Source organism: Buttiauxella brennerae ATCC 51605 (genome assembly GCF_001654925.1).
Classification (GTDB): domain Bacteria; phylum Pseudomonadota; class Gammaproteobacteria; order Enterobacterales; family Enterobacteriaceae; genus Buttiauxella; species Buttiauxella brennerae.
This window is the reverse complement of sequence record NZ_LXER01000006.1, coordinates 403,265-460,935: the sequence shown is the minus strand read 5'-3', so window position 1 is coordinate 460,935 and position 57,671 is coordinate 403,265. Positions and strand designations below refer to the sequence as shown.

The following is a 57,671-nucleotide window of genomic DNA, read 5'->3' as shown; positions in this document are numbered from 1 at the left end:
GCGCGTTCCCCGCCCTGCCGATATTGCTTAGCTGTCATCCCTAATACCGCGTCTGCTTGCTGGTAATAGTTGCTGCCAGATTGGTAGCCCGCCTCATAAACTGCACGTGTGACAGGTTCACCCTGAGTCAGTTGTTCGCGCAGCCGTTTTGCCCGCACCGCTTTTTGGAAAGCCTGGGGCGTTAAACCGGTAACCTGTTTAAAAAGCCGATGGAAATGAAACGGGCTCATCGCCACGCGCTGCGCGAGTTCTGCAAGAACAATACGCTCGCTGCTGGTTTCGAGGATTCGGCAGGCCTGAGTGATGCGGTCAATACGTTGCTGTTGCGGCGCCAGTTTATCTGGCTGGCAGCGTTTACAGGGGCGAAAACCTGCTTTCACAGCCTCTTCAACACTTTCAAAGAAAAGCACATTTTTACGCAGCGGGTGGCGAGCGCTGCAGGAAGGTCGGCAGCAGATCCCTGTGGTTTTCACCGCAAAAACAAACTGCCCATCAGCACGATTATCACGGGTTTCCACAGCCTGCCAGCGGCTTTCATCATGGGTTTGATCATGGAAATCTTTCATGACTGGCTCCTTAAGTTTTGCTGTCATGGTATGACTCTGACAGCTTCTTCATGCTGGAAAACCCGTAATCTTGCTTTCTAATTTTACTCGCTTAACAGGAATGTTTTAAATTGTGGCGACATCCAGGTACTGAAGCTGTCGCCTTCTTTGGTGATCAAATAGACCGCCAGCCCCTCTTTTTGGGCGACTTGTTTCGCTTTTTCAGTACCCAGGACCATCAGGCCAGTATCCCAGCCATCTGCTTCCATCGCCGTGGGGGAAATCACGGTCGCAGAAACCAGCTTATGCTGAATCGGTTGGCCGGTTTGTGGATCAATCACGTGCGACAGGCGTTTGCCATCCAGTTCGTAGTAATTACGATAGCTTCCTGACGTGCTGATGCCATGCCCGTTAAGATCAACCACTGCCTGCACCGCGTTTTCACGATCGGTCGGTTTCTGGATGGCCACACGCCAGGCTTTGCCATCGGCATTAGTTCCGCGCGTCACAACCGCCCCGCCAACAGAAACCAGGTAACGGCTGATCCCGTTTTGCTCCATTAAACGCGCCAGATGATCGGCCGCGTAGCCTTCGCCCATGGTAGAAAGATCAACATACAAACCAGGAAGATCTTTTTGTAACCACTGCTTCCCCGCCTGATTAATCACGGTCAGATGATGCAGGCCTGTTAGTGCTCTCGCAGCATCAATTTGCGCCTGATCCGGCGTTTTTATTGGCTGTTTATCCGGGCCAAAACCCCACAGATTGACCAGCGGCCCAACGGTGATATCCATCGCGCCGTCTGTTTTCGCGCCAATGCGCAAAGCCATCGTCACAATATCGCTCATCGCTTCCGCAACGGGATAAGGCTCCGTCGAAGGTGACTGGTTGAAGCGCGATAATGCAGAGTCTTTTTTATACGTCGACAGCAGGCGGTCATCGCCGTCCAGTTGCGTCTGAATTTTTTCCCGCAGCTCACTCTGGCGTGTGTTATCTACTCCGGCGAGGCTTGCGCGCCAGTAGGTGCCCATGGTTTTGCCTTCCAGCACCATGCCGCTATTGCTGCTTTTAGCCGTTGGATTATCACAGCCCGCGAGCGCCCCCAGAACGATGGCAAGCAGGCCATAACGTAGTAATCGTAAGTCCATTGTGTCTCTCTCCTGATTGAGCGCAAAAGGGTACACCAACTGGCAGAAAAATTGGCTTTAAAGTGCAGGTTGTTGAGGGTCCAGATGTAAAAAAGGCGCCCGGAGGCGCCTTTTAGAACTCACACTTCTTAAGCAGGAATTAGAACTGGTAAACCAGACCAACACCTACGATGTCATCGGTACCGACGCCAGCGTTACGAGTGAATTCGTTTTCGTCCAGCAGGTTGATTTTGTAATCAACGTAGGTAGACATGTTTTTGTTGAAGTAGTAAGTCGCGCCAACATCAACATATTTAACCAGATCCTGGTCGCCGTAACCTTCGATGTCTTTACCTTTGGACTGCAGGTAAGCAACGGAAGGACGCAGACCGAAGTCGAACTGGTACTGAGCTACAACTTCAAAGTTCTGTGCTTTGTTAGCAAAGCCCAGATCACCAGCGCGAGTTGCGTTGTAAGTTTGGGTGTACTGAGTTGCCAGGTAAACGTTGTTAGCGTCATATTTCAGACCGCCAGTGTAAGTTTCAGCGCGATCGCCTTCACCTACAGCCATGTTGTTCTGGTCAGTAGTACGCTTGGAGCTAGAGATAGCTGAACCCAGGCTGAAACCTTCGCCCAGATCATAAGTCAGGGAGCCGCCGAAGCCGTCACCGTTCTGTTTCAGAGCGCCACGACCGTTCTGAGTAGAACCTTCGCCAGAAACGCTGCCGTTTTTACCCTGGTATTGCAGAGCAAAGTTCAGGCCGTCAACCAGACCGAAGAAGTCGGTGTTACGGTAAGTTGCAACGCCGTTCGCACGAGATTGCAGGAAGTTATCAGAACCGTAAGTATCGCCACCGAACTCTGGCAGTACGTCAGTCCATGAAGTTACATCATAAACTACGCCGTAGTTACGACCGTAGTCGAATGAACCGTAGTCAGCGACACGAATACCTGCGAAACCAAGACGAGTCCACGCCTGGTCGCTGCTGCCTTCGGTGTTGTTCGCCTGAACGTTGTATTCCCACTGGCCGTAACCGGTCAGTTGGCTATTAATCTGAGTTTCACCTTTGAAACCGATACGCACATAAGACTGATCACCGTCAGCGCCTTTGTCGTCAGAGAAGTAGTGCAAACCATCTACTTTACCGTACAGATCTAATTTGTTGCCGTCTTTGTTATAAATTTCGGCCGCATGAGCGGTGCCTGCAACCAGCAATGCTGGAACCAGGAGGGACAGTACTTTAACTTTCATGTTATTAACCCTCTATATTGTTATATGCCTTTTTATATGCCACTGCTTACTGATTAATTCTCTAATCAGTCGGCTAACCCATTGTCCAAAACAAATACAGATTAATCCAATCCGAATATGATACTAAAACCATAGAGATGTTTCATTTATCCATATACGTGTTTCAAAATGTAAATATAAGGGAACTTTTTAAAGCACGAAAAGACAACAATATAAGCACTAATAGTCAAAAAGAATAAAACATAACTAATTTTCAATAAGTTACAAACAAATATCGTGTGTAGCACTGAATGTCAAAACATACCTATGATTTATATATAAAATAACTCCCGCTATCATCATTAACTTTATTTATTACCGTCATTCATCTTTGAATGTCTGTTTACCCCTATTTTGGACCGGATGCTTGCATCCGGTTTTTTTTACGCTTCTTTACGTAACTTTAATCATTTTGTGCTACTCCTGCCTAAAAAGTAACGACTATTAAGAAATCCCCCTGACACCTTCGCTCCCGCAGTGATCTTTTGCAGAAAAGAAAACCTAAATAAACAATCATTTCAAAAATAATAGTTGTACAAAAAAACTATGACTGTACAAAAATAGCACTCGAAATCGATTAAAATACCCGCGATTTAGCGACGTTATTTTGGCTAATTATCAACAACCTGGAAATGTGCGGATTTAGAATTATACTCGTTGAGTTTTAAAGACAGACGATGACGCCAACGCCTGTTACAGGTATTCTTACTCTGGACGTGTTGGTTTCTTACTAACAGCTACAACGCCTGCTGGCTTGCCTGGCAGAGCAGTGGATTTTTTAAGTGGCGAATGCTCGCCGGGTTGCGCGCTAACAATGAGTCAGTCAGACCGTATGATCCCTAATAAATTTTCGCTTATCCCCGGCAATATCACGCGCTTCTTCCTGCTATTGATAGTAGTGCTGCTGGTTGCTATGGGTGTCATAGTGCAAAGCGCCGTCAATATCTGGCTGAAAGATAAAAGCTATCAGATTGTCGATATCACCCACGGCCTGCAAAAAAGGGTCGATACTTATCGTTACGCCACCTGGCAAATCTATGACAACATCGCCGTTTCAACCGCACCCGCAAGTGACGGTTTGCAAGAAACTCGCCTGCGCCAGGATGTGTACTATTTAGAGAAACCACGTCGTAAAACCGAAGCCCTGATTTTTGGCTCCCACGACAGTTCAACTCTGGATATGACACAACGTATCTCGACCTATCTGGATACGTTGTGGGGCGCTGAAAATAGCCCGTGGTCGATGTACTATTTAAACGGCCAGGATAACAGCATGATCCTGGTTTCTACTTTACCGCTTAAAGATCTCTCTTCCGGCCTGAAAGAAAGTGGTGTCGGTTCGATTGTCGATTCACGCCGCGCCGAAATGCTTCAGCAAGCAAATGCGCTGGATGAGCGTGAAAGTTTTTCCTCACTGCGCCATCTGGCGTGGCAAAACGGTTACTACTTCACCCTTCGCACGACCTTTAACCAGCCGGGCCATCTGGCAACGGTTGTGGCATTTGATTTACCCATCAATGACCTGATCCCGCCAATGATGGTTCTCGATAGCTTCCGTCTGGAAAATAATGATACCCAACTGTCGGCCAGCGGTTCTGAGAAAGAAAGCCCGGACAGTGTTGCCATTAACTTTAATGGTGCAAAAATTGAGATAGCCGCTCCGATTGCCACCACGCATCTGCGACTGGTCTGGCAGGTTCCGCTCGGCACCTTGTTGATGGACACCCTGCAGAATATTTTATTCCCGCTGCTGCTCAATATTGGCCTGCTGGTGCTGGCACTGTTTGGCTTCACGACTTTTCGTCAACAAACTGTACGACCTGCCGAAGTGCAAAGCGGTAACGGCGAATTACAAATTCTGCGTGCATTAAATGAAGAGATTGTTTCGCAGCTGCCACTGGGCCTGTTAGTGCATGATCTCGACTCAAACCGCACGGTCATCAGCAATAAGATTGCCGACCACCTGCTGCCGCATCTGAATCTGCAAAACATCATTGCGATGGCCGATCAGCATCAGGGCGTTATTCAGGCAACGGTCAACAACGAACTGTACGAGATTCGACAATTCCGCAGCCAGATTGCTCCACGCACTCAAATCTTTGTTATTCGCGATCAAGACCGCGAAATTCTGGTGAACAAAAAACTCAAACAAGCTCAGCGCCTGTATGAAAAAAACCAGCAAGGACAGGTTTTATTTATGCAGCACATCGGTGAAGCACTCCAGGGGCCAGTGAAAAGTATTGCCGAGCGCGCCAGCGCGCTGAATACGCCTGAAGCCAGTTTACTTGCCAATGAAGCGCAAAACATCGTGCGTCTGGTAGATGAAATTCAGTTGCTGAATATGCTGGAAACTGACACATGGAAAACCAATGCAACACGGTTTGCCATCCAGCCTTTGATTGATGAAGTCGCGCTCGAGATGTTGCCGGTTATCAAACGCAAGGGCCTGCAATTACTGATTAACAACCAGCTTGGTGCCGACGAAGAACGCCACGGCGACCGGGAAGCGCTGCGCAAAGTGCTGCAACTGATACTGCATTATGCGGTGACCACCACCCAGATTGGTAAGATCACGCTGGATATCACCGAAGAAGAGTCCGGCCCTGACCGACTGTTATTCCGCATTCTGGATACCGGTGAAGGCATTAGCAGTGGCGAAGTCGACAATCTCCACTTCCCATTCCTGAATGAAACCAGTGAAGATCGTTACGGGCGTGCTAACGGTTTAACATTTTATTTATGCGACCAATTGTCGCGCAAACTTGGCGGGCATTTGAATATCAAAACCCGCGATGAAATTGGTACCCGTTACAATCTGCACATCAAAATGGCTGCCGAGCCACAACATGAAGAGCAGGAAGAGAAATTACTGGATGATGTGGTCGCGATGATCGATATCACTTCAAATGAAGTGCGTAATATCGTCACGCGATTGCTGGAAAACTGGGGAGCGCAATGCATCACCCCGGATGAAAGACTGGCAAGTCAAGAGTTTGATATCTTCCTGACAGATAATCCGTCTAATCTTACATCTTCCGGTTTGCTTTTAAGCGATGATGAGAACGGAATGCGTAAACTTGGCCCGGGCCAGTTCCGGGTTAACTTTAATATCAGTAATGCCATGCAGGATGCGGTGCTACAACTGATAGAAGAGCAACTGGCGCAAGACAGTATTTCGGAATCACCATTAGGTGGCGATGAAAATGCGCAGCTTCATGCCAGTGGCTATTACGCTCTGTTTGTTGACACAGTACCGGAAGATGTTAGGAGATTGTATACTGAATCTGCGGCGCACGATTTTGTCGCGTTAGCGCAGACAGCTCACCGCTTGAAAGGGGTGTTTGCAATGCTCAACCTGGTACCCGGCAAGCAGTTATGTGAAACGTTAGAGCATCACATTCGTGAGAGTGATGCTACCAACATACAAAAATATACCAGCGATATTGACGCTTACGTCAAGAGTTTGCTGTAGCAAGGTAGCCTATTACATGAACAGTATGAACGTAATTATTGCCGACGACCATCCGATTGTCCTGTTCGGCATTCGTAAATCACTTGAGCAAATCGAGTGGGTGAATGTTGTCGGTGAGTTTGAAGATTCCACAGCACTTATCAATAATCTGCCAAAACTTGATGCTCATGTTTTGATAACCGATCTTTCAATGCCTGGCGACAAATATGGCGACGGTATTACGCTTATCAAATACATCAAGCGTCACTTCCCTCACCTGTCGATCATCGTTTTAACGATGAACAACAACCCTGCCATTTTAAGCGCAGTGTTAGAACTTGATATTGAAGGGATTGTACTGAAGCAAGGCGCGCCAACAGACTTACCAAAAGCGCTGGCAGCATTGCAGAAAGGCAAAAAATTCACTCCTGAGAGCGTTTCTCGCCTGCTGGAAAAAATCAGCGCTGGCGGTTACGGCGACAAGCGTTTGTCTCCTAAAGAGAGCGAAGTACTGCGCCTGTTCGCTGAAGGTTTCCTGGTGACCGAAATTGCCCGTAAACTGAACCGCAGCATCAAAACCATCAGTAGCCAGAAGAAATCAGCCATGATGAAACTGGGTGTGGAAAATGACATTGCTTTGCTGAACTATCTTTCTTCCGTGAGCCTGTCTGCGGCCGACAAAGACTAATTCAATGTCGGATGACGCTGCGCTTATCCGACCGACAAGAAAGCAATCGTAAGGTGGATTAGCGTAAGCGACATCCACCATTTTTTTATCTGCCGCTACGCACCCTTGCCGCGTACAGATCGACTGTTGTTTTCAGGATATCCAGCGTGACCGGTTTCGACAGACAGCTATCCATTCCCGACTCAATACAGCGTTGCTTCTCTTCAGCCAGCGCATTCGCAGTGACCCCCACCACTGGCAGCGTTAAACCTAACTGACGAATACGCTGAGTCAGACGGTAACCATCCATATTCGGCATGTTCACGTCGCTCAACACAATATCGATGTGGTTCTTGCTCAACACGTTCAGGGCATCCACACCGTCATTCGCCGTTTTACATTGATACCCCAACGATCCAAGCTGATCTGCCAGCAAACGTCTGTTGATAGGATGATCGTCGACGACAAGGATCATCATGTCATCGTTGCGTTCATTGTTACCAGAAGACGCAGGTGTTGTGGTGTCCGTCCCCGGCATATTGACCGTGACGCTGTAGATACGCCCCAGTAACAGCAGCAAATCATGCGGTGCAGCAAGACTATGCAGCCAGCAACCCGGTGACAGCTCAATCGGAATACCGATATGGCGACGGCAGAAAATAATAGCCGCCCGCCCTTCCCAGGCTTTTTCCAGCTCATCATCGGTGATCAAAATATCATCGCTGTCCGGCGTTTCACCTTGATATTGTCGGACTTCGATTTGGCTGATAGCCAAAAAAGTTTCCAGATATTTACTCAATGACGCATTACGCACCGCCAGCCAACAGCGCTTATTAACCAGCCCTTCCACCTGTGGCTGCTCGGCATAATTCGCACTATATAAAGGAATACGAATCGTAAATTGGCTACCCATCCCCACTTCGGTATCCACGGAAATGTCGCCATCCATCATGCTGATCAGTTTTTCACAGATGGCAAGCCCAAGCCCGGTGCCCTGGAAGTTGTGCTGCACGCCAGTGCCTACCTGGAAGAATGGGTCAAACAAGCGCGTCACTTCTTTAGCCGGAATCCCCACGCCAGTATCACGCACGCGCCAGGAGAGATAATCCCCTTCCACGCTGACGTGCAGGATAATGCAGCCGATATCGGTGAATTTGATGGCGTTGCTAAGCAAGTTGGAAATCACCTGCTGCAAACGCATCGGGTCCCCTTGCAAGGTTAGCGGCACATCAGGTTCGATAAAACAGTACAGACCGAGTTGTTTACGCACCACCAGTGGCAAATAGTTGGCGGTAATGTGGCTCATCACCTCGCGCGGTGAGAACTCCCGCGGCTCTATTTTTAACTGCTCAGATTCAATTTTCGAGAAGTCGAGAATATCGCTGATGATTTTCAGCAAGAGGCTCGACGAGTTGTTCATCGCCGTAACCAGGCGATCGACCCCTTTTGGCAGCTCTTTAGTTTGCAGCAAATCCAGGTTACCGATGATGCCATACAGCGGTGTTCGCAATTCATGGCTCACCGTGGCAAGGAACATAGATTTCGACTGGCTCGCCTGCTCAGAAGCCTGCGCCATTTCCTGGAGCGACTCTTCCATTTTGACGCGCGCGCTGACATCCACCAGCACACAAATCGCCACGTTCTCGTTGCGGTAACGGGAATGCACAAAGCTAATCTGCAAATTGGTATGGCTACTGGTCAGCACATCGACAAAGTTAACCTGCTGACCACAAATAATTTGCGTCAACCGTTGTCGGTCTTCATGGGTCAGCATATTGAGATAATTGTGCGCCAGCTCGTTGCTCAGGATATTTGTCCCGTCCTGAGTACGCAAAATGCAGATCCCAACGGGCGCTGAAGCGACTATCTTACGGTTGAACTGTTCGTGTTCTTCCAGGCGCTGGGCGTCATTTTCTGCCGGAATAAATATCCGTTTTTCGTACATCCTCGCCAGAGTAAACAGCACTGCGCCAACCAGTATGTTCAGCAGCACTGCGTTGAGGATCAGCATCCTAATCCGTTCCAGCACCATATCGACCGGTACGGAGTACACCACGCTCATTGATGACGGCGGTAAATTCTTCTTGAGGATAAATTGTTTAAAACCAGAGGTATAACCAAACCAGGATCGTTCCTGAACCCATTTTTCTTCTGGCTGGATACGCGTTTCCGGGCCCGTCAGTGAAATCAACGGGTGGCTATTTTCATCGAGGATTGTGACGCCTATCGGCATTGAACCCGGTGAAAGGAAGTTTTCCATGCGAATGGTTTGCTCAACACCGAGCAACGCCTGTAAGCGGTTCGCCAGATAGACCGGCGTCAGCGTGTAGAAATACCCGACACCCGGGCGCGAACCCTGGCCAATCCAGTAAATACTGTTGCTGCGCTCATCCTGCGGCGAATTACGGTATTTCATGATGCGTTCATGCAACGTTTTCAGCGCTTTTTCGCGCTCCAGCGGCATTTCACGCAGGCCGAAATCCGCCATGCACAGGTTGTCACCGCCAATCAAAAAGACGCGGTTGAGATCGTAGGCCGCAGAAAAGTTATCTCGCCAGTAGCGTAAAAACCACGCCAGCGATTGCAAAGAAGAACGCCAGGTCGTGCTCACCGCAGAACAGTCAGAGTCCGGGAACAACGGCATAAAGCTTGGAGGGTCGACTTTATTGTCGTCATTTTCCATGACGGGCAACACGCCATTGGTCGCCGTAAGGCGGTTTTCCGCGATGTACTTGAGCTCTTTCACCACATCAGAGGTGCGTTGGATGTAACGCTGCGCCTGGTCGAAGCTGATATTAAATTCCTGACGAATTTCTGACTCTTTTTCGTGTAGTGCATTGACGATGTAAAACACCGAAAAGAGAGCGATCAGCAGCCAGAGCAATAAAGCCAGCGCCCGGAACAAATAGCGGGAGACTTTTAGTGTGGTGCGAAAGGAGACAAGATATTTCAAATTGAGCCTGGTCGTGGAAATTGCAAAACGCTGGATGCCGTTAAGGTAGCCGCAAAAATGGCAACCCGCAACGGCAAACCGGTAAGGTTTATCGCGATCGATACCTACAAATTGCCGTGGCGGCCGCCTGTATTTATCCGATCGCGAGGTATTACTTTCAGAATTTTTCGATAACCTTGAAATGCATCAACACCAGCGTCATGTCCGGTGAGAACAAATCGTACTCTTCAAAGAAGCGTTTATGCTCATTGCGCCAGTACGCCAGCGTTCGGTCACCTTCACCTTCTGCCAGGGCGTGAGCTGCATCAACCTGTTCAAAAGTCGTCATTTCTACAGTGGTCAGTTCTATCGCGCAAACGGGCTTGTTCTTGCCATCTACCACGACAAAAATATCGCCAACCTGTGCAATACCTTCGCCATCCAGGTTTGCGCAGGTAGCCGTTTTTACGCCGTCCAGTACCAGTTTGACCAGCTCATCTGCCTGTCGTTCTGTATCACCGAATGCCCAGCGTTCTACATCTTCATACTTCTCAGGAATAGCCATTGAGTTACCTTATGAGTTAAACCAAGCCTAACTTGATATTAAAATAAAAAACGCCCGATGCAATAAATGCATCGGGCGTTATGAGTCATATCAAACAACAAAATTCAGATTATTCGTCTGCTTCGTCGTCTGCTTCATCAGAAGCGTTGTCATCTACGTCTGCTTCAGGTGCGATTTCGTCATCACCTTCCGCAACGGTACCGTCGATGGCATCCAGCTCTTCTTCGTCAACCGGTTCAGCAACACGTTGCAGACCCACCACGTTTTCATCATCCGCAGTACGGATAAGGATAACGCCTTGAGTGTTACGGCCAACGACGCTCACTTCGGAAACACGAGTACGCACCAGAGTACCAGCATCGGTAATCATCATGATCTGGTCGGTATCTTCCACCTGTACCGCGCCAACAACGCTGCCGTTACGCTCGGTGACTTTGATGGAGATAACGCCCTGAGTCGCACGCGATTTGGTCGGATACTCATCAGCCGCAGTACGTTTACCGTAACCATTCTGCGTCACGGTCAGGATAGAACCTTCACCGCGTGGAATGATCAGGGAAACGACTTTGTCTTCGCCGGCAAGCTTAATACCGCGAACACCTGTTGCAGTACGGCCCATGGTACGAACAGCGTCTTCTTTGAAGCGCACCACTTTACCCGCAGCCGAGAACAACATGGATTCGTTACTACCGTCGGTCAAATCAACACCAATCAGCTCATCACCCTCGTTGAGGTTGACGGCGATGATGCCCGCAGAACGTGGACGGCTAAAGTCGGTCAACGCAGTTTTCTTCACGGTACCGCTTGCAGTCGCCATGAACACGTTAACGCCTTCGGCATACTCACGTACCGGCAGGATCGCGGTAATACGTTCGTTCGCTTCCAGTGGCAGCAGGTTTACAATTGGACGTCCACGCGCACCACGGCTCGCTTCCGGCAACTGATAAACCTTCATCCAGTACAGACGACCACGGCTGGAGAACAGCAAGATGGTGTCGTGGGTATTGGCAACCAACAGACGGTCGATGAAATCTTCTTCTTTAATACGTGCTGCGGACTTACCTTTACCACCACGACGTTGTGCTTCGTAGTCGGTCAGCGGTTGATATTTCACATAGCCCTGGTGGGACAGCGTCACAACCACATCTTCGCGGTTGATCAAATCTTCAATGTTGATATCAGAGGTATTTGCAGTGATCTCAGTACGACGTTTGTCGCCGAACTGATCGCGCATGGCAACCAGCTCTTCGGTGATCACTTCCATCAGACGTTCAGCACTGCCCAGAATGTGCAGCAACTCAGCAATCTGCTCCAGCAGCTCTTTGTATTCGTCGAGCAGTTTTTCGTGCTCAAGGCCAGTCAGTTTCTGCAAACGCAGATCCAGAATTGCCTGAGCTTGTTGCTCGGTCAGGAAATATTGACCATCACGAATACCGAATTCTGGCTCCAGCCACTCAGGGCGCGCAGCATCATCGCCTGCACGTTCCAGCATGGCAGAAACGTTGCCCAGCGCCCATGAACGGGCAATCAGGCCAGCTTTCGCTTCTGCTGCATTCGGAGAATGACGAATCAGTTCGATAATCGGGTCGATGTTCGCAAGCGCAATCGCCAGACCTTCAAGGATGTGCGCACGGTCGCGTGCTTTACGCAGTTCGAAAATAGTACGACGCGTAACGACTTCACGGCGGTGACGCACGAACGCAGAAAGAATATCTTTCAGGTTCATGATCTTCGGCTGGCCCTGGTGCAGCGCAACCATGTTGATACCGAAGGACGTTTGCAGCTGAGTCTGAGAATAAAGATTATTCAGAACCACTTCGCCCACTGCATCGCGTTTGATTTCGATAACAATGCGCATACCGTCTTTATCAGACTCATCACGCAGAGCACTGATGCCCTCAACGCGTTTGTCTTTTACCAACTCGGCGATTTTCTCAATCAGGCGTGCTTTGTTAACCTGGTATGGAATTTCGTGAACGATGATGGTTTCGCGGCCCGTTTTAGCATCAGCTTCGACTTCAGCGCGTGCGCGGATGTAAATTTTGCCACGGCCGGTGCGGTACGCTTCTTCAATGCCACGACGGCCATTGATGATTGCCGCAGTCGGGAAGTCAGGGCCTGGGATGTGTTCCATCAACCCTTCAACGGTAATATCCTCGTCTTCGATAAAGGCGAGGCAGCCGTTGATGACTTCAGTAATGTTATGAGGCGGGATGTTAGTTGCCATGCCCACTGCGATACCGGACGAACCGTTAACCAGCAGGTTAGGAATTTTGGTTGGCATAACATCAGGAATGCGCTCGGTTCCGTCATAGTTATCGACGAAATCTACCGTGTCTTTTTCGAGATCGGCCATCAGTTCGTGAGCGATTTTCGACATACGGATTTCCGTATAACGCATCGCAGCGGCGGAGTCACCGTCTACAGAACCGAAGTTACCCTGGCCATCTACCAACATGTAACGCAATGAGAATGGCTGCGCCATACGCACGATAGTGTCATAGACAGCGGTATCACCATGAGGGTGATATTTACCGATTACGTCACCAACAACACGGGCGGATTTTTTGTACGCTTTATTCCAGTCATTGCCCAATACGTTCATGGCGTAAAGTACGCGACGGTGTACCGGCTTGAGTCCATCGCGGACATCTGGCAGTGCGCGGCCGACAATAACCGACATCGCGTAATCCAGATATGAGCTCTTAAGCTCTTCCTCAATGTTGACCGGTGTAATTTCTCTGGCAAGGTCGCTCATGTATCCGCTATCCCTCTACTGTGTCCCGGATTCAAAGGTCGCAAATTATAACACAATCGCCCTACTGTGGGGAAACCAGAAGAACTACACATCTACCCTAAATAATTCGTATACTCCCGCCACGAAACGAGCAAGGAGTGAGTAGCCACATGAATGCCGAAAACCAACCGGTAATCCAGAACGTCGACCATGATGAAATCGCCAAATTCGAAGCCGTTGCCTCACGCTGGTGGGATTTAGAAGGCGAATTTAAACCTTTGCACCGTATTAACCCGTTACGCCTGGGTTATATCAGCCAGCGTGCTGGTGGGTTATTCGGTAAAACGGTGCTTGATGTTGGCTGTGGTGGCGGGATTCTGGCGGAAAGCATGGCACACGAAGGTGCCACTGTGACAGGTTTAGATATGGGGTTCGAGCCATTACAGGTCGCGAAACTTCACGCACTGGAAAGCGGAATTCAGGTGGATTACGTTCAGGAAACCGTTGAGCAGCACGCGGATAAGTTCGCCGGGAAGTATGACGTCGTCACCTGTATGGAAATGCTCGAGCACGTGCCGGATCCGAAATCGGTCGTCACTGCCTGCGCAAAATTAGTCAAACCGGGCGGCCACGTCTTTTTCTCCACACTTAACCGCAATGGCAAATCCTGGCTGATGGCGGTTGTGGGTGCGGAATACATTCTGCGCATGGTGCCAAAAGGCACGCATGATATTAAGAAATTCATCAAACCTGCTGAATTACTGGCCTGGGTTGACGAAACGCCACTGCGTGAACGCCACATCACCGGGCTGCATTACAACCCGTTGACCAACACGTTCAAACTGGCACCGGGTGTTGATGTTAACTATATGTTGCACACCGAAGCGTAAAATCAGGTTATTTAACCTGGTCAGCCTGATAGATTTTGCGCAGCATCAAGTTGCGCAATTATCCATTAAGTTTAAGAAATCAGCACTCGATCAAAAATATCATTTTTTTTGCATCCCATTGACAATTGTCACAGGCCTTATGTGACGTGGACTTAGCGAATTTCCGCTTGTCACAACCTTAAATCCGTCTCGAAATCAATACTTGTTCTCAGCCGATTAGTTACTAGAATACTCACCATATAGTGATCAAGTAATCCACAACCCCCTAGATATAGTATTCATCCACAAGGTTAGCCACTAGAGGCCAACCGTGGAGCAATGGGGCATTTTTCATTTCACGGACAGGTACAAACGCACATGAATCAGAGTCTGCTGGTTACAAAACGTGACGGTCGCACTGAGCGTATCGATCTGGATAAAATCCATCGAGTTCTGGATTGGGCCGCCGAAGGCTTGAATAACGTATCCGTATCACAGGTTGAACTGCGCTCGCACATCCAGTTTTATGACGGCATCAAAACCTCTGATATTCATGAAACCATCATCAAAGCCGCCGCAGATTTAATCTCTCGCGAAGCGCCTGATTACCAGTACCTGGCCGCACGCCTGGCCGTTTTCCATCTGCGCAAAAAAGCTTACGGTGAATTCGAACCGCCTAAACTCTATAACCATGTCGTGAAAATGGTTGAGATGGGCAAATACGATCAACATCTGCTGGAAGACTACACGGAAGAAGAGTTCAAGCAGATGGACGATTACATCGACCATGAACGCGACATGAGCTTCTCCTACGCGGCGGTTAAACAGCTCGAAGGTAAATACCTGGTTCAAAACCGTGTAACCGGTGAAATCTACGAAAGCGCCCAGTTCCTCTACATTCTGGTTGCTGCCTGCCTGTTCTCCGGCTACCCACGTGAAACCCGTCTGAGCTACGTGAAACGTTTTTACGATGCGGTTTCCTTGTTCAAAATTTCTCTGCCTACGCCGATTATGTCAGGCGTGCGCACCCCTACTCGCCAGTTCAGCTCTTGTGTCCTGATCGAGTGCGGCGACAGCCTGGACTCCATCAACGCCACTTCCAGCGCGATTGTGAAATATGTTTCCCAACGTGCGGGTATCGGTATCAACGCCGGTCGCATCCGTGCGCTGGGTAGCCCGATTCGTGGCGGTGAAGCATTCCACACCGGCTGTATCCCGTTCTATAAACACTTCCAGACCGCAGTGAAATCCTGCTCTCAGGGCGGCGTGCGTGGCGGTGCTGCGACACTGTTCTACCCAATGTGGCATCTGGAAGTTGAAAGCCTGTTAGTGCTGAAAAACAACCGTGGTGTTGAAGGCAACCGCGTCCGTCACATGGACTACGGCGTGCAAATCAACAAACTGATGTACACCCGTTTGCTCAAAGGCGAAGACATCACCCTGTTCAGCCCGTCTGACGTTCCAGGCCTGTACGACGCATTCTTTGCAGACCAGGAAAAGTTCGAACAGCTGTATACCCAATACGAAAAAGATGACAGCATCCGTAAGCAACGCGTGAAAGCCGTTGAGCTGTTCTCACTGATGATGCAAGAACGTGCTTCTACTGGCCGTATCTACATTCAGAACGTTGACCACTGCAACACCCACAGCCCGTTTGATCCGGCTATCGCGCCAGTTCGCCAGTCTAACCTGTGCCTGGAAATCGCGCTGCCGACCAAACCAATGAATGACATTAACGACGAAGACGGTGAAATTGCGCTGTGTACGCTGTCCGCATTCAACCTGGGCGCTATCAACAGCCTTGATGAGCTGGAAGAGTTAGCGATTCTGGCAGTACGCGCTCTGGATGCGCTGCTGGATTACCAGGACTACCCAATTGTTGCCGCTAAACGTGGTGCGATGGGTCGCCGTACTCTGGGTGTGGGCGTGATTAACTTCGCTTACTACCTGGCGAAGAATGGCGTTCGTTACTCCGATGGCAGCGCCAACAACCTGACGCACAAAACCTTCGAAGCTATTCAGTATTACCTGTTGAAAGCCTCGAACGAACTGGCGAAAGAGCAAGGCCCTTGCCTGTGGTTCAACGAAACCACATACGCAAAAGGCATTCTGCCAATCGACACCTATAAGAAAGACCTGGATGTGATCAGCAACGAGCCGTTGCATCTGGACTGGGAAGCGTTGCGTGAGTCAATCAAAACTCACGGCCTGCGTAACTCAACACTTTCTGCATTGATGCCGTCTGAAACCTCATCGCAGATTTCTAACGCCACCAACGGTATCGAGCCACCGCGCGGTCATATCAGCATTAAAGCATCGAAAGACGGTATCCTGCGCCAGGTTGTGCCTGATTACGAAACGCTGAAAGACAACTATGAGCTGCTGTGGGAACTGCCAAATAACGACGGTTACTTGCAATTAGTTGGTTTGATGCAGAAATTTATCGACCAGTCGATCTCTGCAAACACTAACTACGACCCAACTCGCTTCCCGTCTGGTAAAGTGCCGATGCAGCAGTTGCTCAAAGATTTGCTCACCGCCTATAAATTCGGTGTGAAAACGCTTTATTATCAGAACACCCGCGACGGTGCTGAAGATGCGCAAGACGACCTGGCACCTTCAATCCAGGACGACGGCTGCGAAAGCGGCGCATGTAAAATCTGATTTTAAGCACCCTCGCCCCAACACCACTCCGTCTTCTAATACCCTCTCCCTCACGGAGAGGGTTAGGGTGAGGGGGAAGCAAGAACAACAGGACCCCAATTAATGGCTTACACCACTTTTTCACAGACGAAAAACGATCAGCTTGCAGAACCCATGTTCTTTGGCCAGTCGGTTAACGTGGCTCGCTACGATCAGCAAAAATATGACATCTTCGAAAAGCTGATCGAAAAGCAACTTTCATTCTTCTGGCGCCCGGAAGAAGTGGACGTTTCCCGTGACCGTATTGACTATCAGGCTCTGCCGGATCACGAAAAACACATTTTCATCAGCAACCTGAAATACCAGACTCTGCTGGACTCCATTCAGGGCCGCAGCCCGAACGTGGCTCTACTGCCGCTGATCTCCATTCCGGAGCTGGAAACCTGGGTTGAAACGTGGGCGTTTTCCGAAACCATCCACTCACGCTCTTACACCCACATCATCCGTAATATCGTTAACGATCCGGCGATTGTGTTTGACGATATCGTGACTAACCAGGAAATCTTAAAGCGCGCAAAAGATATCTCCGGTTACTACGATCGTCTGATTGAGATGACCAGCTACTGGCATCTGCTGGGTGAAGGTACGCACAACGTTAACGGCAAAACCGTGACCGTGAACCTGCGAGCACTCAAGCGCCAGCTCTATTTGTGCCTGATGAGCGTGAACGCGCTGGAAGCGATTCGCTTCTATGTCAGCTTCGCTTGTTCCTTCGCATTCGCCGAGCGCGAACTGATGGAAGGCAACGCGAAAATCATCAAACTGATTGCTCGTGACGAAGCGCTGCACCTGACCGGGACTCAGCATATGCTGAACCTGATGCGCTCCGGTGAAGACGATCCTGAAATGGCGGAAATCGCCCAGGAATGCCGCCAGGAATGCTATGACCTGTTTGTACTGGCCGCCGAGCAAGAAAAAGAGTGGGCAAGCTATCTGTTCCGCGACGGTTCGATGATCGGTCTGAACAAAGATATTCTGTGCCAGTATGTTGATTACATTACCAACATCCGTATGCAGGCAGTCGGCCTGGATTTGCCATTCAAGACTCGTTCAAACCCAATCCCATGGATCAACGCATGGTTGGTTTCTGACAACGTGCAGGTCGCACCGCAAGAAGTAGAAGTGAGTTCTTATCTGGTGGGTCAGATTGATTCGAACGTTAACACCGACGATTTAAGCGATTTCCAGCTGTAAGTTATGGCTCGAATTACGCTACGAATCAGCGGAGCACAACTCCTGTGTGAAGAAGAACATCCTTCCCTGCTGGCGACTCTGGAATCTCACCAGGTCGCCGTGGAATATCAGTGCCGGGAAGGTTATTGCGGCTCCTGCCGCATCCGGCTGACGGCAGGCGAAGTGAAGTGGCTTACCGAACCGCTGGCGTTTATCCAGCCTGGTGAAATACTGCCCTGCTGCTGCCAGGCGCAGGGCGATATTGAGATAGAGATGTAAAAAAACCTCCAGCGGAGGTTTTTTATTTTCTGCAGATTACTGACCTTCCCGCGCTTTCATTTCCTGGTGATGTTTGTTTTCACCCACCATCACCACCAGCAGCAGAATCACGGCCATAATACTGCCGCCTATCATCACCATAAAGCCGCCGTCCCAGCCGAAGAAATCAACGGTATAACCCACAATGGCACTCGCGGCGACCGACCCACCGAGGTAGCCGAACAAGCCAGTGAAGCCCGCTGCCGTTCCCGCGGCTTTTTTCGGTGCCAGTTCCAGCGCGTGCAGGCCAATCAGCATCACCGGTCCGTAGATCAGGAAGCCAATCACAATCATACACGCCATATCCACACCCGGATTTCCCGGTGGGTTCAGCCAGTACACAATGGTCGCAATCGTCACCAGAATCATAAAGAACACGCCGGTTGCGCCACGGTTGCCTCTGAACACTTTGTCCGACATCCAGCCACACAGCAGCGTGCCCGGGATCCCTGCGTATTCATAAAGGAAATAAGCCCAGGATGATTTATCCAGCGCGAAGTGCTTCACTTCTTTCAAATAGGTTGGCGACCAGTCGAGAATGCCGTAACGCAGCAAGTAGACAAAAACGTTAGCAATGGCGATGTACCACAGCAGGCGGTTAGGGAAAACGTACTGCATGAAGATCTGTTTAGCCGTCAGTTCCTCTTCCGTTTTGTCGTTGTAGTCGTCCGGGTAATCGTTTTTGTACTCTTCGATTGGCGGCAAGCCGCAGGATTGCGGGGTATCGCGCATTAATGCAAAGGCAATCAGCGCCACCAGAATCGCCGCTAAGGCTGGCATATAAAGTGCCGCATGCCAGTCGTTAAACCACGCCATCCCGAGTAAGAACAGCAACGGCGGCAAGCCACCACCCACGTTATGTGCGCAGTTCCAGACAGAAACAATTCCGCCACGCTCTTTCTTAGACCACCAATGCACCATCGTGCGCCCGCACGGCGGCCAGCCCATGCCCTGGAACCAGCCGCATAAGAACAACAGCACAAACATCACTGCGATGCTTGATGTCGCCCAGGGCACAAACCCCATAAATAGCATCACGGCTGCCGCCAGAATCAAACCGGCGGGTAAGAAAACGCGTGGATTCGAGCGGTCAGAGACTGACCCCATGATGAATTTTGAAAAGCCGTAGGCGATAGAAATACCGGAAAGCGCGAATCCTAAATCCCCTCGCGAGAAACCTTGCTCAATCAAGTACGGCATCGCCAGGGTGAAGTTTTTACGCACCAGATAGTAGGCCGCATAACCGAAGAAGATCCCCATGAAGATTTGCCAGCGCAGGCGTTTATAAGTTGGATCTATGTGCTCGCTTTTCAGCCGTGGCTGATGGGCGGTAGGTTTGAAAATGCTCAGCATAAATGCCTCCGTGGCAGGTTTTATCAGGCAATGTTCTTTTGCGAGCGCATGGTAAGAATTATCCCGTCTGGTTAGTGTGAAACACCCCGCAAATTATTACATTTTTATTACAAACTATCGAAATAGTGCATGGCATCACACTTCACTTTCGATTTATGCTCGAATTTGCTCGATATCAAACATTGATAGTCTTTTCTGTGGCTGAATAGCGTTCAAGAGGTTCTTTCCAGGAGAAGCGCATGAACGCGGATAGCAAAGAAAGGGATGTCATTATTATTGGTGGAGGTGCAACGGGTGCCGGGATTGCCCGTGACTGTGCGCGACGCGGGTTACGCACGCTACTACTGGAAAGGCATGATATCGCCACCGGTGCGACAGGCCGAAACCATGGCTTACTCCACAGCGGCGCGCGATACGCCATGACCGATAGCGAGTCGGCCCGCGAGTGTATTGAAGAAAACCGCATCCTTAAACGCATTGCTCGCCACTGTATTGAGCGCACAGACGGGTTGTTTATCACCCTTCCTGAAGATGATTTAGCCTTGCAGAGCATGTTTATTGCGGCATGCCAGGACGCCGGAATCAATGCTCAACAGCTCGACCCTAAAGAAGCATTACGGATAGAACCTGCGGCCAATCCTGCGCTTATAGGTGCTGTTCGCGTGCCGGATGGAACTGTCGACCCCTTCCGCCTGACCGCCGCCAATATGCTCGATGCCAGAGAACATGGCGCAGAAATTCTTACCGGGCAGGAAGTTACCGGGTTGATTCGCCAGGGGACTCGCGTTACGGGTGTCAGGGTCTACAACCACCAGAGCCATCAACACCACGATTTATATGCAAATATCGTCGTCAATGCTGCCGGGATCTGGGGGCAGCGTATCGCTGAATATGCTGATTTAAGTATTCGCATGCTGCCTGCAAAAGGCTCGTTACTGATCCTGGGCCACCGCATCAACAATATGGTGATCAACCGCTGCCGCAAACCTGCTGATGCCGATATTCTGGTGCCCGGCGATACCATTTCGCTGATTGGTACCACGTCAACACCTGTTGAGTACGACCAAATCGACAATATGCGCGTCACGCCGCAAGAGGTCGATATCCTTATTCGTGAAGGATCTAAACTTGCGCCCAAACTTGCAGCCACCCGCATTTTGCGTGCCTACGCTGGCGTTCGCCCACTGGTTGCCAGCGATAACGATCCGACCGGACGCAACGCCAGCCGGGGGATCGTATTAATGGATCACGCAAAGCGTGACGGAATGGACGGCTTTATCACCATCACTGGCGGCAAACTCATGACCTACCGCCTGATGGCTGAATGGGCCACCAATGCGGTGTGCGAAAAACTCGGTCATTCCAGCCCCTGCACCACAGCAACCGTCCCGCTTCCTGGTTCAGGAAGCTCGCAAGAAGAGACACTCAGTAAAGTCATTTCCCTGCCGCCAACCATCCGCCGCTCTGCTGTCTGGCGCCACGGCGATCGTGCCGAACAACTTCTGGCTGGCGACCGCCTGAGCAACAGCCTGGTTTGCGAATGTGAAGCGGTAACGGCCGGTGAAGTTCGCTACGCGGTCAATAAACTGACTGTCATCAATCTTGGCGATTTACGCCGCCGCACTCGCGTGGGTATGGGCACCTGCCAGGGTGAGTTATGCGCCTGTCGCGCCGCCGGTTTATTACAACGTTTTGGCACGTCATCGCCTGCGCAATCGCTCGACCAGTTATCGCTTTTTCTCAATGAACGCTGGAAAGGGATCCGCCCCATCGCCTGGGACGATGCGCTCAGGGAAAGCGAATTTACCGCCTGGGTGTACCAGGGGTTGTGCGGGCTAAAAAAAGGAACACCACAATGAAATTCGACAGCCTGATTATTGGCGGTGGACTCGCCGGACTGGTGTGCGGTATCCGTCTGGCGGAAGCGGGCCTGCATTGCGCTATCGTCAGTCGCGGGCAAAGCGCACTGCATTTTTCGTCCGGATCGCTGGATTTACTGGCAGAGCTGCCCGATGGCAGCCCGGTAAACTCCCCCCTGGATGCACTGGCAGCATTAAAATTGCAGGCACCAGAACACCCTTATAGTCTGATGGGGGCGCAAAACGTACAGCGTTTCGCGATGGAGAGTGAAGCGTTGCTGGCCCGTTGCCATATCACGCTCACGGGCAGCTATAAGCAGAACCACCAGCGTATTACGCCGCTTGGAATTGAACGTGCAACGTGGCTTAGCCCAATGGAAATCCCCGTAGCCCCCCTTCCGTGGAAACACATCACGGTAGTCGGTATTGCCGGTTTTCTCGATTTTCAGCCAGAACTTGTCGCGGGTTCACTGGCAGAAAACCACATCAATGTGAAAACCGCGGAACTGACGCTTCCCGCACTGGACACGTTACGCAATAACCCCAGCGAGTTCCGCGCCGCCAATATCGCCCGCGTACTGGATATGCCAGAACAGCAACGCCTGCTTATTGATGAGCTTAAAACGCTGGCGCATGACACTGATGCCCTGTTCCTTCCGGCATGCCTCGGGAGTGAAGATGATAAAGCCTGGCAGGCGATAAGCCGTGAATTACCCTGCCCGCTTCGCCTGTTACCCACACTTCCACCTTCGGTGCTCGGTATGCGGTTGTATCACCAGTTGCGCCGCCGTTTTCAGCAACTCAACGGGATAATGATGCCCGGCGATGCCGTGGTGAGGACGGAAACACAGCAGCAAAATATTAGTGCGATTTTCACCCGCAACCACGCAGAAGTCCCGCTGCGGGCAAACCATTATGTCCTCGCCAGCGGCAGCTTTTTCAGTAACGGCCTTGAGGCAAAATTCAGCGGTATACGCGAACCCGTTTTTGACCTCGATATCTGCGCCCCAGCCGAGCGTGAAGCGTGGTGCAAAGAGGACTTTTTCAGCCCGCAGCCGTATTTGCAGGCAGGCGTTGCCGTTGATAAACATTTCCACCCCGCCCGCGCCGGGCAACTTATCGAAAACCTTTATGCCATCGGTTCGGTACTAGCCGGGTTCGACCCGCTGCAACAAGGTTGTGGCGCGGGTGTGTCAATGACTGGTGCGCTGCATGTCGCACAACGCATTCTTGAATCGCAGGGGGCGGCCCATGAATCTGTTTGATGAAACCAGTTTTGAAAACTGCATTAAATGCACTGTCTGCACTACTGTCTGCCCGGTCAGCCGGGTTAACCCGGACTACCCCGGTCCTAAGCAGTCCGGGCCTGATGGAGAGCGCCTGCGCCTGAAAGATGCTGCACTTTATGACGACGCCCTTAAATTTTGCACTAACTGCAAACGCTGCGAGGTCGCCTGCCCGTCTGATGTGAAAATTGGCGATATTATCCAGCGTGCTAAAGCGCGTTATGGCAAAACACCCTTTAAATTAAGAGATGCCATTCTCAGCCATACCGATTTGATGGGCACGCTTTCGACGCCGTTTGCACCGCTGGTGAACACCGCGACATCTCTTATGCCGGTGCGAAACTTGCTTGATAAAACGCTCGGCATCGACAGCCACCGCGCATTACCGAAATACTCCTCGGGAACATTTCGTCAGTGGTATCGCAAACATGCCACAGCGCAAAAATCCTTTGCTGAGCAAGTGGCGTTTTTCCACGGTTGCTATGTGAATTACAACCACCCGCAGCTGGGCAAAGATCTGGTGAGCGTCATGAATGCCATGGGCTTTGGCGTACAGCTGCTGGAACGTGAAAAGTGCTGCGGCGTACCCTTAATTGCTAACGGTTTTATCGACAAAGCGAAAAAGCAGGCAGCAATTAACGCGGCTTCTTTGGGCAAAGCCGTACTCGAGCAAGGGCTGCCGGTTATCGCGACGTCCTCCACCTGCACGTTTACATTGCGCGATGAATACCCGCAGGTGTTGGATATCGACACGCGCCCAATGCGTGACCACATTGAACTGGCAACTCGCTTTATCTGGAAGCAGCTCGAAGACGGGCGGGAGTTGAAACTGAAAGCGTTACCGCTGCGTATTGCTTACCACACGCCATGTCATATGGAGAAAATGGGCTGGTCACTCTACACGCTGGATCTACTGCGGCGCTTGCCGGGTGTGGAGCTGGTTATGCTGGAATCCCAGTGCTGTGGAATTGCAGGCACGTACGGGTTTAAAAAGGAAAACTATCAATTTTCACAAAGCATTGGCGCACCGTTATTCCAGCAGATTGAGGAGAGCGGCGTCGATTTGGTGGTCACAGATTGTGAAACCTGTAAATGGCAGATTGAGATGTCCACCAGTAAGAAATGCGAGCACCCGATTACGCTTTTGGCTCGGGCACTCGCATAGTTTTTAGATTTCTAGTGAGTCGACAACATTCACCCAGCCATGCTCAGCGGCGACATCCCAGCCGTTGAGCCAGCGGCGCAGCATGTTGAGGGCCATCATCGCGCAGACTTCCTGGCGTGTACGCAGGGCATAGCGGGTAACGTTGAATTTCACTTGCAGGCCATAAGTCCCTTTTGGCGTGTGCAATGCGAAATGAAGATGCTCGTCATCAAGACTCCCCACCACCAGCGCCAGAGCACTACCCGCCTGCAGCGCGAAGGTTTTTGCACGCTCAGTTATCTGCTGCAGTGTTTCAGGGCGTGCGGAAAGCACTTCACTATTACCCAGTGGCGCTTGCGCACTGGCGAGTTGCAGGCACAGCAGCCCGGCGGTGAATTGTTCACTGACGGCAATATTGAGTGACTGTTCGCGCAGGTGTTCCGCTAACTGTGCAGGTAAACCCTCGGTGCCCTCAAAAATTGCGCTTTCTCCCGCCACACGTTGCACTTGCGGCCAGACAGCTTCCATTGCCGCCCGCTGAGTGGCAGGACCGGTCAGTTTCAGCTCGATAATCGGCATGGATGAGCGATAGCCCATCACCGCGCCTTCGGGTAATGACAGCGGTTCAAGGCTTTGCGCCAACTCGCTTTCAGAACGCCCGAAGGTCGTCAGGCGCAGGCAAACTGGCGGCTCAGGCAACACAAAACGCTCACGCAGGCGCGGCATGATTTGTTGATCAACCATCACTTTAAATTCGGAAGGAACGCCTGGGGTGAAGAACATCAGGCAGCGGTTGAGTTGCAGAGCAAACCCGCATGCGGTACCGACTGGGTTATCGACCATTTCGCTGGTTGCCGGAATAAGCGCTTGTTTGCGGTTGCTCGGTGCCATTTCACGCCCGCGTTCGGCAAAGAAACGTTCCATATGCTCAAGCCATTGCTGGTGCATAACCAGCTCCACGCCTGCAGCAGTAGCGGCGGCCTGCGCACTGAGGTCATCGCTGGTTGGCCCAAGGCCACCGTTCACAATCAGGACATCAGCATGTTCGCTGCGCTCTTTGAGCACCGCGATTAAATCGTCAAGACTGTCGCCCACCGTGTTACGGCGCGACATCGGTAAACCCTGGTTAAAAAAGTAATCAGCAAGCCAGGCTGCGTTGGTATCAATAATTTGACCATGCAGCACTTCGTCGCCGGTAGACAGCATTTCCACTTTTATCATTGTTGCGCTCCGCGGGAAGATAACGGTTCACAATATCGCAAATTAATTTGAGGATTACCAAAAAGATAATCCTCAAAGGATTTCGTGTTGCAGGAAGGCGGCAAAGCCGTAAGTCTCTGGAAGCATAGATAACTATGCGACCAGGGCGCGCAGCAGCAGCCAACGCCCCTGCAACGCGAAAGACGAAGAGGATTTAGAAACCAGCGGAAACGCCGACGTATGGACCGTCTGCAATAGCGTTATCACCGTCGCCATCTTTACCGTTAACACCGATATAGCGATAACCGGCTTCAACAGTGATTGGGCGAATGATCGTCCAACGAGCACCCGCACTGGCTTCCTGGTAATCTTTCACACCGCTGGAAAGAGAATCTGGAGAGTAGTAGTAATCACCAAATATGGAGAAGCTATCGAAAATCTTCCAGCTCAGACCACCACCCACTGCCAACGCATAACCTTCATCAGCATCTTTCGGATTCAGGTAAACCGCACGGCCGCCCACAGTGCCCATAAATGGCCCTAATGGCACATTCAGACCAAGTCCCAAACCTGCGGTATCACCGTCGTCATCGTTATGGGCGTAGTTGCCGTTCATGGTCAGACCGGCAGAATCCTGGCCAAAACCTACCGCGATATTTGTATATTTCTCACCTGCCTGGCCGCTAACGCTGATAGCGCTTGCTGATGCAGATACGAGTGCTAAACCAGCAACACTGGCCAAAAGTAATTTGTTCATGCTTTCAATCCTGAGCAGAAAAAGGGATGTCCCTGAAAAAACGCCGATTTTACAGCCAGGGAGCAGGTAATCAATGCGTTAGAAATGCTTTTCTTCATTCGTTTGTAAGAAAATGAAAAAAACTGCCATTGTCAGGACGATGTTCATTAACTGCAGCGATAGAAAGTACCAAATAGCTGGGCGCTAATTATACCCTTATAAATAGAGGTGTAATTTCTTTGCGATATTACCGCTGCATACATTGATAAATGGAGATAACAAGGAGTAAGAAAGGATTAACAACTGCATCCGGTGCTCCCGTAGCCCACAATAATAATGTTGCAACCGTGGGCCCACGTGGCCCAATGCTGCTACAGGACGTTTGGTTTTTAGAAAAGCTGGCCCATTTCGATCGTGAAGTCATTCCAGAGCGTCGCATGCACGCCAAAGGCTCTGGCGCCTTTGGTACGTTCACCGCCACCCACGATATTACGAAATACACCCGTGCAAAAATTTTCTCAGAGCCTGGAAAAAAACCGACCTGTTCCTGCGTTTTTCAACGGTTGCTGGTGAGCGCGGCGCCGCCGACGCTGAACGTGATATTCGCGGTTTTGGTAGCTACACATTTAGTTTTATCAATAGTGACAATCAGCGATTCTGGGTGAAATTCCACCTGAAAACTCAGCAAGAAATTACCAACTTAATGGACGATGAAGCCGCTGCGATTATTGCCAATGATCGTGAAAGCTCTCAGCGTGATTTGTTTGATGCCATTGAAGGAGGCAATTTCCCGCGCTGGAAATTGTTCGTGCAAATTATGCCGGAAGCGGAAGCCTCACAGACGCCATATAACCCGTTTGATTTGACCAAAATCTGGCCACATGGCGATTATCCCCTGATTGAAGTAGGCGAGCTGGAGTTAAACCGTAACCCAGATAACTATTTTGCCGACGTTGAGCAAGTGGCAATGTCTCCGGCAAACGTTGTGCCGGGCATCAGTTTCTCTCCAGACCGCATGTTGCAGGGCCGCCTGTTCTCATACGGCGACGCGCATCGCTACCGTTTAGGCGTTAACCATCACCAAATCCCGGTTAATGCACCAAAATGCCCGTTCCATAATTATCATCGTGATGGTGCGATGCGCGTTGATGGCAACAGCAGCAATAGCGTGACGTATGAGCCAAATAGCTTCAATGTGTTCCAGGAGCAGCCTGATTTCAGCGAACCACCGTTAAGTATCGAAGGTGCGGCGGACCACTGGAATCATCGTGAAGATACTGACTATTTCTCTCAGCCACGCGCCCTGTATAACCTGCTGAGTGCTGCAGAACATCAACGCATGTTTAACCGTATCGCCGGTGATATGAAAGATGTTCCGGAGTTTATTCAGGAGCGTCAGATTGCCCTGTTTCGCGAGGTGCACCCGGAATATGGCGCAGGCATTGCGGCGGCGTTGAAAGCCTTGAAATAACGTTGTAATAGAGAAAGTGGTGGATGAGGTTTATCCACCACTTAATTTCACTCTCACCAATAATCCCCCCGATGGCGAACGTAGTAATTCAGGCCGCGTGCGATGGTAACGGGCAATATCGCTGACCAGTGCCAGCCCAATGCCCGCACCACTTTGTTCGGCGCTGTTATCTAACCGATGGAATGGCATCAGCGCGTGGCGCACTTGCCCGCTTTCAATTCCAGGACCGTTGTCTTCTATTTCAAGCCAGACAATTTGCGCTTCATCACAACTCACCCGAATGGTGACGATACCGTTTTCAGGTGTGTATTTCAGGGCGTTATCCAGCAGGTTCATGCACATCTCCCCCAGCAGGACAGGCTCACCGGTTATCCATGCAACAGGTAATCCTTCATAACCGAGATCGATATTTTTGCTTCGCGCCTGCGCCATGCTCGAGAAACAACACGCCTGGGCGATTTTCACTAAATCAACCGCCTCTATCGCCTGCCCTTCTGTCTGGTCAAGTCGGCTTAAGCGCGAAAGCTGTAATAAGCGTTCGGTCAAATGGATGGTGTTATCCAGCGTGGTTTGCATCGCCAGCAGGCTTTCGCGCCACTGCATCGGGTCAGGGCTACTGAGTGCCACAGAAGCCTGGGTTTTCAGCACTGTGAGCGGCGTCCGTAGCTGGTGTGAAGCATCGGCACTGAATCGCGCTTGCCTGGCCAGCACACTGCGCAGGCGGTCGATATAACGGTTAAAAGAGACAATCAACAAACGGGTTTCCGACCACGGCAATAGATCAGGCAACGGGGTGAGATCGCCAGAACCACGGCGCACCATCAGCACTGAAAGCTGGCGCATCGGTTTAAGCACTCGTCTTAAAAGTAAATACGCCAGCGTCAGCGTCAGTAAAACCAGCCCCCCTTGAGTCAGCGTTGAAGAGATGAGCAACCGCACCGCCAGGTAGCGCCGCGACTGTATAGTTTCGGCCACGATAATTTGCGCCATGCCATTAACCCCGCCTTCATTGACGGGTTGCAGCAGGCGAGCAACGCGAATGCTTTGCCCCTGATACGTCGCGTTATAAAACCAGGCCAGAGCCGGATAAAGCTCAGTACCTGGTGTGTTTGCAGGCATGTCGGGTAAGTCGTCGTAACCCGAAATCACTTTGCCCTGCGTGTCGGTAACTTTGTAATACAGCCGGTCGTTCATGTTGCGCTCGAAGCTGTCGAGCACCACCCACGGAACATCAACAGCCAATTTCCCGTCATGCACGACGAGCTGTTCTGCCACAGTTCGCGTCGAAGCAAGTAATGTGCGGTCGTAGGCCTGAGTTGCGGCATTCATCGCACTCAAATAGCTGCTAACCGCAGAAAACCCCCAAAGAATAAATAACGGTAAACCAAGAAAGAGAAGTAATTGTCCAAAGAGTGATTTCGGTTTAAAGGTGCGCATCGCAGCACTCCAGCACATACCCCAACCCACGTAGTGTCGTGATCTGCACATTGCTGGTGGCCAGTTTTTTGCGTAGCCGATGAATATAGAGTTCAATACTTTCCGGGCTGGCATCGTCGCTAAGACTAAAGACTTGTTCAAAAAGTTGCTGCTTGGGCACCGGGCGTGTGCGGCGATACATCAGCACCGTCAGGATTGCGTGCTCGCGGGGCGTTAACGCCAGCGGTTTATTTTCCAGTAAGAAATAACCGTCATCGTGAAAAGCGAGTTGCCCGAGCTGTTGCTGCTCATGAATTTGCCCTTCACTGCGCCGTACCAGCGCCCGTAACCGGGCATCCAGTTCTTCCAGTTCAAAAGGCTTTGGCAAATAATCATCTGCCCCGGTATTCAGCCCTTTCACCCGGTCATTTACCGTGCTGCGCGCCGTTAGCAACAGAACGGGAACTGTTTGTCCGCGCTTGCGTAAGCGCTGCAACACTTCAAGACCATCCATTCTCGGCATGCCAATATCCATCACCACGACCGCATAACGTTCGTTTTGTAATAGATGGTCGGCTGCCTGCCCGTCAAACACGCAATCCACCGCAAAGCCCGCTTGTATCAGGGCTTTCTCCAGCCAGTGAGCCAGCTCACGGTTATCTTCAGCCAGTAAGAGACGCATATCACATCCTGTAAAATTTCGGCACGAATGAAAGGTAAATGAAAGGTTAATGACTTAACAATCACGCAACCGAGCTACTGCAAGGCGGCTCACATAATGAGAAACATCTACCGGTTTAACGTGAGGATGAAAATGAAACGTACCCTGCTCTCTGCCCTTACCGCTTCGGCCCTTTTATTGACCGCTTTTAGTTCACTGGCAGCAGAAGTCCCTTCCCGTACTGAATGTATCGCCCCGGCGAAACCTGGCGGCGGTTTTGACCTGACCTGCAAACTGATTCAGGTCAGCCTGCAAGAAACCGGCGTGCTGGAAAAACCGATGCGTGTGACCTACATGCCCGGTGGCGTTGGCGCCGTTGCCTATAACGCTATCGTTGCGCAGCGCCCTGCGGAAGCAGGCACTGTTGTTGCCTTTTCCGGCGGCTCACTGCTAAACCTGTCGCAGGGTAAATTTGGCCGCTATGGCGTGGATGACGTGCGCTGGCTGGCAAGTGTGGGCACCGACTACGGCATGATTGCCGTGCGTGCTGATTCACCATGGAAAGATTTGAAATCCCTGCTCGCCGCGATGGAAAAAGACCCTAATAGCGTGGTGATTGGTGCGGGTGCTTCTATCGGCAGCCAGGACTGGATGAAGACGGCGTTGCTGGCGAAAAAAGCCAATGTTGACCCACACAAAATGCGTTATGTCGCCTTCGAAGGCGGTGGTGAACCGGTGACCGCGCTGATGGGCAACCACGTGCAGGCGGTGTCTGGCGATCTGAGCGAAATGGTGCCGTATCTCAAAGGTGACAAGCTGCGCGTGCTGGCGGTGTTTGCCAATGATCGCCTGCCGGGTGAACTGGCGCAAATCCCAACGGCTAAAGAACAAGGTTTTGACCTGGTATGGCCGATTATTCGTGGCTTCTACGTTGGCCCGAAAGTGAGTGATGCGGAATACCAGTGGTGGGTGGATACCTTTACCAAACTCCAGCAAACCGAAAATTTCAAAAAGCAACGTGACTTGCGCGGCCTGTTTGAGTTCAACATGTCAGGTAAAGAGCTTGATGAATACGTGAAGAAACAGGTCACAGGCTATCGTGAACAGGCCAAAGCATTCGGTCTTGCGAAGTAATCGGAGGCGATGATGAGTGATCGTATTTTTGCCGGTATCTGGATTGCGTTGTGTATTGCCGGCCTGTTTATCGGCTGGCAAATCCAGAGCGAATATAGCTATGAACCCGTAGGGCCGCGCCCGTTTCCTGTCGCCATTATTGGTCTGATGTTGGTGTGCTCAGTGTTGCTGCTTCTGCGCCACCCAGACGTAGTGGAGTGGCCGCATCGCCAGACGCTGCAACGGTTGCTGATTATGGTTATCGCGCTGGCGCTCTACGCATGGGCATTTGAATGGCTTGGCTTCCCGCTGGCAACCACGCTCCTCACCGCCTGTGTCGGTTTGTTGTTTGGTGCGACCATTCCGGCGGCATTAATTTCCGGCGTGGTCATGGGCGGAGTGTTGTTCTACTCCTTTGACCGCCTGCTGGATGTGACGCTGCCACTCGGTGTCTGGCTGAACTGACCTACGATCTAGCCCCTTTAGATTTCGAGGTGCAGGAAGGCGGCAAACTCAGGTATCCCCAGGAGCTTACTAAAGTAAGTGACTGGGGTGCGTGAGTGCAGCCAACGCATCTGCAATTTGAAAGATTACGGGGCGAACGGAGTACTTATGGATACCTGGTTCTATTTATCACAAGGTTTTGCCGTTGCGCTGACGCCGGAAAACCTGATGATTGCCCTGATTGGCTGCTTTGTTGGCACCATTGTTGGGCTGCTGCCGGGCCTCGGCCCGATTAACGGTGTAGCAATATTATTGCCATTAGCCTTTGCTCTGAAACTGCCGCCAGAATCGGCGCTTATCCTGCTGGCAACGGTTTATATCGGCTGTGAATACGGGGGGCGTATCTCGTCGATACTGCTCAACGTACCGGGAGATGCCGCCGCGATTATGACTGCGCTCGACGGCTATCCCATGGCGAAGCAGGGTCGTGGTGGTGTGGCATTGTCGATTTCCGCCGTCAGCTCGTTTATCGGCTCACTGCTGGCAATCATCGGAATTATTCTTTTTGCCCCTGCACTGGCGCAGTGGTCACTGGCGTTTGGGCCAGCCGAATACTTCGCCTTAATGGTTTTTGCCATCGCCTGCCTCGGCAGCATGATGGCGCAAAATCCGCTGAAATCTTTCCTTGCAGCGTTGATTGGCCTGGGTCTTGCCACCGTCGGAGTAGATGCCAACACCGGGGTTTATCGCTTCACTTTTGATAGCGTTCATCTCTCCGACGGTGTGCAATTTATCGTGGTCGTGATTGGTTTGTTCTCGGTTTCAGAGATTTTGCTGATGCTGGAAAGCACCAGCAGCGGGCAAGTGCTGGTGCGCAAAACCGGGCGCATGATGTTCAGCATGAAAGAGGCCGCACACTGTACCGGGGCCACGTTACGCTCCTCGGTGATCGGTTTCTTTGTCGGGATTTTGCCGGGTGCGGGGGCCACCATCGCCAGCGCGATTGCCTATATGACCGAGAAGAAGATCAGCGGCAATAGCGACACGTTTGGTAAAGGTGATATTCGCGGCGTCGCCGCACCGGAAGCGGCAAACAACGCTTCTGCCTGCGGCTCGTTTATTCCGATGTTAACGCTTGGTGTGCCGGGGTCGGGCACCACCGCAGTGATGATGGGCGCGCTGACGCTGTATAACATTACGCCGGGGCCTGCGATGTTTACCGAGCAGCCGGATATCGTCTGGGGGCTGATTGCTTCGCTGCTGATTGCCAACGTGATGCTGCTTATTATGAACATCCCGTTAATCGGCTTCTTTACCAAAATGCTGAGTATTCCGTTGTGGTTCCTGGTGCCCACTATTGCCGCCGTTTCTGCGGTTGGCGTGTATGCCGTACACAGCACGACGTTTGACTTGTTGTTGATGGTTGGGTTGGGTGTGCTGGGTTACATCCTGCGTAAAATGCACTTCCCGATGTCACCATTAATTTTGGGCTTCGTGCTGGGTGAAATGCTCGAGCAAAACCTGCGCCGGGCACTGTCTATCAGCAATGGCGGCCTGAGCATTCTGTGGGAAAGTGGTGTGGCAAAAGGGCTGTTGATTATGGCGATTGTGGTCATCGTTGTGCCGCCGGTTCTGCGTTTGATTCGTCGCCAGCGGAAGCCCGCAGTGGACCTGGGTTAATATGCGGTAAAAAGCGGGTGGCTTTAATTAGCCACCCGCTCTATCCATAACTTTAACTGCACCCGCGAAATCTTAATCCCGCCCTGCCTGAGTTCATCAGGCAAACGCAACCAACGAACCGGCTGCTGGAAACGCGCCACTTTGCCCTGTAGCCATTCGGCGAGCAGTGAGAGATCTAAACTCTCATCGGCTTCCACGACTGCAACCGGGCGCTGACCAAATTCAGCATCATCAACGGGCACGACAAACGCCTGCTTAACCGCAGGGTGAGTCACAATTACACGCTCAACTTCTTCGGGTTGGATCCCTTCCCCGCCGCTGAAAAACAGGTTATCAAGGCGGCCAAGAATCGTCAGGCGCTTGCCCGTAAGAACACCACGATCGCGAGTGGCAAACCAGCCCTGAGAATTAACCAGCGGCTCGACTTTCCCGGTTTTCCAGTAACCCGCCGCCAGGCTGCTTGCACGGATCCAGACTTCTTCATCGACCACTTTTACTTCGCGACCGGGGAGCGCTTCACCTACATCCGGCAGGCCGTCGGCACGTTTCGCACACACCGTCGAAGCCAGCTCCGTTAACCCGTAACCACACCAGCAATTGATGCCTTTCTCCTGCGCCGCCTGTGTTAGTTCAACGGGTATCGCCGCACCGCCCAGCAACACTTCATGCAGCGTTAACGGTTGTTCTTGTTCCAGCAAACGCCAGAGCTGAGTCGGCACCAGTGACGCATGCGTACAGCCTTGCAGTGCATGGCTTAACGGGTGTAAATCGCGCACCACCATGCAACCACCTGCCAGTAACCAGCGCCACAAAATGCCCTGGCCGGAGACATGGAACAAAGGCAGTGATAACAGCCAGCTGTCGCTCGCACCGTAGCTCATTACCGCCAGCACACCTGCGGCACTGGCAAGATGGGCATCACCGGTATGAACGGCTGCTTTGGGTAAACCGGTGGAGCCAGAGGTCAGCGTCATCGACGTTAATCGCGACGGTTGCCAGTCAACCTGAAAGCCAGAGCCTTCCGTCATCGCCAACGAATTGATGCCAGTAACGGTAAGCGGATCACCAAATGTTAGCGCATGGCTGATGGTCAAATCGGGCAAAAGCTGTTCCAGCAAAGCGCCCGGCAACTGCGGGTTGAGCGGTAAAATACGCGCCCCGCACTGTAATAATGCGAGATACGCTAACACCATTTCGGGGCAGTTTTTCGAACGCAGCACCACGCCTTGCCCTTCCCACACGCCCTGGTGATGGAAACCACCTGCCAGCGCATCAATACGCTGGCATAGTTCGCGCCACGTAAGGCTCTCGTCACCCAGTGTTAATGCGGGTTCGGCACTACGAATCTGTGCCCAGTGCTGCCAGGGGAAATCTTGAAAACTCATAGCACTTGCTCAAGGGATTCCAGTGACCAGCACGGTAACGGACTGCCTGGCCATTCGCGCACCAGTTGAGCCTGCATCAACGATAGCGTATCAAGGCCCGGCAGCGTTTGCGGCGTCAGCCATGCCGCAATACGCGCAAGCTGTGTCAAACCCAGGCTGGACTCAATGGATGAGCTGATCACCGCCGTCAAACCCAGAGCATGAGCTTGTTCCACCTGCAGGCGAACTTTTGCCAGGCTACCGGTGAGCGTTGGTTTAATCACCACCGCACTCAAACCCGGTTCGGCAGCGAACTCAAAATCTGGCTCGCGCAGACTTTCATCCCATGCGATGGCGATACCGGTTTCACCGGCAAACTCACGAGATTGCTCACGGGTTTTGCACGGTTCTTCGATAAACGCGATGCGCGGGCGAAAGTCCGGGTTAACGTATTTGGCGAACTGCTGTGCTTTGAGCGGTGTCCATGCACGGTTGGCATCAAGGCGCAGACGCAAATCGGGCATCGCTTCCAGCAGAAGGTTGACCACCATGCCGTCGCGCACCGCTTCATACAAACCCACTTTCACCTTGGCGATTTTCTCGCCGGGAATAGCCTCTAGCATGGCAAACAGTTCATCAGGGTCGCCAGTACACAACGGGGCTGCACGGTAATCCGCAGCCTGCGGTAATTCGCCACTGATTTCAGCCAGCGCACAACTCAGGCCAAATGCCACGGATGGCATTTCAGGCAATTCAGTTTGCGCACCCGTTTGCCAGGCTTGCAGCCAGGTTTGTGCAACGCTCAAAGCATCATCGACGGTTTCTGTGCTAAAACCGGGCAACGGAGAGATCTCACCCAAGCCCTGTTTTCCACCGTCAGTCAGACGAACCAGCAGCCCATCACGTGTTTTCAGGCGCCGCTCGCGCAGCACCACTCCCGCATCCATCGGCACCTGAAAGCGCCACAGTTCGACGCTGCGCATTACGGGTTCCGTTTAAATTTGCTGAAGTCAGGCTGGCGTTTTTGGTTGAACGCGTTGCGGCCTTCCTGACCCTCTTCGGTCATGTAGAACAGCATCGTGGCGTTACCCGCCAGTTCCTGCAAACCGGCCTGGCCGTCGCAATCGGCATTCAGCGCGGCTTTCAGGCAGCGCAGTGCCATCGGGCTGTTTTGCAGCATTTCGCGGCACCAGCGCACGGTCTCTTTTTCAAGATCGGCATTTGGCACAACGGTATTCACCAGACCCATATCCAACGCTTCTTTCGCATCGTACTGGCGGCACAGGAACCAAATTTCACGCGCTTTTTTCTGGCCGACAATACGCGCCATATAAGAAGCACCCCAGCCACCGTCGAACGAACCCACTTTAGGGCCAGTCTGACCGAAGACGGCGTTTTCAGCAGCGATAGTCAGGTCACACATCATATGCAGCACGTGGCCGCCGCCGATGGAGAAACCCGCCACCATTGCCACCACAGGCTTTGGACAGGTACGAATCTGACGCTGGAAATCCAGCACATTCAGGTGATGGGTGCCGCTTGCATCCTGGTAGCCGCCGTAGTCGCCACGCACTTTCTGGTCACCGCCTGCGCAGAAGGCTTTATCGCCTTCGCCAGTCAGAATGACAGTGCCGATATTGTCGTCATAACGGGCGTCAGCCAGCGCGTTAATCATCTCTTTCACCGTCAACGGGCGGAATGCGTTACGCACTTCCGGACGGTTGATGGTGATTTTAGCGATACCGTCAGCCGATTTGTGATAACGGATATCGGTGTAACCTTCCGAGCAATCCTGCCATTCAACCGGCGCGTAAAGCATTTCTTCATCTGGATAAATCATGGTGTTTCCTCGATAAGTTTTCGCAATAAAGGGGACAGACAGGTGCTAAATTCACCAGGATTTTCCCGGTGCGCGTTGTGGCCTGCGCCAGTAATAAGGTGCGGTGATAAGCCTAAGCTTTGCGCTATGGCCCGGAATTTCTCATCCCGCTCACCACAAAAATAGTAAAACGGCAGCGGCAATTGTTTCAGCACTGTCCGTAAATCCGGCTGGTTGCCCAATGATGTCGCCATGAGCATGGCGGCAAGGCTTACCGCATTATTCTCACAACGAACAGCGACTAACGCATCACGTTGCTGATTGTTTAACGTCTGAAAAACGGCCTGTTGATACCAGTCGTTGAGCACATTTTTTAATGGTTCATTCAGCAGACGCTGCGCCCAACGGTGGTCGTTGACTTGCCTTTCACGGCGGGAGTTTTCATCAACAAGACCAGGATGACTCCCCTCAACCACCAGTCCGCATAAACCGGTATTATCCCCCTGACAAGCATGGTACATCCCCACACGCCCGCCAAGTGAATAGCCAATCAACCAGTAATTAAGGATGTTGTAACTAAGCAGTGTGGCGCGTAGCAGTTTATCAACTTGTGCAAAGCTATCTGCCGTTATATCGGCTGATTTGCCGTGCCCGGGCAAATCGATGCGCAGTTGCGGCCAGTCGTTAAAGTGCCCGCTGACGTCTTCCCACTCCTGCTGGCTGCCTAAAAAACCGTGCAGCCAGACCAGACACGGCAAGTTTGCATCGCGCCCTTCACGATAAACCGCATGCAGAATCATGCCAGGCTAACCTGCGCCAGCAAGTGTTGCAGGGTTTGCGCACCATCAGTTTCAGGCACATTCAGTTCGATGATCGTCGCATGTGGTTGTCGCCAGGCTTTGCTGACCGCGTTATACAGCTCGTCCCAGCAAGTCGGGTTGCCGTACTCGAGGCCAAACATCGCCGCCGCATGGGAAAAATTAACGTTTTGCGGCATGGTGTAGAAACGCTCGCGTTCGGTTGCAGGGGTTGGCAACAGCGAGAAAATTTGCCCGCCATTGTTATTCACGATCAGCAAAACAAACGGCGCAGAAACCTGGCGTAACAGGGCAAGAGAGTTGATGTCATAAAGTGCAGAAAGATCACCCACAATCGCCAGCGTCGGACGGGCGGTGGCGCGTTGTACGCCAGCCGCGGTAGAAAGCAAACCGTCGATACCGCTGGCCCCTCGGTTGCTAAACACCGGGTAACCCGCAGGCAACTGCGCGAAAGAATCCACCAGGCGAACGATCAGGCTGTTGCCAACAAACAGCTGCCCGGCATCAGGTAACAATTCCGGTAAACGGGCAGCCACTTGCGCTTCGCCAAATTCGGTCGTGCCCTTTTTCACCGCCTGCTGTGCAATTTTCGCCAGTGTGGTTAATTTCTCATCCCAGGCAATGCGTTTTTCCGCCGGATGCAGCTCCAGCCACTGCGAGATATCGCAGGACAAACGACGGCCACGATGATTGGCGGGGTCCAGTCTGCCGGGCAGGTTATCCACCAGCCAGTACTCTTCCGGCTCGCATGTCGCCTGCCATTGCAGAACGCGTTTTCCTGTCAGGCTGCTGCCAAACTGGATAATAATTTGTGCTTCGGCAAGCTCGTCGACCGCCCGGCTATTGCCCAGCCATAAGTCAGCACAAGGCAGCGGTTGTCCGGTTTGCGATAACACATCGCCAATCAGCGGCCAGCCCAGCATTTTCGCCCAGGCGGCAACCTGTTTACCTTCTTCAGCATTCAAACGCCCGGCAACGACCACACCACGCTTTTGCCGCCAGAAAAACCAGTCCCGCTGTTTAACCGCTTCGTTCGCTGAACCCGTACGCAGCCAGGGTTTATCGCTATGCCACCAGTCGCCGAGCGCCTGTTGCCAGCTCATGCCGGTTTCATCCGGTTCGCCATATAACGGCTCGGCGAACGGGCAATTGATGTGAACCGCACCATGCATCTGTTGGCCAAGTGCATTATCAATCGTCGAAACCAACCAGCGGGCAGGAATATCCTGCGTCGGACGCGGCAAATTGATCGCCTGAGTCGGATGAGTGCTGAAAATCCCAGGCTGGCGAATGGCCTGATTCGCGCCGCAATCAATAAGCTCTGGTGGACGATCGGCGGTCAATACCACCAATTTTTCACCCGTCAGACCCGCTTCAATAATGGCCGGATAGAGGTTTGCAACCGCCGTCCCGGAAGTCACAATAATCGCGACCGGAGCCTGACTGGCTTTTGCCAGCCCTAACGCCAGGTGCCCTAAACCACGTTCGTCAAAGTGTGTATGACAAATGAAAGCCCTATTTTCGGCCGCCCCAAGGGTAAGCGGTGTAGAACGCGAACCGGGAGCGATGCACACATGGCGTACACCGTGGCGGGTTAGCGCTTCAAGAATTACCGTAGCCCAACGGCGGTTAAATGAGCTTATCGACATGATTAAGTCCTGAGTCAATTTTGCTGACTCATTATAAATATTGCTGAGAAGGTTATTTTGATATGGGTCGGTAATGTGACGTTAGAACGTGGCTTTTGTTAGCAACGTTCGCAACCCAGCGGCTTTATTTTCTATTTCTTGCCATTCTTCTGCCGCATCAGAACCGGCGACGATACCGGCACCCGCATATAAACGCACCGTATTATTAGTCACTTTTGCTGAACGTAATGCCACGCAGAATTCTGCCTGGCGCTGGGACATATAACCCGCTGAACCCGCATACCACTCACGTTCAAAAGGCTCATTGCTGGCAATGAAATCACGGGCAACATCGCGCGGTAGACCCGCGACGGCGGCCGTTGGTTGCAGCATCGCAAGGCAGGCGGCATCGTCAGGGGTGGCGAGATCGGTCCAGATACAGCGGCGCAAATGTTGTACTTTTCGCAGGCGTACAACTTGCGGCGGTAGTACGTCAATCGCGCCTACCGTTTTATGCAACCGCTGGCATATATCCTCTACCACCAGCATATTTTCGCGCTGATTTTTATCATCTTTGAGCAACCATTGCCCCAGTGACCAGGCACGATGATCGTCAGGGTGGTTCGCCACCGTTCCGGCTAACGCCTCGGTGCGTAGTGCGGTATCAATTCGCCGCCATAAGCGTTCCGGGCTTGAACCCAGGAATGCGTGGCTGGCATCAAACACCATCAGGAAGTGATAGCAATTCAGGTTGACGCGACGACTTGCCGCCATAAACGCGGCCGCTGAAACCGCCGCGGTAAATTGTAAATCGGTGGCTCTGGCCAGCACGACTTTATCCATCTCATGCTGCTCAATGGCGGTCAGGGCGCTGCCAATAAGTTGCTGCCATTCAGGTTGGGTCGGAATATGTTGTTCAGCCACACAATTCAGTCGCTGCAATAAAAGTTGTTTGGCTGGCAGGAGTTGTTCGAGGAATTGCTGTGCCGCACGCGCGTCATCCCGTAGCGAAATTTCGCTATACAGATTGAGATAGAGAGAAGCGCCTCCCCCGGTGCGTCGCCATTCAAGACGCGGGAGAAATAAACAGCTGGTGTCAGGTGAGAATGCATTCACGCCCGTAATACGAACACCCGGCTGCCCGGCATAATCATCAAGAAATGCGCGTGCTGCATTTAAGGTGTAAAACTGACGCAACGCACCAAGGGCTGCGATTTCGTCGTCGCCATTACGTTGCTGCCAGTAAAATTGTGGATAAAGCCGTTGGGTTGTTAACCATGCGAGAGCATCCGAGGCATCACTCAGACTGACAGAAAATGCTAATTGCTGTAAGCCTGGCGCATCCGCAAATTCTGCGTTCAATGCAAGTTGTAACTGTTGCAGCGCGACGACAACTGAATTCACGTTTACCTCACCTTCCCTGAAAACCCCTGATTATACGTGGTCATGGTGGTAAAAAAAAATCCCACCTACCAGGTATAACCGGCACACGATGAAACTGTGTGCCGGAAGACTCTTAGCGTCTGGCTAATAAAAGCCCTAACACCAGGCCTGCAGCCGCACCCACACCAACTCCTTGCCATGGTTTTTCACGGACATAATCATCGGCACGATAAACGGCTTGTTTTGCACGATAATAATAGTTGTCTGACGCACTACTGACGCGGGCTTTGACTTCACTGAGCGCCTGTTCGGCACGTTCTTTAAGCTCAATGTATTTTTGGTCAGCAGGGTCACCTGAGGAACGCAGCACTTCTTCAAGCGTTTCGCTCAGCAATGTTAAATCATCATCAAGACGAGATTCATACGGTTGCATCACTGTTCTCCGTGTTTAAAAATACTCGTTTGCTCGCTAAATACTCTAATAATTCAAGTAAGAGCCAGGCCACAAGATCCCCTGTAGCCTGGAGTATGACGAGTATAGACAACACTGATGCTTTTCGCCCGGCGATTAGGCGTTCGCCATCCCGATATGCGCAATGCCATCTTCGTCATAAACGTCGGTAACCGGTTTAAACCCAAAGTGAGTATAGAACGATTGCAGATGGGCCTGTGCGCCTAAATAGACGGTAGTTCCCGGCCAGTTTTGCTGGCAAGAAGCCATTGCCTGTTCCATTAACTGATAGCCAAGTTTTTCGCCGCGCGCACTTTTATCGATTATCACGCGGCCAATCACCACAGGCTCATACTCGCTTTCACTTTTCAGGATACGGGCATAGGCCACCAGCTTGCCGTCCTTCCAGCCAAGAATATGGCGGTTCTCCCCCACCAGATCGTCGCCATCAATATCCTGATAAGGGCAATTTTGTTCGACCACAAACACTTCATTGCGCAGTGCCAGAAGCGTGTAGAGATCGGTGACGCTCAATTCTGAATGATGTAAATCCTGCCAAATCAACATGCTGCTGCCCCAGTGATTTCGATGTGTAGTGCCTCATCTTCCCACATTTTGCGCGATAAATAACAGTGCCAAGGGCGTTGTTGTTCAGATGACTTACTGACGCATGTCAAAGAAACAATTCATCTAATGAATATATCTATGCTTATTGATGCCTTTAAGTATATTAATCCCCGTTGATAGCAAATTTAATAAAACCGTTTAAAACGGTAATTCTGCGCGGATGTTATTTATATGTTAAGTAGAGCACGCCAATTTATTCCTTTGGGGATAGGTATATTGATTGTGGCTGTAGCCAATGTTTTGTTTGCTCCGGCACATGTTATGTTTCAAAGATTAATAATATTTGTATTGTTAATGTTATCTTTGGGTTTAATTAAAAATAAACTCGTCCGCTTGTTAGCCGCACTGTTGCCAATATTGTGGGTGGCATGGGATGTCACACTGACGTTCTATGCGCGAGGCACCTTTGGCTCCGCGTTTAGCTATGGCTTTGCGATGAGCATTCTGGATAGCGATAGCCACGAAATCAGCGCGATGTTGTGGTTATACCAAAAATACTGTTTAGGTTTTCTGGCGCTGGTCATTTTGTTATTAGGTAGCGTTGCGATGATGCCTGCCACTGGCAGTAAATGGCTGGCAAAATATCCATTTTATTTATTAGCCATTTTACTCATCAGTAATATTGTGCAAGCGACTGTCCATCATATTAAGAAAAACAGTCAGGGAAGTATCACCGCGCGTGTCATGAACTATTTACCCATAAGTAATACTAAATATTTTCTTCAGGCATGGAGCGATCAACATTTAATTAAGCAGATCGCAAGCCAGATTCCCGATTACTCCCTGCAAACCCAGGAAACCGGGATTGATACTTATGTGTTGGTTATCGGGGAGTCCGCGCGTAGCGAAAACATGAGTATTTATGGTTACCCGCAACCCACTACGCCGCATTTAGAAGCTGAACGCAGCCATCTACTACTGTGGAATCATGCCATTAGCGGAGCACCTATCACCATTACCGCCGTGCCGCTGGCGATCACAGCCGATACCGTGATAAACCACAATATCCAGCACTATTCGGACAATATTATTAATCTGGCTAATCAGGCGGGTTTTGACACATCGTGGTTTAGCAAGCAAGGGATGCTAGGTGACTACAATAACGCGATTACCGGTATCGCGATGAATGCCACCCATAAACACTGGGTTAACGATGGCTATGATGATGCGTTATTACCTGACTTGCGCAAGGCATTAAACCATCAGGGTAAACAGCTCATTGTGCTGCATATTTATGGTAGCCATGAACCGGAATGTACACGTTTTCCAGCAACTGACGCTCTATTCACGCCGCAAAGCGATGGTATTGATGCCTGTTATGACAACTCAATCCGCTTCACTGATAAGCTACTGGGCAATATTTTCGCGCTGCTGAAAGACAGGCGAGCCTCTGTCGCTTATTTTTCCGATCATGCACTGGAACGCGAACCGATACAAAGCGTGGTTTACCATCATGGTGGGGTAAAACCAAGCCAGCACGCTTTTGAAGTGCCCATGTTTATCTGGTACAGCCCGCAGGTTAATAACCCGGATACCGGAACGGTAGAGGATATTTATTCGACCGCCAATAACGATACATTAATGCGTCGCTGGATGGGGATTTCACTACCGGGAGATAGACCACAGGAAACTGTGCAACACGCTGCTCATCGGCTGGCAGGTAAAGCGCCCGTAATGGATACCACCAATCAAATTTATAACTGGCGAGAACTGGCACATTAACCGAGGCACCCTGAACGGTAAAAAAGCCCCATCAGTTGTGAACTGATGGGGCTTTTTCTATTTTGTACGTGCAGTGAAGACTTCTCAACAAACTCAGTAAAAATCAGCGGATGCGGCTTCAGCCTGAGCCATCCAGACCGGTTTTTCGCTGGTTTTAGACCAGACACGGTGCAGGTAGCTGTAGAAACGGGCGCGATCTTTCCAGAACAGCATCACTGGCAAAGCCAGGACACCCGCTACAACAACGAAGGTGCGACGCAGGAAGACCTGATGCGCTGGATAATCTTTGTATAGAGTCATTGGTTTCTCCCTCCATTTTGTGACCGGCAGCAAACGCCGGGAAATTAGAACTTGGTTATCTGACCAAAATAGTATCGTATTGCCTGAAAGTTTACTACTCATCCGACCACTCAATGACACTTTTTGCCACTAATTTACATTTCCCTGCGTAATTAAGTTACAAAATAGTTAAATAAATACTAATCATTAGTTAATTAATGCCTTTGCCATTTTTATACTTTTTTTACACCCTGCCCGCAGACTTTTACGACTTCTTTGCACGGAAACTTTCACACTCACTGCATTACTTATCTGCCCTGAATAATTCGAGTGACAGCAAGGCGGCAATCAAGTGAATCCCGATGAACTGACTCAAGGGTGAACGAGAAGAGCCAACACACCTGCAACGCGAAGTATGACGGGCAGGCAACTGGGGGTGGACTGTGAGCGCAGGACTAATTGCAGGTGTCGTGCTGGTATTTATGCTATTGGCTTATTTGATTTATGCCCTGATTAATGCGGAGGCATTCTGATGGCCGCTTCCGGATTTTTATTAATCGCCAGCTTCCTGCTGGTGCTCTTTGTACTGGCAAAACCGCTGGGCAGCGTGCTGGCGCGGCTAATTGAAGGAGAACCGCTGCCGGGTGTTGGCCGTTTTGAATCAGTAATGTGGAAAGCTCTGGGTGATGACGCGCTCGAAATGAGCTGGAAACGCTATCTGGCAGCTATCCTGGGGTTTAACGTTTTAGGCGTACTGGCACTGTTCGTCATTCTGATGACGCAGGGAAGTTTGCCTCTGAACCCACAACAATTGCCGGGACTGTCCTGGCACCTGGCGCTGAATACGGCGGTAAGTTTTGTCTCCAACACCAACTGGCAAGCCTATAGCGGCGAAACCACGCTGAGCTACTTCAGCCAGATGGTGGGTTTAACGGTACAAAACTTCCTGTCTGCGGCAACAGGCATTGCCGTGGTGTTTGCATTGATTCGCGCATTTTCTCGCCACAGCGCCACCACGCTGGGTAATGCATGGGTCGATTTAACCCGCATCACGCTTTACATCCTGATGCCGATTTCATTACTGATCGCGCTGTTTTTCATCAGCCAGGGAACGTTGCAGAACATCGCGACTTATCAGCCTTTTACCTCTCTTGAAGGTGTGCAGCACATTCTGCCGATGGGCCCGGTCGCTTCACAAGAAGCGATTAAGATGCTCGGCACCAACGGCGGCGGTTTCTTTAACGCTAACTCGTCACACCCGTTCGAGAACCCAACGGCACTGACTAACTTTGTGCAGATGCTGGCGATCTTCCTGATCCCTGCGGCACTGTGTTTTGCATTTGGTGAAGCCGTCGGTGACCGTCGCCAGGGTCGTGCCATTTTATGGGCGATGGCGGTGATTTTTGTTATCTGCGTGGTTGTCGTGATGTGGGCGGAAACGCAGGGCAACGTGCATTTCACGCAGCTCGGTGCTGACAGCAATATCAATATGGAAGGTAAAGAGAGCCGCTTTGGCATTCTGGCCAGCAGCCTGTTTTCAGTGATCACCACCGCCGCATCCTGTGGCGCGGTCAACGCGATGCATGACTCCTTCACGGCACTCGGCGGCATGGTTCCTATGTGGCTAATGCAAATTGGTGAAGTGGTATTTGGCGGTGTCGGCTCTGGCTTGTACGGCATGCTTTTGTTCGTGCTGCTCACGGTGTTTATCGCCGGGCTGATGATTGGCCGCACACCGGAATATCTGGGTAAAAAGATAGACGTGGCGGAAATGAAAATGACCGCGATGGCGATTCTGGTCACGCCGACGCTGGTACTCCTCGGCACCGCGCTGGCGATGATGACCGACGCAGGCCGCGCCGGGATGTTCAACCCAGGCATCCACGGCTTTAGCGAAGTGCTGTACGCAGTTTCATCTGCTGCCAATAACAACGGCAGCGCATTTGCAGGTTTAAGCGCCAGCACACCTTTCTGGAACGTCCTCCTTGCGGTGTGTATGTGGCTTGGACGCTTTGCGGTGATTGTGCCGGTGATGGCTATTGCCGGTTCGCTTGTCAGCAAAAAGTCGCAAAGCGCAGGTGTCGGCACCTTGCCAACACACGGCCCACTGTTTATCGGCTTGCTGATTGGCACCGTGTTGTTAGTCGGCGCACTGACCTTTATTCCCGCCCTCGCATTAGGCCCGGTTGCGGAACACCTTTCCTTTGTGAATTTGTGATTAAGAGGCTTCCATGAGTCGCAAGCAACAGGCGCTATTTGAACCAGCACTGATTCGTCAGGCGCTAATAGATTCCTTTAAAAAACTTACCCCCCAGGTGCAATGGCGTAACCCGGTGATGTTTATCGTTTGGGTCGGCAGCGTGATGACCACGGCCCTGTCAGTGGCGATGTTTAGCGGAAAGCTATCGGGCGATGCGCCGTTTACTCTGGCTATCAGCATCTGGCTATGGTTTACCGTGCTGTTCGCAAACTTTGCCGAAGCACTGGCTGAAGGCCGTAGCAAGGCACAAGCCAATAGCCTGAAAGGGGTGAAGAAAACCAGTTGGGCGCGCAAATTACGCGCCCCGCACCATGACGCGCAAATGGATCACGTACCCGCCGCCGATCTGCGTAAAGGCGATATCGTGCTGGTTGAAGCAGGCGATATTATTCCCTGCGATGGCGAAGTGCTGGAAGGTGGCGCATCGGTCGATGAAAGTGCGATTACCGGTGAATCCGCACCGGTTATCCGTGAGTCAGGTGGCGACTTTGCCTCTGTAACGGGCGGTACGCGTATTCTTTCTGACTGGCTGGTGATTCAGTGCAGCGTGAATCCGGGTGAAACGTTCCTCGACCGCATGATTGCGATGGTCGAAAGCGCGCAGCGCCGTAAAACACCAAACGAAATCGCGCTGACGATTTTACTGGTGGCGCTCACTATCGTCTTTTTACTGGCAACCGCAACACTGTGGCCGTTCTCGCAATACGGTGGCGTCGCAGTTAGCGTTACGGTGCTGATTGCCCTGCTGGTCTGTTTGATTCCCACCACCATCGGCGGGCTTCTTTCGGCGATTGGCGTTGCCGGGATGAGCCGCATGCTGGGTGCCAACGTGATTGCCACCAGCGGGCGTGCAGTAGAAGCGGCGGGTGATGTAGACGTCTTGCTGCTGGATAAAACCGGCACCATTACGCTTGGGAATCGCCAGGCTTCTGATTTCCTGCCAGCGCACGGTGTTGAAGAAAAAACCCTGGCCGATGCGGCACAGCTTTCGTCTCTTGCTGATGAAACGCCGGAAGGCCGCAGTATTGTCGTGCTGGCGAAACAACGCTTTAACCTGCGTGAACGTGATGTGCAAAACCTGCACGCCACCTTTGTGCCGTTTACTGCACAAACCCGCATGAGCGGTATCAATATCCAGGACCGCATGATTCGCAAAGGTTCGGTTGATGCCATTCGCCGCCATGTTGAGGCAAACGGCGGCCACTTCCCACCGCAAGTCGACACGCTCGTCGAAGGGGTTGCCCGTAGCGGTGGAACGCCGCTGGTTGTCGCAGAAGGCGCTAACGTGCTGGGTGTGATCGCTCTGAAAGATATCGTCAAAGGCGGCATCAAAGAGCGCTTTGCTCAGTTGCGCCAGATGGGTATTAAAACCGTGATGATCACCGGTGACAACCGCCTGACGGCCGCTGCCATTGCTGCCGAAGCGGGTGTTGACGATTTTCTTGCCGAAGCAACACCGGAAGCCAAGCTGGCGTTAATTCGCCAGTATCAGGCGGAAGGCCGTTTAGTCGCCATGACCGGTGATGGCACCAACGATGCTCCGGCACTGGCGCAGGCAGACGTCGCCGTTGCGATGAACTCGGGGACTCAGGCGGCAAAAGAAGCGGGCAATATGGTGGATTTAGACTCTAACCCCACCAAATTGATTGAAGTGGTGCATATCGGCAAACAGATGTTGATGACCCGTGGCTCACTGACCACCTTCAGTATTGCCAACGACGTCGCGAAATACTTCGCCATTATTCCTGCCGCATTTGCCGCCACTTACCCGCAGCTTAACGCGCTAAACGTGATGCATCTGCACTCGCCGTCTTCTGCCATTTTAAGCGCGGTCATTTTTAATGCGTTGATCATCATCTTCCTGATCCCACTGGCGTTGCGTGGCGTGAGCTACAAACCGCTGAGTGCGGCAGCCATGTTACGCCGCAATCTGTGGATTTACGGCCTGGGCGGATTAATTGTGCCGTTTATTGGTATCAAAGCTATCGACCTGTTTTTAACCGCTTGCGGCCTGGTTTAAGAGGAAAAACAAATGTCTACCTTCCGTCCCGCTATAATGTTACTGATTTTGCTCACCCTGATTACAGGGGGTCTGTACCCACTAATGACAACGCTGCTAGCCCAGTGGTGGTTCCCGGCGCAAGCCAATGGTTCATTGATTATTGATACCACGGTGGTACGTGGCTCGAAGTTGATTGGGCAAAACTTCACCGAGGCGAAGTATTTACAAGGTCGCCCTTCTGCTACGGCTGAAACGCCCTATAATCCCATGGCTTCAGGCGGTAGCAACCTGGCGGGAAGTAACCCAGAGCTGGATAAGGTGGTCGCGACACGTATTGCGGCGTTACGCGCGGCAAATCCGCAGGCTAATCCAGCGGTTCCCGTTGAACTGGTGACCGCATCAGCCAGCGGCCTGGACGGGCAGATTTCGCCGCAAGCGGCTGCCTGGCAAATCCCGCGTATCGCTAAAGCCCGTGATTTGCCGGTTGAACAAGTTAAACGCCTGATAGCCGAAAACACCACTCAGCCTTTGATTGGTTTTATGGGTAAGCCGGTCGTCAATGTGTTGTTGGTTAATGTGGCCCTGGATGCCTTACAGGCACCATAAACAGGTCGGATATCGTGCCGCTAATCCGACTTACGGTTTTAAATTTGTAAGGTGGATTAGCGTGATACTAATGGAGTTGTTATGACACAGGAACCGCTGCGCCCCGACCCGGATAAGCTGCTTGAGCAAGTTAGCCGCCCAACGCGCGGGAAGCTGAAAATCTTCTTCGGCGCTTGTGCTGGCGTAGGGAAAACTTACGCCATGCTGCAAGAAGCGCAGCGGCTGCGGGCACAAGGGCTGGATATTTTGCTTGGCGTGGTGGAAACCCACGGTCGCAAAGAGACCGCCGCCCTGCTGGACAAACTCGTTCTTCTGCCCGCCAAACGCACTCACCACCGTGGGCGTTGGGTTCAGGAATTTGATCTCGACGCCGCACTCGCCCGTAACCCGGCGCTTATCCTGATGGACGAACTGGCGCACAGCAATGCGCCCGGTTCACGCCACCCGAAACGCTGGCAAGATGTCGAAGAGTTGCTGGATGCCGGGATCGACGTATTTACCACCGTCAACGTACAGCACCTCGAAAGCCTGAATGATATCGTCGGCGGCGTAACCGGCATTCAGGTACGTGAAACGGTTCCCGACCCCATCTTCGATGCAGCCGATGAAATCGTGCTGGTCGATTTGCCGCCTGATGATTTACGCCAGCGCCTGCACGAAGGCAAAGTTTATATCGCAGGACAGGCCGAACGCGCCATTGAACACTTCTTCCGTAAAGGGAATTTGATTGCGCTTCGCGAACTGGCACTGCGCCGCACCGCCGATCGCGTTGACGACCAAATGCGGGCCTGGCGTGATAACCAGGGCGAAGAGAAAGTCTGGCACACCCGCGACGCAATTTTACTGTGTATTGGCCACAGTTCTGGCAATGAAAAGCTGGTGCGTACCGCCGCCCGACTGGCAGCAAAATTGGGCAGCGTGTGGCATGCGGTTTATGTCGAAACGCCACAGCTTCACCGTTTGCCCGAACACCAACGCCGCGCAATTTTAGCTTCACTTCGCCTGGCACAAGAGCTGGGTGCGGAAACCACAACGCTTGCCGACCCTGCTGAAGATAAAGCGATTTTACGCTACGCCCGGGAGCACAACCTCGGGAAAATTATCATTGGCCGACGCACTACGCGCCGCTGGTGGAGCCGTGAATCTTTTGCTGACCGTTTGGCCCGCCGCGCACCAGACCTTGATTTGGTGATTGTCGCGCTGGACGACAAACCTGCCGCCGCCTCCCCTTCGGCACAAGACACCCGCAGCTTTAGCGAAAAGTGGCGCGTGCAATTACGCGGTTGTGCTGTTGCCATCGCACTTTGCGCGGTGACCACGTTTATAGCCAATCAGTGGTTGTTGGGTTTTGATGCCGCAAACCTTGTGATGCTCTACTTGCTGGGCGTTGTTATCGTGGCGCTATTCTACGGCCGCTGGCCTTCCGTTCTGGCAACGGTGATTAGCGTGGTGAGCTTCGATCTGTTCTTTATTGCCCCACACGGCACGCTGGCGGTTTCTGATATTCAGTATCTGTTAACCTTCGCCGTGATGCTGACTGTCGGGCTGGTTATCGGGAATCTCACGGCGGGTGTGCGTTATCAGGCACGAATTGCCCGTTATCGCGAACAGCGCACTCGTCATCTTTATGAGATGTCGAAAGCCCTCGCTGCAGAACGCACTCCGCAAGATATTGCTGCCACCAGCGAGCTATTTATCAATAACAGTTTTAATGCCCGTACACAGTTATTGCTGCCCAACGAAAATGGCCAATTAAAGCGGGTAAATGCCAGGGGCGAACCTCAAAACTGGGACGAAGCTATCGCGCGTTGGAGCTTTGATAAAGGCCAACCTGCCGGTGCCGGCACGGATACACTGCCCGGTGTGCCATATCAAATTCTGCCGCTCAAGACGCCGGAAAAAACGCTTGGCTTGCTGATTGTCGAACCGAGCAATTTGCGCCAATTGATGATCCCCGAGCAGCAACGTTTACTGGAAACATTCACTTTGCTTGCCGCCACCGCACTGGAGCGGTTATTACTGACCGCCAGCGAAGAACAAGCTCGGCTTTCCAGTGAGCGAGAACAAGTGCGCAACTCGTTACTTGCAGCACTTTCACACGACTTGCGCACTCCACTGACGGTGCTGTTTGGTCAGGCAGAAATTCTGACGTTAGATCTGGCCTCTGAAGGCTCGAAACACGCACCGCAGGCCAACGATATTCGCCAGCACGTCCTCAACACCACGCGCCTGGTGAACAACTTACTGGATATGGCGCGTATTCAGTCCGGCGGGTTTAATCTGCGCAAAGAGTGGCTGACGATCGAAGAAGTGGTGGGCAGCGCCCTGAAAATGCTCGAACCAAGTTTGGGTGGGCGGCATATTGCGCTGGCACTCCCTGACCCGCTGATGCTGATTCATGTCGACGGCCCGTTGTTTGAACGTGTGCTGATAAACTTGCTGGAAAATGCGGCGAAGTACGCAGGCTTTCAGGCAAACATAGGCATCCGTGCGCACCCATTGGCTGATAAACTCGATCTTGAAGTCTGGGATAGTGGCCCAGGTATTCCGGTTGGGCAAGAGCGAAAGATTTTTGATAAATTTTCCCGAGGCAACAAAGAGTCTGCCATCCCTGGCGTGGGTTTAGGCCTTGCGATTTGCCAGGCGATTGTTGAAGTCCATGACGGAAAAATTGTCGCTGCTAATCGGCCGGAGGGCGGAGCCAGTTTCCATGTTATTTTACCTCTTCCCCCACCGCCTGAACTGGCAGAAATGAACGAGGCATTGTGATATCCGTTCTGATTGTTGAAGACGAAAAAGAGATCCGTCGTTTTCTGCGCACCGCGCTGGAAGCTGAATCGCTGCGCGTACATGAAGCAGAAACATTGCAACGTGGTTTGCTGGAAGCCGCCACGCGTAAACCCGATTTAGTGATTCTCGATCTCGGTTTGCCCGATGGCGATGGTATTGATTTTATCCGCGATTTTCGCCAGTGGAGCCAGACGCCGATTGTCGTGCTATCCGCCCGCAGCGATGAGCAAGTGAAGATTGACGCGCTGGATGCCGGGGCCGATGACTATCTCAGCAAACCTTTTGGTATTGGCGAACTGCAAGCACGCTTACGTGTGGTGTTGCGCCGCCATGCAAGCCTTGCGCAGCCCGATCCGGTTTATCAGTTTTCAACAATCACCGTTGATCTCGCCACCCGACGCATCACGCGTGATGGTGCGGAAATCCACCTCACGCCGATTGAGTTTCGCTTGCTCGCCATTCTGCTCAATAACCATGGAAAAGTGCTCACCCAACGCCAGTTGCTCAACCAGGTTTGGGGACCCAATGCCGTGGAACATAGCCACTATTTGCGTATTTACATGGGGCATTTGCGCCAGAAGCTGGAAAACGACCCGGCTCGCCCGACGCATTTGCTGACCGAAACCGGGATTGGCTACCGTTTTATGCTGTAGATCCGACAAACAAAAAAGGCGCCTTACGGCGCCTTTTCCAATTCAACATCTTACTTCGCGTTTTTCAGCACTTCGCTGACAATCTCTACCGCTTCTTTCTCAATTTGCAGGCGATGCTCTGCACCTAAGAAACTTTCACAATAGATTTTGTACGCATCTTCCGTACCGGAAGGACGTGCAGCAAACCAGCCGTTTTCAGTCATAACTTTCAGGCCGCCGATGGATGCGCCGTTACCCGGAGCCGCGGTCAGACGTGCGGTGATGGGGTCACCAGCAAGCGTGCTTGCGCTAACCATTTCCGGGGAAAGTTTAGACAGTGCAGCTTTCTGCGCAGAAGTGGCAGAGGCTTGCAGACGGTTATAGCTTGGCGCACCGAAGCGAGCAGCCAGTTCGTCGTAATGCTGCTGCGGGTTTTTACCGGTAACGGCTGTGATTTCTGCCGCCAGCAGGCACATGATAATGCCGTCTTTATCGGTAGACCACGGTGTGCCATCGAAACGCAGGAATGATGCCCCGGCACTTTCTTCGCCGCCAAAACCGAAGCTGCCATCAAACAAGCCATCGACAAACCATTTGAAACCAACTGGCACTTCCACCAGCTTGCGGCCCAAATCGTTGACCACACGGTCAATCATTGCAGACGAAACCAGTGTTTTACCGACTGCCACATCTTTGCCCCACTGCGGGCGATGCTGGAACAGGTAGTTAATCGCAACAGCCAGGTAATGGTTCGGGTTCATCAGGCCAGCTGGCGTGACGATACCGTGGCGGTCGTAATCCGGGTCATTGGCGAAAGCCAGGTCGAATTTGTCGCGCAGCGCTAACAAGCCTCCCATCGCACATTCGGACGAGCAATCCATACGGATCGCGCCATCTTTGTCGAGGTGCATAAAGCGGAAGGTTTGATCAACGTGATCGTTAACAATCGTCAGATCCAGGTTGTAGTGCTTCGCGATACGCTGCCAGTATTCGATACCGGAACCACCGAGTGGATCAACACCCAGTTTCAGGCCCGCTTTCTGGATGGCGGCCATATCAACGATATCCACCAGCCCTTCGATAAACGGCTGCACCAGATCTTGCTCTTGTACGTGACCACTTTTCCAGGCCTGATCCAAAGAGATGCGTTTCACATCATTCAGACCTGCGGCCAGCAGTGCGTTAGCGCGATCTTCTACGACTTTGGTGACGTTGGTATCAGCCGGGCCACCGTTAGGTGGATTGTATTTGATACCGCCGTCATCCGGTGGGTTGTGCGAAGGCGTGATAACGATGCCATCAGCCTGTGCGCCACCCTTTTTGTTGTGCGTCAGAATGGCATGAGAGATGGCTGGCGTTGGCGTGTAGCCATTCGCCTGCTGCACAATGACATCCACACCGTTGGCAGCCAGCACTTCTAATACAGAGATAAACGCAGGTTCAGACAACGCGTGGGTGTCTTTGCCAACGTAGCACGGCCCGGTAATTCCATTTTTTGCACGATCTTCAGCAATCGCCTGAGCAATCGCCAGAATGTGGGGTTCGTTAAAGCTATGACGTGCCGCACTGCCTCGATGGCCGGAAGTACCGAACTTCACCGCGTGTTCGCTATTCCCCACTTCAGGCTTCAGCACGTAATACTGGGCCGTCAATTGGGCTACGTTAATCAAATCGCTCTGTTGTGCCGGTTGCCCTGCACGAGGGTGGTTAGCCATTGGCCTTTCCTTCTGACGCGAGGTGTTAAATTGTGCCGCAAACCTTTTCAATCAATTCCGCCGGGAACTGCATTGATTGCATGATGTGTTCGACCATGCTGCATTTACGACCCGTATTGGTATTAGTAATAACCCAGTATGGCGTGCCTGGAACATGTTTAGGCTTAGTCTGGTTTCCGTTTTGCAGCAGCGTTTGCTCGTTACCTGCAAAATAGACACGCGTACGACCGTGCAGCGATTCAGTCGCTTCACCAAAAGCATGTGCGTCCAGGGTATACAGAGTCGAAAGCACCATCATGAAACGGTTAACCGCTTTCTTTTGCTCTGCATATTCATCGGACAGCAGTAATTCACGAACCGCACGTACGCGATCGCGTGCTTTATTTACGGGTTTGGCTTCCGGAGCAGGTGCAGCAGTCGTTGCCGCTGTCTGGCCGGGAGTTACAGGTGTAGCAGGAGTTTGACCGGCGGTAAATTTCAACATGCGCCGTAAAATATCGGACGCGCTTTCACCAATGTGCTGCGTGTGGCTGGCAATATAGCGATAGAGCTCGTCATCAACTTCAATTGTTTTCATCTTAATCCGGTGCGGTATCTTTTCTGAATTCAAGTTGTTGGGATTATATGTACATATTCGCACAAATCCCAACCTCGGGTAGCGCCAAACTTATGTCACACCACAAACTCAGACTAGACTGGAAATTTGCGGCACTGCGGCAGAATGCCGTTATGATACCCTAACCACACGAAGTAAAAAAAAAGAACTTTGCCATGAAATTGAATGCTCGCCTGCAAACTGCGCAACAATCGACTAGTAATTCTCCCATCGTCCTTATTCACGGCCTTTTTGGTAGCCTTGATAACCTGGGCGTGCTGGCCCGTGACCTCGGGCAAAATCATACGCTGCTGCAAATTGATCTGCGCAACCACGGTTTATCACCTCGTAGCACTGAGATGAACTACCCTGCTATGGCGCAGGATGTCGTCGACACGCTTGATGAATATGGCTTTGAGAAAGCCATTATTATTGGCCATTCAATGGGTGGCAAAGTGGCTATGGCTTTGACGGCGATTGCCCCAGAGCGTATCGATAAATTAGTACTGATTGATATTGCACCGGTGGATTATCAGGTGCGCCGTCACGATGAAATTTTTACGGCAATAAATGCCGTCAGCGAAGCTTGCGTTAAATCACGGCAGCAGGTCGCAACCGTGATGCGCGAGCATCTTAATGAAGAAGGCGTTATTCAGTTCTTGCTGAAGTCTTTTGCTGATGGCGAGTGGAAATTCAATGTGCCGGTACTGTGGGAGCAGTATGAGAATATTGTTGGCTGGCAAAACATCCCTGCCTGGGATGAACCCGCACTGTTTATTCGTGGTGGCGAGTCGCCATATGTAGACGAGTCGCACCGCGACCAACTGCTTTCGCAGTTCCCGCAGGCACGCGCTCATGTGGTAGCGGGAGCCGGTCACTGGGTTCACGCCGAAAAACCTGATGCAGTTTTGCGCGCAATCCATCGTTTTATCGACATAACGCCTGCAAACTGATTAAAAACAGACCGACTGGCCGCAAGATGCGGCTAACGCGTTGGCGCGCAAGCCATGCTGATGTATGATTGCGCGCTAAATTGCGCCAGAGCACCCCGCTCCGTGCCACCTGAATTCCCTGTCAGTAGTCTAATCATGGCAAAAGAACAAACGGACCGTACTACATTAGATCTGTTCGCGGACGAGCGTCGCCCGGGGCGACCAAAAACCAATCCGCTAACGCGTGATGAGCAATTGCGTATCAACAAACGCAACCAACTCAAGCGCGATAAAGTACGCGGCCTGAAGCGAGTGGAGCTAAAGCTCAATAACGATGCGGTAGATGCTCTCAATCAACTAGCTGAAGCGCGCAATATCAGTCGAAGTGAATTGATTGAAGAGATACTGCTCGAACAACTGAAGCAGCATCTCAGTTAGTTAAATGCTCATCACCTGGCAAGCAATGTTGCAGACTGTGCACACTGGAGTGATAGCAGTTTCCGCACCGCGATGTGTTCTGCTATGATTGCCCTATCTGTGGCCAAATAGCAGCCATCATACCATTAAGTATCAAGAGGTTATTTTACTCATGGCAATCGTAGGCATTTTTTTCGGCAGCGACACTGGTAACACCGAAAATATCGCGAAAATGATTCAAAAACAGCTCGGTAAAGACGTTGCTGAGGTGCATGACATTGCTAAGAGCAGCAAAGAAGACCTGGAAGGCTTCGATATTCTGCTTCTCGGCATTCCAACCTGGTACTACGGCGAAGCCCAATGTGACTGGGATGATTTCTTCCCGACGCTGGAAGAAGTTGATTTCAATGGCAAACTGGTAGCGCTGTTCGGATGTGGCGACCAGGAAGACTATGCAGAATATTTCTGTGACGCATTAGGCACAATCCGCGACATCATTGAGCCGCGCGGTGCAGCTATTGTGGGTCACTGGCCGACTGCGGGTTACCATTTCGAAGCCTCTAAAGGTCTCGCCGACGACGATCACTTTGTTGGCCTTGCGATTGACGAAGACCGTCAACCAGAACTGACTGCTGAACGCGTTCAGAAATGGGTTAAACAAGTTTCTGACGAGCTGAACCTGGCCGATATCATCAACGCCTGATTCTAAACCCAGGCTACTTTAAGATGCAGGCCGGCAATAAACCTGCATATTCAAGGGCGATGGGCATCAATGTGGCGGAACTATTGGGTTTCGCCGCATTGATAGTTATTTCCGATTAAAATAATTGCTACAAATTTTTAACTTTTCAGCTTGTCCCTGTACAATGAACTCCTGACAAATAGCTATCAAGGCCATCAAATCGCGACTCAACCGCAATTTTTTAACTTGGTTATGCATAATACTTGCGGTTCCCATTTAGAAGGGGCAGTTCTATAATGAGACGCATTCATCTTAACGCTCACCCTGACTCCGAGCGAATCGTTAAGCAACAGGACAATTTCCGCATGACTGACAACAATACCGCATTAAAGAAGGCCGGCCTGAAAGTCACGCTTCCTCGATTAAAAATCCTTGAAGTGCTGCAGGGGCCGGTGAATCACCACGTCAGTGCGGAAGACTTATATAAACGTCTGATTGATATGGGCGAAGAGATTGGTCTCGCCACCGTTTATCGTGTACTAAACCAGTTTGATGATGCCGGCATTGTGACCCGTCACAACTTCGAAGGCGGCAAATCTGTTTTCGAACTGACACAGCAGCATCACCATGATCACCTGATTTGCCTGGATTGCGGCAAAGTGATTGAATTCAGCGATGATTCAATCGAGGCCCGCCAGCGTGAAATCGCATCACGCCATGGTATTCGTCTTACTAACCACAGCCTGTACCTTTATGGTCATTGCGCTGAAGGTGATTGCCGTACCGACGAAAACGCGCACGAAATCAGCGAAAAGTAATCTGCATATTCTGGTTTCTGATTCAGGAGCCAGGCAATAAAAAAACCGGTGATAAGCTCACCGGTTTTTTTATTGCCTGAATACAGCGATTACTTGTTGTTAGCGCGGATCTCTTGCCAGATTTTATCGCATTTAGCTTTCACGGCCTGGTCATTGCCAGTACGTGTTGCCTGAATGCAGTTCTGATAATCCAGGGTGCGAACCGTTTCTTTCTTCGCAAACTCCTGGTGATCCTTCTCCTGACCCAACACGTTTAGCACGCTTTGGCAGGCCTGGATTTTATCCGGGTTACCTTCTGCGGTGTTAATGCAGGCGCTATACGCTTGCTTCAGTTTTGAATCTTCTGGTGCCGTTTTGGGTTGTTGCTGTGCGCATGCACTCAAACCTAACGCCATCACCGTAATCATAATGATTTTTTTCATGCTTGATATCCTTAAGAAAACCGGGCGTTTTCACGCCCGGTTTCGAATCAGAAGATGGTGAAAGGTGCGATAACAATGAACTTCACGTCACGCTCATCCTGGAAGATGTTGCCGTAACCACCGCCCCAGCTTGGGATGTCGGAATGGTTGTCATACTGAGTGAAGTGCAGTTTAAACAGAGTGCCTTTCGCGCGACCATCCTGAACGGTGTACAACGCATCAAGGCTATAGGCCGATTCTTTCAGGCGATTATCGGCATCGTAGTAACCGTCAGTGGTTGGTTTAGAACTTGGTTTAGCATCCCATGCGTAAACATAAGAAGCACCCACTGCCCAACCCGCCAGATTCCAGTTGCTCAGGTCATACATCGCGCCTGCAAATACTGCTTTTTCGCCGTTGGCGTTGAAGTCAGAGCGGTTATCCCACCACACATCAAGACGACCGTTTGAAGATGCATAAGTTGGAGTCATACGTTGCAGGAAGTAGCCTTGCTGACCGTCAGCCTTAACCATGGTTCCTTCAAGACGCAGGTCAACCTGGCCGACTCTGTATCCAAGAGTCAATGCCTGCAACCATGCGGTGCCGTCATACAAATCGTTGGTGCTGGCGTCAGAAACTTTGTCACGCGTGCCGTAAAACTGGTAGCTGGTAGTTAACGGGCTGCCAGCAATATCAAATTTGTAGCTCGCTTTGGTGAAGTACTGATCAACGTAACCTTCAGCCTGGCCAAATGCGGCTTCGAGTATGAAGTCATTTTTGAAGTCATACTTCGCACCAAGAGAGTGCAGGTACTCAACTTTGGTCTTTTTATCGTTCTGGTAGAACTTGTCCATTTCCAGGTGCCATGGAGCTTTGTACTCGTTGGTCCACATGTAGGAGAAGCTCAGCGCGCCAGAATCGCCGTAGTCAAAGTTTGCACCGGCTTCAGCGCCCTGGTAAGTACCAGGCATAAAGCTCCAGTGCGGTGC

General features: G+C 51.6%; 47 protein-coding genes and 1 pseudogene (2 of these 48 running past the window's edge). 24 read left to right on the top strand and 24 right to left on the bottom strand.

The window, feature by feature from the left end; all coding sequences use genetic code 11:
* The 3 genes from ada to M975_RS03320 form a co-directional block, all read right to left on the bottom strand.
* On the bottom strand, positions 1–566 hold the 5' portion of the coding sequence (ada, locus tag M975_RS03330; RefSeq protein WP_064557269.1) for a bifunctional DNA-binding transcriptional regulator/O6-methylguanine-DNA methyltransferase Ada. It extends 505 nt beyond the left edge of the window; only the first 566 of its 1,071 coding nucleotides appear in the window; its start codon is at positions 564–566; its stop codon lies beyond the left edge, outside the window.
* Positions 567–649: 83 nt separating this feature from the next.
* Positions 650–1,693: an FAD:protein FMN transferase ApbE gene (gene apbE / locus M975_RS03325; RefSeq protein ID WP_064557267.1), complete on the bottom strand. Its 1,044-nt coding sequence runs from the start codon at positions 1,691–1,693 to the stop codon at positions 650–652.
* Positions 1,694–1,832: 139 nt separating this feature from the next.
* Positions 1,833–2,924 (bottom strand): porin OmpC, encoded by a 1,092-nt coding sequence (locus M975_RS03320; RefSeq protein WP_064557264.1) that lies wholly within the window; start codon positions 2,922–2,924, stop codon positions 1,833–1,835.
* Between the two features lie 871 nt (positions 2,925–3,795).
* On the opposite strand from M975_RS03320, the gene rcsD reads away from it, so the two are divergent.
* Both rcsD and rcsB read left to right on the top strand, forming a co-directional pair.
* Entirely contained in the window at positions 3,796–6,435 is a 2,640-nt protein-coding gene (gene rcsD, locus M975_RS03315) for a phosphotransferase RcsD (protein WP_064557262.1), read from the top strand.
* 16 nt (positions 6,436–6,451) lie between these two features.
* Positions 6,452–7,102, top strand: coding sequence for a response regulator transcription factor RcsB (gene rcsB / locus M975_RS03310; RefSeq protein WP_064557260.1), 651 nt, complete (start codon positions 6,452–6,454; stop codon positions 7,100–7,102).
* Positions 7,103–7,187: 85 nt separating this feature from the next.
* Here the strand turns inward: rcsB and rcsC are convergent, their stop codons facing one another.
* From rcsC to gyrA, 3 genes are all read right to left on the bottom strand, one after another.
* Positions 7,188–10,034 (bottom strand): two-component system sensor histidine kinase RcsC, encoded by a 2,847-nt coding sequence (rcsC, locus tag M975_RS03305; protein WP_064557258.1) that lies wholly within the window; start codon positions 10,032–10,034, stop codon positions 7,188–7,190.
* Between the two features lie 157 nt (positions 10,035–10,191).
* Positions 10,192–10,578, bottom strand: coding sequence for an ASCH domain-containing protein (locus M975_RS03300; RefSeq protein WP_064557257.1), 387 nt, complete (start codon positions 10,576–10,578; stop codon positions 10,192–10,194).
* Between the two features lie 109 nt (positions 10,579–10,687).
* Complete coding sequence (gene gyrA, locus M975_RS03295) at positions 10,688–13,336, bottom strand: DNA topoisomerase (ATP-hydrolyzing) subunit A (RefSeq protein WP_064557256.1); 2,649 nt, start codon at positions 13,334–13,336, stop codon at positions 10,688–10,690.
* 149 nt (positions 13,337–13,485) lie between these two features.
* Between gyrA and ubiG the strand changes: the two genes are divergently transcribed.
* The 4 genes from ubiG to yfaE all read left to right on the top strand — a co-directional run bounded on the left by ubiG (position 13,486) and on the right by yfaE (position 18,339).
* Positions 13,486–14,205, top strand: a complete 720-nt coding sequence (ubiG, locus tag M975_RS03290; protein ID WP_064557255.1) for a bifunctional 2-polyprenyl-6-hydroxyphenol methylase/3-demethylubiquinol 3-O-methyltransferase UbiG — start codon at positions 13,486–13,488, stop codon at positions 14,203–14,205.
* A gap of 357 nt (positions 14,206–14,562) precedes the next feature.
* Positions 14,563–16,848 carry a class 1a ribonucleoside-diphosphate reductase subunit alpha gene (gene nrdA, locus M975_RS03285; RefSeq protein WP_064557254.1) on the top strand — a complete coding sequence of 762 codons (2,286 nt, stop codon included), beginning with the start codon at positions 14,563–14,565 and terminating at the stop codon, positions 16,846–16,848.
* Between the two features lie 102 nt (positions 16,849–16,950).
* Positions 16,951–18,081 carry a class Ia ribonucleoside-diphosphate reductase subunit beta gene (gene nrdB / locus M975_RS03280; RefSeq protein ID WP_064517141.1) on the top strand — a complete coding sequence of 377 codons (1,131 nt, stop codon included), beginning with the start codon at positions 16,951–16,953 and terminating at the stop codon, positions 18,079–18,081.
* Positions 18,082–18,084: 3 nt separating this feature from the next.
* A complete protein-coding gene (gene yfaE / locus M975_RS03275) occupies positions 18,085–18,339 on the top strand; it encodes a class I ribonucleotide reductase maintenance protein YfaE (protein ID WP_064557253.1) in 255 nt (84 codons plus the stop codon).
* A 36-nt stretch (positions 18,340–18,375) separates the two neighbouring features.
* Here yfaE and glpT read toward each other — a convergent pair whose 3' ends face one another.
* A complete protein-coding gene (gene glpT / locus M975_RS03270; protein ID WP_064557252.1) occupies positions 18,376–19,731 on the bottom strand; it encodes a glycerol-3-phosphate transporter in 1,356 nt (451 codons plus the stop codon).
* 239 nt (positions 19,732–19,970) lie between these two features.
* On the opposite strand from glpT, the gene glpA reads away from it, so the two are divergent.
* From glpA to glpC, 3 genes are read left to right on the top strand one after another with little or no spacing between them, the layout of a single operon-like run.
* Complete coding sequence (gene glpA, locus M975_RS03265; protein ID WP_064557251.1) at positions 19,971–21,590, top strand: anaerobic glycerol-3-phosphate dehydrogenase subunit A; 1,620 nt, start codon at positions 19,971–19,973, stop codon at positions 21,588–21,590.
* Positions 21,587–22,855 (top strand): glycerol-3-phosphate dehydrogenase subunit GlpB, encoded by a 1,269-nt coding sequence (gene glpB / locus M975_RS03260; protein WP_064557250.1) that lies wholly within the window; start codon positions 21,587–21,589, stop codon positions 22,853–22,855. The genes glpA and glpB overlap by 4 nt, the downstream gene beginning before the upstream one ends.
* Positions 22,842–24,041 carry an anaerobic glycerol-3-phosphate dehydrogenase subunit GlpC gene (glpC, locus tag M975_RS03255; RefSeq protein ID WP_064557249.1) on the top strand — a complete coding sequence of 400 codons (1,200 nt, stop codon included), beginning with the start codon at positions 22,842–22,844 and terminating at the stop codon, positions 24,039–24,041. The genes glpB and glpC overlap by 14 nt, the downstream gene beginning before the upstream one ends.
* Before the next feature lie 3 nt (positions 24,042–24,044).
* Here glpC and M975_RS03250 read toward each other — a convergent pair whose 3' ends face one another.
* Together M975_RS03250 and M975_RS03245 are read right to left on the bottom strand one after the other, a co-directional pair.
* A complete protein-coding gene (locus tag M975_RS03250) occupies positions 24,045–25,241 on the bottom strand; it encodes a nicotinamide mononucleotide deamidase-related protein YfaY (protein WP_064557248.1) in 1,197 nt (398 codons plus the stop codon).
* 193 nt (positions 25,242–25,434) lie between these two features.
* Positions 25,435–25,977 carry a YfaZ family outer membrane protein gene (locus tag M975_RS03245; RefSeq protein ID WP_064557247.1) on the bottom strand — a complete coding sequence of 181 codons (543 nt, stop codon included), beginning with the start codon at positions 25,975–25,977 and terminating at the stop codon, positions 25,435–25,437.
* Positions 25,978–26,225: 248 nt separating this feature from the next.
* On the opposite strand from M975_RS03245, the pseudogene M975_RS03240 reads away from it, so the two are divergent.
* Positions 26,226–27,427: pseudogene (locus M975_RS03240) on the top strand (catalase).
* Between the two features lie 30 nt (positions 27,428–27,457).
* On the opposite strand, the gene M975_RS03235 reads toward M975_RS03240, so the two are convergent.
* The gene (locus M975_RS03235; protein ID WP_064557246.1) at positions 27,458–28,864 is read right to left on the bottom strand and encodes a sensor histidine kinase; all 1,407 of its coding nucleotides are present in this window, start codon (positions 28,862–28,864) and stop codon (positions 27,458–27,460) included.
* Positions 28,851–29,525 (bottom strand): transcriptional regulator TctD, encoded by a 675-nt coding sequence (tctD, locus tag M975_RS03230; RefSeq protein ID WP_064557245.1) that lies wholly within the window; start codon positions 29,523–29,525, stop codon positions 28,851–28,853. The genes M975_RS03235 and tctD overlap by 14 nt, the downstream gene beginning before the upstream one ends.
* A gap of 132 nt (positions 29,526–29,657) precedes the next feature.
* Here tctD and M975_RS03225 point away from each other — a divergent pair, with 132 nt between their 5' ends.
* From M975_RS03225 to M975_RS03215, 3 genes are all read left to right on the top strand, one after another.
* Positions 29,658–30,638 carry a Bug family tripartite tricarboxylate transporter substrate binding protein gene (locus tag M975_RS03225; RefSeq protein WP_064557662.1) on the top strand — a complete coding sequence of 327 codons (981 nt, stop codon included), beginning with the start codon at positions 29,658–29,660 and terminating at the stop codon, positions 30,636–30,638.
* A gap of 12 nt (positions 30,639–30,650) precedes the next feature.
* Positions 30,651–31,082, top strand: coding sequence for a tripartite tricarboxylate transporter TctB family protein (locus M975_RS03220; RefSeq protein ID WP_064557244.1), 432 nt, complete (start codon positions 30,651–30,653; stop codon positions 31,080–31,082).
* Positions 31,083–31,229: 147 nt separating this feature from the next.
* A complete protein-coding gene (locus M975_RS03215; RefSeq protein WP_064557243.1) occupies positions 31,230–32,741 on the top strand; it encodes a tripartite tricarboxylate transporter permease in 1,512 nt (503 codons plus the stop codon).
* Between the two features lie 23 nt (positions 32,742–32,764).
* Here M975_RS03215 and menE read toward each other — a convergent pair whose 3' ends face one another.
* From menE to M975_RS03175, 8 genes are all read right to left on the bottom strand, one after another.
* A complete protein-coding gene (gene menE, locus M975_RS03210; RefSeq protein ID WP_064557242.1) occupies positions 32,765–34,126 on the bottom strand; it encodes an o-succinylbenzoate--CoA ligase in 1,362 nt (453 codons plus the stop codon).
* Entirely contained in the window at positions 34,123–35,088 is a 966-nt protein-coding gene (gene menC, locus M975_RS03205) for an o-succinylbenzoate synthase (RefSeq protein WP_064557241.1), read from the bottom strand. The genes menE and menC overlap by 4 nt, the downstream gene beginning before the upstream one ends.
* Entirely contained in the window at positions 35,088–35,945 is an 858-nt protein-coding gene (gene menB, locus M975_RS03200; protein ID WP_064557240.1) for a 1,4-dihydroxy-2-naphthoyl-CoA synthase, read from the bottom strand. Before menB ends, menC begins: the two co-directional genes overlap by 1 nt.
* On the bottom strand, positions 35,942–36,724 hold the full coding sequence (gene menH, locus M975_RS03195; protein ID WP_064557239.1) for a 2-succinyl-6-hydroxy-2,4-cyclohexadiene-1-carboxylate synthase: 783 nt from the start codon (positions 36,722–36,724) through the stop codon (positions 35,942–35,944). The genes menB and menH overlap by 4 nt, the downstream gene beginning before the upstream one ends.
* On the bottom strand, positions 36,721–38,391 hold the full coding sequence (gene menD, locus M975_RS03190) for a 2-succinyl-5-enolpyruvyl-6-hydroxy-3-cyclohexene-1-carboxylic-acid synthase (RefSeq protein WP_064557238.1): 1,671 nt from the start codon (positions 38,389–38,391) through the stop codon (positions 36,721–36,723). The genes menH and menD overlap by 4 nt, the downstream gene beginning before the upstream one ends.
* Positions 38,392–38,472: 81 nt before the next feature.
* Positions 38,473–39,774 (bottom strand): isochorismate synthase MenF, encoded by a 1,302-nt coding sequence (menF, locus tag M975_RS03185; RefSeq protein ID WP_064557237.1) that lies wholly within the window; start codon positions 39,772–39,774, stop codon positions 38,473–38,475.
* Between the two features lie 112 nt (positions 39,775–39,886).
* Positions 39,887–40,186: a stress response protein ElaB gene (gene elaB / locus M975_RS03180; protein ID WP_064557236.1), complete on the bottom strand. Its 300-nt coding sequence runs from the start codon at positions 40,184–40,186 to the stop codon at positions 39,887–39,889.
* A 135-nt stretch (positions 40,187–40,321) separates the two neighbouring features.
* Positions 40,322–40,771 carry a GNAT family N-acetyltransferase gene (locus M975_RS03175; protein ID WP_064557235.1) on the bottom strand — a complete coding sequence of 150 codons (450 nt, stop codon included), beginning with the start codon at positions 40,769–40,771 and terminating at the stop codon, positions 40,322–40,324.
* A 363-nt stretch (positions 40,772–41,134) separates the two neighbouring features.
* Between M975_RS03175 and M975_RS03170 the strand changes: the two genes are divergently transcribed.
* Positions 41,135–42,553, top strand: a complete 1,419-nt coding sequence (locus M975_RS03170) for a phosphoethanolamine transferase (protein ID WP_167350518.1) — start codon at positions 41,135–41,137, stop codon at positions 42,551–42,553.
* Between the two features lie 93 nt (positions 42,554–42,646).
* On the opposite strand, the gene M975_RS03165 is transcribed toward M975_RS03170, so the two are convergent.
* The gene (locus tag M975_RS03165) at positions 42,647–42,853 is read right to left on the bottom strand and encodes a YbfA family protein (protein WP_064557233.1); all 207 of its coding nucleotides are present in this window, start codon (positions 42,851–42,853) and stop codon (positions 42,647–42,649) included.
* A gap of 422 nt (positions 42,854–43,275) precedes the next feature.
* Here M975_RS03165 and kdpF point away from each other — a divergent pair, with 422 nt between their 5' ends.
* The 6 genes from kdpF (at position 43,276) to kdpE (ending at position 51,143) form a co-directional block, all read left to right on the top strand.
* Positions 43,276–43,365, top strand: coding sequence for a K(+)-transporting ATPase subunit F (gene kdpF, locus M975_RS23545; protein ID WP_157093321.1), 90 nt, complete (start codon positions 43,276–43,278; stop codon positions 43,363–43,365).
* On the top strand, positions 43,365–45,050 hold the full coding sequence (gene kdpA, locus M975_RS03160; RefSeq protein ID WP_064557232.1) for a potassium-transporting ATPase subunit KdpA: 1,686 nt from the start codon (positions 43,365–43,367) through the stop codon (positions 45,048–45,050). The genes kdpF and kdpA overlap by 1 nt, the downstream gene beginning before the upstream one ends.
* A 13-nt stretch (positions 45,051–45,063) precedes the next feature.
* On the top strand, positions 45,064–47,112 hold the full coding sequence (gene kdpB, locus M975_RS03155; protein ID WP_064557231.1) for a potassium-transporting ATPase subunit KdpB: 2,049 nt from the start codon (positions 45,064–45,066) through the stop codon (positions 47,110–47,112).
* Positions 47,113–47,124: 12 nt separating this feature from the next.
* Entirely contained in the window at positions 47,125–47,700 is a 576-nt protein-coding gene (gene kdpC / locus M975_RS03150) for a potassium-transporting ATPase subunit KdpC (RefSeq protein ID WP_064557230.1), read from the top strand.
* Between the two features lie 81 nt (positions 47,701–47,781).
* The gene (kdpD, locus tag M975_RS03145; RefSeq protein ID WP_064557229.1) at positions 47,782–50,469 is read left to right on the top strand and encodes a two-component system sensor histidine kinase KdpD; all 2,688 of its coding nucleotides are present in this window, start codon (positions 47,782–47,784) and stop codon (positions 50,467–50,469) included.
* Positions 50,466–51,143, top strand: a complete 678-nt coding sequence (gene kdpE / locus M975_RS03140; RefSeq protein ID WP_064557228.1) for a two-component system response regulator KdpE — start codon at positions 50,466–50,468, stop codon at positions 51,141–51,143. Before kdpD ends, kdpE begins: the two co-directional genes overlap by 4 nt.
* Before the next feature lie 50 nt (positions 51,144–51,193).
* Here the strand turns inward: kdpE and pgm are convergent, their stop codons facing one another.
* Together pgm and seqA are read right to left on the bottom strand one after the other, a co-directional pair.
* Positions 51,194–52,837 carry a phosphoglucomutase (alpha-D-glucose-1,6-bisphosphate-dependent) gene (gene pgm, locus M975_RS03135; protein WP_064557227.1) on the bottom strand — a complete coding sequence of 548 codons (1,644 nt, stop codon included), beginning with the start codon at positions 52,835–52,837 and terminating at the stop codon, positions 51,194–51,196.
* A 25-nt stretch (positions 52,838–52,862) separates the two neighbouring features.
* Positions 52,863–53,414: a replication initiation negative regulator SeqA gene (gene seqA / locus M975_RS03130; RefSeq protein WP_064557226.1), complete on the bottom strand. Its 552-nt coding sequence runs from the start codon at positions 53,412–53,414 to the stop codon at positions 52,863–52,865.
* Between the two features lie 194 nt (positions 53,415–53,608).
* Here seqA and ybfF point away from each other — a divergent pair, with 194 nt between their 5' ends.
* The 4 genes from ybfF to fur all read left to right on the top strand — a co-directional run bounded on the left by ybfF (position 53,609) and on the right by fur (position 56,281).
* Complete coding sequence (ybfF, locus tag M975_RS03125; RefSeq protein ID WP_064557225.1) at positions 53,609–54,385, top strand: esterase; 777 nt, start codon at positions 53,609–53,611, stop codon at positions 54,383–54,385.
* Between the two features lie 135 nt (positions 54,386–54,520).
* Positions 54,521–54,802 (top strand): LexA regulated protein, encoded by a 282-nt coding sequence (gene ybfE / locus M975_RS03120; protein ID WP_064517087.1) that lies wholly within the window; start codon positions 54,521–54,523, stop codon positions 54,800–54,802.
* Between the two features lie 151 nt (positions 54,803–54,953).
* Complete coding sequence (gene fldA / locus M975_RS03115; RefSeq protein WP_064517084.1) at positions 54,954–55,484, top strand: flavodoxin FldA; 531 nt, start codon at positions 54,954–54,956, stop codon at positions 55,482–55,484.
* A 344-nt stretch (positions 55,485–55,828) separates the two neighbouring features.
* Positions 55,829–56,281: a ferric iron uptake transcriptional regulator gene (gene fur / locus M975_RS03110; protein ID WP_034456677.1), complete on the top strand. Its 453-nt coding sequence runs from the start codon at positions 55,829–55,831 to the stop codon at positions 56,279–56,281.
* Between the two features lie 89 nt (positions 56,282–56,370).
* Here the strand turns inward: fur and chiQ are convergent, their stop codons facing one another.
* Positions 56,371–56,703 carry a ChiQ/YbfN family lipoprotein gene (chiQ, locus tag M975_RS03105; protein WP_064557224.1) on the bottom strand — a complete coding sequence of 111 codons (333 nt, stop codon included), beginning with the start codon at positions 56,701–56,703 and terminating at the stop codon, positions 56,371–56,373.
* Positions 56,704–56,750: 47 nt separating this feature from the next.
* A protein-coding gene (chiP, locus tag M975_RS03100; RefSeq protein WP_064557223.1) for a chitoporin ChiP crosses the window boundary here: on the bottom strand, positions 56,751–57,671 show its 3' portion. Its footprint extends 477 nt past the window's final position; the window shows 921 of its 1,398 coding nt (coding positions 478–1,398); the start codon falls outside the window, past its right edge; its stop codon occupies positions 56,751–56,753.

Coding starts and splice junctions, on each gene's coding strand:
- apbE (WP_064557267.1), bottom strand. CDS start 1,693: ATGGACTTACGATTACTACGTTATGGCCTGCTTGCCATCGTTCTGGGG.
- M975_RS03320 (WP_064557264.1), bottom strand. CDS start 2,924: ATGAAAGTTAAAGTACTGTCCCTCCTGGTTCCAGCATTGCTGGTTGCA.
- rcsD (WP_064557262.1), top strand. CDS start 3,796: ATGATCCCTAATAAATTTTCGCTTATCCCCGGCAATATCACGCGCTTC.
- rcsB (WP_064557260.1), top strand. CDS start 6,452: ATGAACAGTATGAACGTAATTATTGCCGACGACCATCCGATTGTCCTG.
- M975_RS03300 (WP_064557257.1), bottom strand. CDS start 10,578: ATGGCTATTCCTGAGAAGTATGAAGATGTAGAACGCTGGGCATTCGGT.
- gyrA (WP_064557256.1), bottom strand. CDS start 13,336: ATGAGCGACCTTGCCAGAGAAATTACACCGGTCAACATTGAGGAAGAG.
- ubiG (WP_064557255.1), top strand. CDS start 13,486: ATGAATGCCGAAAACCAACCGGTAATCCAGAACGTCGACCATGATGAA.
- nrdA (WP_064557254.1), top strand. CDS start 14,563: ATGAATCAGAGTCTGCTGGTTACAAAACGTGACGGTCGCACTGAGCGT.
- nrdB (WP_064517141.1), top strand. CDS start 16,951: ATGGCTTACACCACTTTTTCACAGACGAAAAACGATCAGCTTGCAGAA.
- yfaE (WP_064557253.1), top strand. CDS start 18,085: ATGGCTCGAATTACGCTACGAATCAGCGGAGCACAACTCCTGTGTGAA.
- glpT (WP_064557252.1), bottom strand. CDS start 19,731: ATGCTGAGCATTTTCAAACCTACCGCCCATCAGCCACGGCTGAAAAGC.
- glpA (WP_064557251.1), top strand. CDS start 19,971: ATGAACGCGGATAGCAAAGAAAGGGATGTCATTATTATTGGTGGAGGT.
- glpB (WP_064557250.1), top strand. CDS start 21,587: ATGAAATTCGACAGCCTGATTATTGGCGGTGGACTCGCCGGACTGGTG.
- glpC (WP_064557249.1), top strand. CDS start 22,842: ATGAATCTGTTTGATGAAACCAGTTTTGAAAACTGCATTAAATGCACT.
- M975_RS03250 (WP_064557248.1), bottom strand. CDS start 25,241: ATGATAAAAGTGGAAATGCTGTCTACCGGCGACGAAGTGCTGCATGGT.
- M975_RS03245 (WP_064557247.1), bottom strand. CDS start 25,977: ATGAACAAATTACTTTTGGCCAGTGTTGCTGGTTTAGCACTCGTATCT.
- M975_RS03235 (WP_064557246.1), bottom strand. CDS start 28,864: ATGCGCACCTTTAAACCGAAATCACTCTTTGGACAATTACTTCTCTTT.
- tctD (WP_064557245.1), bottom strand. CDS start 29,525: ATGCGTCTCTTACTGGCTGAAGATAACCGTGAGCTGGCTCACTGGCTG.
- M975_RS03225 (WP_064557662.1), top strand. CDS start 29,658: ATGAAACGTACCCTGCTCTCTGCCCTTACCGCTTCGGCCCTTTTATTG.
- M975_RS03220 (WP_064557244.1), top strand. CDS start 30,651: ATGAGTGATCGTATTTTTGCCGGTATCTGGATTGCGTTGTGTATTGCC.
- M975_RS03215 (WP_064557243.1), top strand. CDS start 31,230: ATGGATACCTGGTTCTATTTATCACAAGGTTTTGCCGTTGCGCTGACG.
- menE (WP_064557242.1), bottom strand. CDS start 34,126: ATGAGTTTTCAAGATTTCCCCTGGCAGCACTGGGCACAGATTCGTAGT.
- menC (WP_064557241.1), bottom strand. CDS start 35,088: ATGCGCAGCGTCGAACTGTGGCGCTTTCAGGTGCCGATGGATGCGGGA.
- menB (WP_064557240.1), bottom strand. CDS start 35,945: ATGATTTATCCAGATGAAGAAATGCTTTACGCGCCGGTTGAATGGCAG.
- menH (WP_064557239.1), bottom strand. CDS start 36,724: ATGATTCTGCATGCGGTTTATCGTGAAGGGCGCGATGCAAACTTGCCG.
- menD (WP_064557238.1), bottom strand. CDS start 38,391: ATGTCGATAAGCTCATTTAACCGCCGTTGGGCTACGGTAATTCTTGAA.
- elaB (WP_064557236.1), bottom strand. CDS start 40,186: ATGCAACCGTATGAATCTCGTCTTGATGATGATTTAACATTGCTGAGC.
- M975_RS03175 (WP_064557235.1), bottom strand. CDS start 40,771: ATGTTGATTTGGCAGGATTTACATCATTCAGAATTGAGCGTCACCGAT.
- M975_RS03165 (WP_064557233.1), bottom strand. CDS start 42,853: ATGACTCTATACAAAGATTATCCAGCGCATCAGGTCTTCCTGCGTCGC.
- kdpA (WP_064557232.1), top strand. CDS start 43,365: ATGGCCGCTTCCGGATTTTTATTAATCGCCAGCTTCCTGCTGGTGCTC.
- kdpB (WP_064557231.1), top strand. CDS start 45,064: ATGAGTCGCAAGCAACAGGCGCTATTTGAACCAGCACTGATTCGTCAG.
- kdpC (WP_064557230.1), top strand. CDS start 47,125: ATGTCTACCTTCCGTCCCGCTATAATGTTACTGATTTTGCTCACCCTG.
- kdpD (WP_064557229.1), top strand. CDS start 47,782: ATGACACAGGAACCGCTGCGCCCCGACCCGGATAAGCTGCTTGAGCAA.
- pgm (WP_064557227.1), bottom strand. CDS start 52,837: ATGGCTAACCACCCTCGTGCAGGGCAACCGGCACAACAGAGCGATTTG.
- seqA (WP_064557226.1), bottom strand. CDS start 53,414: ATGAAAACAATTGAAGTTGATGACGAGCTCTATCGCTATATTGCCAGC.
- ybfF (WP_064557225.1), top strand. CDS start 53,609: ATGAAATTGAATGCTCGCCTGCAAACTGCGCAACAATCGACTAGTAAT.
- ybfE (WP_064517087.1), top strand. CDS start 54,521: ATGGCAAAAGAACAAACGGACCGTACTACATTAGATCTGTTCGCGGAC.
- fldA (WP_064517084.1), top strand. CDS start 54,954: ATGGCAATCGTAGGCATTTTTTTCGGCAGCGACACTGGTAACACCGAA.
- fur (WP_034456677.1), top strand. CDS start 55,829: ATGACTGACAACAATACCGCATTAAAGAAGGCCGGCCTGAAAGTCACG.
- chiQ (WP_064557224.1), bottom strand. CDS start 56,703: ATGAAAAAAATCATTATGATTACGGTGATGGCGTTAGGTTTGAGTGCA.